We start from the raw sequence: 57671 nt of genomic DNA, 5'->3' as shown, positions 1-57671 counted from the left end.
GCGGCTAAAGGCTATCCGGGCGCCTATGAGCGTGGGGCGGCCATCCGGGGATTGGATCGGCTCGATTCCGATGTGCTGTTATTCCATGCCGGGACAAAGCAAGAAGGTGGTACACTGTACACGAACGGCGGACGCGTTCTTTTGTTAGCCGCCAAAGGACATACACTGGCTGAAGCAAAAGAAAAAGTGTATGCACAGCTTGCCCGAATCGACAGCAATGGGTTGTTTTACCGCCGGGACATCGGCCGGCGCGCTATCGAACGCGCCTCCGCCGCACATACACGTACGAAAGGGCAATAATGCCCCCGATCAATGTCGCTAACACAAACGACATGTCGGTCATATATTCCAGCAACATGATCATTCACTCCTTTGGATTGAAGGTGTCCCAAACGCGGGACACCTTTTCTAACGTGAAGCAGAACTTCCGGCAAGAGCGAAGCGAGTCTTCAGCCCCCTTGGGGCATTGTGGCGGGGAGAACCGTACGGCCTCGAGCGGTTGCTCCTGCCTGGCCGTTTATTTATGTCGGATTGACAACAGCTTCTTTTTGTTCTTCAAGCAGCCGTTCACGCTGCATATTGTCAAACAAGGCTGTCAGTGGACAAAAACGGGTAATCCCTTCACCGACTTTCATGGCCCCAAGCAAGACGGCAAGCAGATACGATGTGCACCATGGCCGCCGGGCCAAACGGGCGGTCGCCCACGCCACAACAGTCAAACCGAACGTAATGCGGATGAGCGCATTCACAATGCCGATATTCGCCATTGGCGTGTCCCTCCTCATCTTTTTATTGTGAAAATCGCTTTCGTGCGTTAAAATGATTATATGGAACGATTAGGAAACAAGGGACGGGGTGTCAATGGGCGAACAACGCTACCGATGGAAAAGCAGTGAATTGCGTGAACAGGCAGCGGTGATGGATGGCAAACAATCACCGACCAAAGTATTGACGAACGCAACGTTTTTGCATTCCTATTTTCGCGAATGGGTAAAAGGGAATATATGGATACATGGCGACCGCATCGTGTACGCCGGAGAGCGGCTTCCCAGCCGCGTCGATGAAGCGTGTGAAATCATCGACTGCCGCGGGTATGTGCTCGTCCCTGGCTACATTGAGCCGCATGTTCATCCATTTCAATTATATAATCCCCATTCATTTGCCCGTTATGCAGCAACGTGCGGGACGACGACGCTAATCAATGATAATTTATTTTTCCTTTTGCATCTTGACGATGAAGAGGCGTTTTTATTTTTGAAAGAAATGAATGCGCTTCCAACATCGATGTATTGGTGGTGCCGATTTGACGGGCAGACGGAGTTAGAGCGGGAGGATGAGCAGCTATCAAACGCCCGGATCAAACGGTGGTTGGATCAAGAAACGGTTCTTCAAGGCGGCGAGCTGACGTCGTGGCCGAAGCTCATCAGCGGCGATGACATTGTCCTTTACTGGATGCAAGAGGCAAAACGACGGCGCCGCAAAATCGAGGGACACTTCCCGGGCGCTTCGGAGAAAACGCTGGTGAAAATGGCGCTTTTCGGTGCAGACGGAGATCATGAAGTGATGACAGGAAAAGAAGTGCATCTGCGCCTTTGGCACGGCTATACGGTTACACTTCGCCATTCCTCGATCCGTCCGGATTTGCCGGTGGTGCTTGAGGAAATGAAAGCGCTCGGCATCCGGCACTACGACAAATGCTTATTGACGACCGACGGCTCGCCGCCGGCATTTTATGAAAACGGGGTCATGGATGGGCTGATTCGCATCGCCATTGAACATGGCGTGCCAGTCATCGACGCGTACGCCATGGCGACGATCAACGCCGCTCGCCATTATGGCATCGAACATCTTCACGGCAGCATCACAACCGGCCGGATTGCGCACATCAATTTTCTGCGCTCGGCTCATGACCCGACGCCGGTGCAGGTGCTCGCCAAAGGAGAATGGGTGAAGCGGGAAGGGGAGCCGACAGGCGCATGGCCGGCGCCTGAGTGGGAACAGTTTGGCATTCGGCCGCTTTCATTATCATGGGAGCTTGAATGGGACGATTTGCAATTTTCGATGCCGATGGGGTTGCGCATGGAAAATGCGGTGATTTTAAAGCCGTATTCTGTTTCGGTCGATACGTCGCGCGACCGCTTAGGGCACGACCATGACGAATGCTTTTTAGTGCTGCTTGACCGAAATGGCCAATGGCGTGTCAATACGCTGCTTAAAGGGTTTTCATCGGCGCTTGGCGGGCTTTCGAGCTCGTATTCAAACACCGGCGATTTGATTTTGATCGGAAAGCATAAGGAAGATATGATGCTTGCTTTTCGGCGGATGAAGGAGATCGGTGGCGGCATTGTACTTGCCGAGAATGGGGAGATTTTGTTTGAACTCCCGCTTCCGCTTGGCGGCATGACGTCCACTTTAGAGATGGAAACGTTGATGCACGAGGAAAAGACGTTCGTCCGCCTTTTGCGGGAGCGCGGGTATCATTTTGAGGATCCCGTGTACTCGTTGCTCTTTTTGCAATCGACCCACTTGCCGTATGTGCGCATCACCCAGCGCGGCATTTACGATGTCATGCACAAAACGGTACTCTTTCCTTCAATAATGCGGTAAAATAAAAAAGAAAAAAGGTTGTGTATCCATTGAAACGTTGGCTGTATGCCATTGGCTGTATGGCGCTGCTCCTTGGCGGCTGCACCGCCCAAAGCGAGCCGGAGCCGGCGAAACCGCCTGTGCAAGAGCAGCCGCCCCAGCCTCCGGCAGAGGAGAAGGAGAAGGAAACGTTTCCGTTGACCGGGCTGCCAGCGGAAGGGGACGTCCGTCAGCGGGTCGTCGGCGTGATGGTCAACAACCATCCGAAGGCGCGTCCGCAATCGGGATTAAGCCAAGCAGATATCGTGTACGAGGTGCTTGCCGAGGGGGATATCACCCGTTTTTTGGCGCTTTATCAAAGCGATCGGCCGGAACGGGTCGGGCCGGTGCGGAGTGCGCGTGATTATTATATTGATTTAAGCGAAGGTTATAACGCTATTTATGTTTGCCATGGCTGGAGCCCAGAGGCGAAAGCGAGGCTCGAACGGGGCGAAACTGACTATTTGAACGGACTCTTTTACGATGGGACGCTGTTTGAGCGCGTTTCCTTCCGCAAGGCGCCGCATAACTCATACATTACGTTTGCCAATATTGAAAAAGGGGCGGATGACAACGAATACGCATGGACGGACGATATCGCCCCACTGCCATTTCGTTCTGATGAGCCAAGCGGGGAGAAAGTCGGGACGGTCCGCATCGCCTATTCGCACCGCCTATACGCCCAAGTGGAATATCGCTACGCTCCGGAGCAAAAAGGGTATTACCGGTATAGCGGCGGCGAGCAGACGATCGATTACGATACGCGCGCTCCGGTCGTGGTGCAAAATGTGCTAATCATCGCCGCCCGCCATCAAGTGATCGACAGCTACGGGCGGCGCGACATTGATTTCACTTCCGGCGGCCAAGGCTACTTGTTGCAAAACGGCGTCATCCAGCCGATCGAATGGAAAAACGTCGACGGCCGGCTGCTGCCATACCGCGATGGGGTGCCGGTCGGGTTCGTGCCGGGCAAAACGTGGATCAATATCGTTCCGGAACTGACGGCTGTTCAATGGTGACGACGCGCAAATGACCGTTGGTCCGGCGGCGCGCCTCGCTAGTTTTCTAAACGATGAACAAAGAATGTCGTCAACAAGCCAAAACCAAGTATGTTGATCGGCCGATAAAGACGGGTTGGGAAGGCGTTGATTCCCTTTTTTGTGCTGTAGTCGGCAGACGGTTTGCTCATCGACGATGGGCTGTTGGCGCATGCCCTCTCCGAACAAGGAACGACTTGCAGGCACAAACTCCATTGGCCCGCCGTCGTTCTTGTTCGGAAAGGGCAAAGATGCTTATGTTCGGCCATACAATTTGCGGTTTCACCAAAGCAAGGAGGAGACATACATGCAAATCGATAAACTGCGCGGCAGGGAGCTTGATCAACTGTTTAAAGCCATTTTGTCGTTGCGTGACTTAGAGGAGTGTTACCGTTTTTTTGATGACTTATGCACCGTCAACGAAATTCAGGCGCTTGCCCAACGTCTGGAAGTCGCCCGCATGTTGCGGGAAGGGTATACGTACCATAAAATTGAAACTGAAACCGGAGCAAGCACGGCGACCATTTCGCGTGTCAAGCGCTGCCTCAACTACGGCAACGATGCCTATGCGATGGCGCTTGACCGCATTAAAGAAGAACAGCTGCAAGAAGAAAATGAAGCCGTGACAGACTGATCAGGAAAGGAGATTCCTTCCATATGAAAAGGAACTCCTTTTCTTTTTGCGGATTTGTTATAATGAAACAATGGAGAACGGAGTGGAAGGGGTATTGTCATGGAAGAGGTTCGCGCTTGGCGCCATGTGTTTAAACTCGACCCGAACAAGTTGATTGATGACGAGCGCCTTGAGCGCCTTTGCGAGTCGGGAACGGATGCGGTCATCGTCGGCGGAACGGACGGAGTGACGCTCGATGGTGTGCTTGATTTATTGGCCCGCATCCGCCGGTTTTCGGTGCCATGCGCGCTTGAAGTCACAAATCTTGAGGCCTTGACGCCGGGGTTTGATGCGTATTTCATCCCGATCGTGTTAAACAGCCGCCATGTCGATTGGGTAATCGGCCGTCATCATGAGGCGGTGAAACAGCATGGCGACGTCATGAACTGGGAGGAGATTTTCGCCGAGGGATATTGCATTTTGAACCCGGAATGCAAGGCGGCGAAGCTCACCGAGGCCGACACCGGACTGAGTGAAGACGATGTTGTGGCCTACGCCCGCCTCGCTCAACATTTGTACAAGCTGCCGATCTTTTACCTCGAATATAGCGGCACATACGGCGATCCGATTCTAGTGGAAAACGTGAAACGGGTGCTCGATAAGACGCAGCTGTTTTACGGTGGCGGCATTACTGCGCCGGAACAGGCGGCTGAGATGGCGCGCTACGCCGATACCGTTGTCGTCGGCAACGCCATTTACGAATCATTTGAGCAGGCGTTGTTGACCGTGGCCGCTGTGAAGCGGGTGAACGAGGCAGAATAGAACATATGTTTTATTGGTGGTGGACATGATGAATTTTTTATCGGAAAAGCTACTTGCGCATTTAAACAAAGAGCAGCAAGAAGCCGTCAGGACGACGGAAGGCCCGCTGCTCATTATGGCGGGGGCGGGAAGCGGAAAAACGCGCGTGTTGACGCACCGGATCGCCTATTTGATGGCGGAAAAGCATGTGGCGCCGTGGAACATTTTGGCCATTACGTTTACGAACAAGGCGGCGCGTGAAATGCGGGAACGCGTGCAGTCACTCTTAGGCGGGGCGGCGGAAGATGTCTGGATCTCGACGTTTCACTCGATGTGTGTCCGCATTTTGCGCCGCGACATTGACCGCATCGGCATCAACCGCAATTTTTCCATCCTCGATTCGACGGATCAACTTTCCGTGATCAAAACGATTTTAAAGGAAAAAAACATCGACCCGAAAAAATTTGAACCGCGTACCATTTTAGGGACGATCAGCGCGGCAAAAAACGAGCTGTTGTCCACGGAACAATTCGCGAAGCGGGCCTCGACGTATTACGAAAAAATCGTCAGCGACATCTATCAAGAATACCAGCAGCGCCTGCTTCGCAACCATTCGCTCGATTTTGACGATTTGATCATGACAACGATCCAACTGTTTGACCGCGTGCCGGATGTGCTCCACCATTACCAATATAAGTTTCAGTACATCCATATTGATGAATACCAAGACACGAATCGCGCCCAATATACGCTCGTCAAAAAGCTGGCGGAACGCTTTCAAAACATTTGCGCCGTCGGCGACGCCGACCAGTCGATTTACCGTTGGCGCGGGGCGGACATCCAAAACATTTTGTCGTTCGAGCGCGACTATCCGAACGCAAAAGTCATTTTGCTTGAGCAAAACTACCGCTCGACGAAGCGCATTTTGCAGGCAGCGAACGAAGTGATCGAGCATAACGTCAACCGAAAGCCGAAACGGCTTTGGACAGAAAATGCGGAAGGGAAACCGATCCTTTATTACGAGGCGATGAACGAAGCGGACGAAGCGCAGTTTGTCGCCGGCCGCATTCGCGAGGCGGTAGAGCGCGGCGAGCGCCGCTACAGCGATTTTGCCGTCTTGTACCGGACGAACGCCCAGTCGCGCGTCGTCGAGGAAATGTTGCTGAAAGCGAACATTCCGTATCAAATTGTCGGCGGCTTAAAGTTTTATGACCGGAAAGAAATTAAAGACATTCTCGCCTATTTGCGCGTCATCGCCAATCCGGACGACGATTTAAGCTTGCTTCGCATCATCAATGTGCCGAAGCGCGGCATCGGGGCTTCAACGATCGACAAACTCGTTCGCTATGCGGCCGGGCATGAACTGTCGCTCTTTGAAGCGCTCGGGGAGCTTGAGATGATCGGGCTTGGCGCCAAAGCGGCCGGGGCGCTCGCTGCGTTTCGCGGCCAGCTCGAGCAATGGACGCAGCTGCAAGAATACGTCTCCGTCACCGAACTCGTCGAAGAAGTGCTCGACAAATCCGGCTACCGCGACATGCTGAAGGCGGAGCGGACGATTGAAGCGCAAAGCCGGCTTGAGAACTTGGATGAGTTTTTATCGGTGACAAAGCATTTTGAAAATGTGAGCGACGATAAATCGCTCATCGCCTTTTTAACTGACTTGGCGCTTATTTCCGACTTGGACGAGCTGAACGGGACAAACGAGGGGGCTGAAGGCGATGCGGTCGTTTTAATGACGCTTCACGCCGCCAAAGGGCTCGAGTTTCCGGTCGTCTTTTTGATCGGCATGGAAGAAGGCATTTTCCCGCACAACCGCTCGCTCAATGATGACGATGAGATGGAAGAGGAACGGCGGCTGGCGTATGTCGGCATCACCCGCGCGGAGGAGGAACTTGTGCTGACGAGCGCGCAAATGCGAACGCTGTTTGGCAACATCCAAATGAACCCGCCATCGCGCTTTTTGGATGAAATTCCGGCGCATTTGCTCGAGACGGCCTCGCGCCGTCAAGCGGCCGCCTCCCGTCCGACCGTTTCGCGCCCGCAGGCCAGCGGCGCCGTTGGGTCGTGGAAAGTCGGCGACCGGGCGAACCACCGAAAATGGGGGGTCGGCACCGTTGTCAGCGTCCGCGGCGACGGCGATGACCAAGAGCTTGACATCGCCTTCCCAAGTCCGACCGGTATTAAACGGCTGCTTGCGAAATTTGCGCCGATTGAGAAAGTGTAAGAAAGGAGAACGGGTGAACGTATGGACCGCCAACAAGCCGAACGGCGCGCGGCCGAGCTGCGCGAACTGTTAAACCGCTACGGGTACGAATATTATGTGCTTGACCGCCCATCCGTTCCGGATGCCGAGTATGATCGGCTTATGCAGGAACTTGTCGCCATTGAGGAACAGTATCCGGACTTGAAAACAGGCGATTCGCCGACTCAGCGCATCGGCGGCCCGCCGCTTGAGGCGTTTCGCAAGGTGACGCATCGCGTTCCAATGATGAGCCTGGCCAACGCATTTAACGAGGGTGACTTGCGCGATTTTGACCGCCGCGTCCGCCAGGAAGTTGACGAGGCGGCGTATGTGTGCGAATTGAAAATCGACGGCCTCGCCGTCTCGGTCCGCTATGAGGACGGCTATTTCGTCCAAGGGGCGACGCGCGGTGACGGGACGACGGGCGAAGACATTACGGAAAATTTGAAAACGATCCGCTCGCTGCCGCTGCGGCTGACAGAACCGGTGTCGCTTGAAGCGCGCGGCGAGGCGTTTATGCCGAAAGCATCGTTTTTGCGCTTGAACGAGGAGCGGGAGGCGCGCGGTGAGGAATTGTTCGCCAATCCGCGCAACGCGGCGGCCGGCTCGCTCCGCCAGTTGGATCCAAAAGTGGCGGCGTCGCGCCAGCTGGATTTGTTTGTATACGGCTTAGCCGACGCCGAGGCGCTCGGCATCGCTTCACACAGCGGGGCGCTTGATTATTTGCAGGCGCTCGGCTTTAAAGTGAACCCGGAGCGGCGGCGCTGCGCCAATATCGATGAGGTGATCGCTTTTATCAACGAGTGGCATGACAAGCGGCCGCAGCTTCCGTATGAGATTGACGGCATCGTCATTAAGGTCGATTCATTCGCCCAACAACGAGCGCTTGGCGCGACAGCGAAAAGCCCGCGCTGGGCGATCGCCTACAAGTTCCCGGCCGAAGAGGTCGTTACGACGTTGATCGGCATTGAGGTGAACGTCGGCCGCACCGGTGTCGTCACTCCGACGGCGATTTTAGAGCCGGTCCGCGTCGCCGGCACGACGGTGCAGCGCGCCACTCTTCACAATGAAGACTTTATTCGCGAAAAAGATATCCGGATTGGCGACGCTGTCACGATCAAAAAAGCAGGCGACATTATTCCTGAAGTCGTCGGCGTCGTCGTTGACCGGCGCGACGGGGACGAAACGCCGTTTACGATGCCGACGCACTGCCCGGAATGCGAAAGCGAGCTCGTCCGTCTCGAGGGGGAAGTGGCGCTCCGCTGCTTGAACCCGAACTGCCCGGCCCAGCTGCGCGAGCGGCTCATCCATTTTGCCTCAAGAGCAGCGATGAATATCGAGGGCCTGGGCGAAAAAGTCGTCACCCAGCTGTTTAACGCCGGCCTTGTCCGTGATGTCGCCGATTTGTACTGCCTGACGAAGGAACAGCTTATCGGGTTGGAACGGATGGGGGAAAAGTCGGCGGCCAACTTGCTTGCGGCGATTGAGGCGTCGAAGCAAAATTCACTTGAACGGCTGCTGTTTGGCCTTGGCATCCGCTACGTCGGAGCGAAAGCAGCCCAACTGCTTGCCGAGCATTTTGAAACGATGGAGCGGCTCGAACGGGCGACGAAAGAGGAGTTGATGGCCGTCCCCGAAATCGGGGAGAAGATGGCGGATGCGATCACGGCGTTCTTCGCCCAACCGGAAGCGGTCGAACTGCTCAATGAACTGCGCGCCTACGGGGTTAATATGGCGTACAGAGGACCGAAGCGGGCGGCGGAAGCGCCGGTTGATTCGGCATTCGCCGGCAAAACGGTCGTTTTGACCGGCAAACTTGCCGCGATGTCGCGCAATGAGGCGAAACAACAGATCGAGCAGCTTGGCGGGCGCGTCACCGGCAGCGTCAGCCGCAGTACTGACCTTGTCATCGCCGGCGAGGATGCCGGATCGAAGCTTGAGAAAGCGCGACAACTTGGCATTGAAGTGTGGGACGAAACACGATTTTTGCAAGAGATAAGCAGGGGGGAACGATGAAACGAATTTCACCGCTCAGCAGCTTGGTTGCCTGCCGTTGGACGAAGTGGGCCCGAAAGCGGCTTGCCGTCCTCGGGCTCGTCTCCGTCTGTTTGTTGTCGGCGTGCGCGCCAAAATTTGACGAAGGCGAACAAGTTGTGCAAGACAAAGGAAGCAAAGAGCAAGAAGCTGTCATTCCGAAATACAATATTTCTGATTCGCATTACCGCGTTGTCTTGCCATTTAAGCCGTCCGGGGCGCGCGGACAGGTGGTTAACGATTTAAACACGCGCCTTGATGTTGATGAGTTTGAGACCGGACTCATGCGTTTGGCCTCCGAACAATTTTCCCCGGACGATTACTTGTTCCAAGAGGGACAATATTTGGACGGTGAGACAGTCCGAAAATGGCTCGCCCGCAAGCGGACGGACAGTCAGCTGAGGGCAGAGAAAATGAAACCGGAAGACAACATCGGCTTAAACCCGCCAATGAGCGATACAGGAACGAATGAGCAAAAAAACAAACAAAGCCCAATTTATTTGGCCAGCATTTTGGAGCACGACTACTTAGTGAAAGTCGATAACGACAAGGTAAAACTTGGCGGTGTTGCCATCGGCTTGGCGTTAAACTCCGTCCACTATTACGCGACCGAGCAAGGCTACCCGCGTGAGGTTAAACTCAAGGACGATGTCATCGAACGGGAAGGAAAGCGGATCGCCGCCGAGGTGTTGAAACGGTTACGAAATATAAAAGGGCTCGGCAACGTGCCGATCACGATCGCCTTGTACAAACAGGCGCCGCGCTCGTCCGTCACTCCAGGGCATTTTTTCGCCGTCACCCATATTGATGAGGGGAGAAATACGATCGATAAGTGGGAAGCGGTGAACGAGGAATACTATTTATTCCCGTCCGATGAAGCGGAAGAAAATCACCGCGACGACTGGCTGAAGTTCAATAACTTTAAGTCAGATGTCGAAGACTTTTTCCCGAACTACACCGGCATTGTCGGCAAAGGGCTGTATGTCAACGACCAACTGCAAAAGTTGACGATCAATATGACGATCCCATTTTATGGGAAAGCAGAGGTAATCGGCTTTACGCAATATGTGACCGGTTTAGTGATGGAGAAGTTTCCAGACTATATCGCTGTCAACGTCTACATCTCTTCAGCCGGCCAGCCGGAAAGTCTCATCGTACGCCAGGCGAAAGCGGACGAGCCGTTTGTGCATATTTATCAATGACAACACAACGTGCCGCATCCTCTCTGGACGAGCCAGAGGGGATGTGTTTTTTGCGATGTTACGGTTCGAAAAGCTGGTGAAAACAAATTCGCTGGCAGCCCGTCGGTGTGATTTGCCGGATGGAAAACAGACTGGTAAAATAATGAGGACTTAGATGCGAGTAAAGGTGTGTCACGATCATGAAAGCCATTTGTGTGTTTTGCGGATCAAGTTACGGACGAAGCATGAAATATAAGGAAGCGGCGAAAGCGCTCGGAACGTTTCTCGCCCAAAGCGGCATGACGCTCATTTACGGCGGCGGGATGCGGGGCTTGATGGGGGAAGTCGCGGAGGCGGCGCTTCGCCATCAAGGACGCGTGGTCGGGATCATTCCTCAATTTTTGAAAGCCCGGGAAGTGGCGCATGACCGGTTGAGCGAGCTAGTGGTTGTCGATACGATGCATACGCGCAAGGCGAAAATGTATGAGGCGGCCGACGGGTTTATCGCCCTGCCAGGCGGGTATGGGACGTATGAAGAGCTGTTTGAAGTGCTCTCATGGTCGCGCGTCGGCCTCCACCAAAAACCGATCGGCCTGCTTAACGTGGAAGGGTTTTTCGATCCCCTTCTTCATTTGCTTCGGCATACAGTCGACAACGGATTCGCCGCGCCGGAGGACCTCGAGCTGATCGTCAGCGCTGAGGATGTTTCAACGCTGTATGAGCGGATGAAAAAGTTCCGCCATCATCGCTGTTCTGGAACATGAAGGAGCGGTTGACCGCTCCGCCGGTAGAGATGCTGCTAAGCTGGCGAGTTGTTCACTTCATACGCGACGCGGATGCCGGATTCAATGGCGCCTTGAATCCATCCGTGGTGGGTGGAAGCATGCTCGCCGGCAAAATGCACCCTTCCTTCGGGGGCCACGATATACGGCGACAGCTCCGTCACCTGATTGGGCTTCATCATCGTGAAGGCGCCGCCGGAGTACGGATAGCGCACCCAGCTATGACTTGTTCCGGTTTCAAATTCACGGTACACTTGTTCGCCGTGGATGACGGCTAAGTTTTTCAACGTATATTCAAGCCGCTCTTCATCGCTTAAGCTGTCCCAGGGGATCGTGTCGTCCTCCCACGTATAGCTGGCTAGCACCACTCCCGGCCCGGCCGTGCCGATGCCTTGGCTCGGGTATTGGGTGTAGCGAATCGGCAAATCCGAGACGGTTTTGCCCCCGAACATCCCCTCTTTTTCCCAAAACCGTGTTTTAAATTGGATGCCGGTTTTCGTTGAGCCCGCATAATGGAGTTCGCGAATCGCTTTCCATTTGTTTTCGGAAAATGAATGGCGCGGTTCGATGTCGACAAACTGCAAAACGGAAAACGGGATGGTGACGATCACCCGATCAGCGGTCGTTTGAAACGGTTGGAGAATTTTCGTATGGGTCGCATGAATGGTGACGCTGTTTTCGGTTTGCACGATTTTTTGCACTTTATGGCTAAAGAGGATGTCATCCTTCAGCTGCGGCAAAAAGGCCTTTGGAAGCCGATCGTTTCCGCCGGCAATTTCGTAAAAGCGAATATTCGGCGTAAACAGCACCATGAGTTCACGCAACATCTCAAGAAACGAAAGTTCGGGGAATCCTTCTAATGAGAGAACAGCTTTGATCATATCGATGGCTCCCACGGACAACGACAGGCCGAACGGGTTGTAACGCAAATACGAGTCAAGAGAGTAGCGGTCGAGCTGTTCGATGACGATCGGCCAATGTTTTTCCGGGTGTTGCGCAATGAATTGAACGACCGGGCGAATGGCCATCTGCAATAACTCGGAAGCGGTTTTGCCCCGTTCATGCGGGGCGACCGGAAAGCCAAAGAGGCCGGGATGCCGCTCATATTTGTCAAGGCGCGCTTTCACGCCGCGAAAATATACAATGTCGCGCGGGGTGCTGTTGATAAACGGATGGAGCGGCAAGTTGAATTTTTGGATGTATTCGAGCGTCAATCGATGGGTGTGGGGAATGCGCATCGCGCCGGCTTCGAGATACTGGTCGTCACGGAAGTTGGAGCGGAGCGTGTAAATTCGGCCGCCGACCCGCTCGGACGCCTCTAAGATGGTGATGCGATGGCCGGCTTGCTTCAGCAGTGACGCCGCGACAAGCCCGGCCATGCCGGCGCCGATGGTGACGATATGTTGAGGGGACGACGGTTTCTTTAAGCCGTTGCGAATGATCGAGATCATCGTTTCCATTGATAGTTTTGGAGAAACATAAGGATGGGACACGGTTGGATTCCCCCCCTTTGCCGATTTCCGCAGCAAGGCGTCGCTGACGCGGTTACTTCATTGGTATTCGACCGCAAAGGGGGATATGCGAGAATAAGAGCGTCCATCATAGTTTAGAGCCGATATACGTCCCGCCGTCCACTTTCATGTGGCGATGGCTGGGCCAACCGGCCAATTTGCACAAAAACGGGCGCGTCGATGGATGGCGGCGGTCAGCCTCGTACAACCGAAGCGCGATGCCGCCGACAGCGAGCTCCGCGTACGCTCCCGTCTCATCGCGCCCGACATCGGGTTCGGGCAGGTCAAACAGCCGGCGGTAGCCATGGATCGCCCGCTGGAGATCGAGGGTGTAGACGCTAATCGACGACAGCGAAATAGAGCCGGCCGGGTGGCGCATGAGCGGCGCCAGCTCGTTCATCCGCACGTCATCATCGTCGCCCCACTGGATGAAAAACGGATAGCGAAACGTGCCGTCTGTGTCGTCTTCGATAAACAGCATCGACCATGTGAGCCGCTTGCCGTCATCGCGCTCGCGGCTGCCGGGGAACGGGCCGACCGGGGTGAATCCGTTTCGTTTGAGCTGTGCTGCCACCGCTTCGATGTTGTCCGTGCGGAAGGCAAATTGGGAGAAGCCGTTTCCTTCTTGGCAGTCGGCGACAAGCTGGGCGATGAGCGGATTTCCGCACGTTTTCGCCGTCTGCCTATCGGCGATGGCGATCCATTCAATGTAGCGCAAATGTTCGAAGTAGCATAATGCGTTATACGTTCCCCACGACGGGTGGCGTCCGCCATGGATAGCTGTAAACCTCCATTGTTCAAACGCTGTTTTCACCTGCTCCGGCCGTTCGGTTAAGTGGACGAGATGATCAAACGCGACATGCATGACGGCGACCTCCTCCTAGACTGGGAATCGATTAGCGGAACAACCTTTCTTTCAGCTTGTAAATGATGCGCTCGTTATCGACGGTGCGGTGGGCGATAAAATTCAAGTCCAGCTTGATGTCTTCGATTTGGGCGGTCAATTGTTCATAACGGGAGTCCATTTTTTGTTCGAGGCGATCCACCGTTTGTTTCAGTGCGGCAAATTCTTGGTGCAGATGGTGGACGTCAGCGGCGAGAGCTTTCAGCTTCGCGTCTGTTTCATCTTGGCGGTGGAGAAGAGCAGCTGCGATGCCGTTCAATTCCGTTTGCCCGGCGCGAAGCGAATCTTGTTCTTGGCGCAGCCGCTGTTGTTCCAGGCGGATTTCTTGCTGTTCTTTGCGAATTTCTTGTTGCTCTTTTCGGATTTCTTCTTGTTCTTGACGAATGGCGATTTGCTCCCGCTCGAGCCGCTCTTGGCCGTTCACGAGCTTTTGCAGCGTACCGTCCATGGCGTTCAGGCGGTCGAGCACTTGGGCGAGCAGCGCTTCACTCATCGTCATCATTCCCCCTTTTTCGCCTGTTACGGCCATTATAGTACATATGTTCGGATGTGTCAATGGACAACTAGGCAAAAGATGGCCGGATGGTTGCTTTATTTCCTAAACGTTTGGTATCATCATAGTATTGTGGAAGGTCGACCATGTCGGAGGTGAACACAATGTCGCGAATTTCCATTGACCAAGTCAAACACGTCGCCGACTTAGCACGGTTGGCGATTACGGATGAAGAGGCGGAGATGTTTACGAAACAGCTCGATGCGATCATTACGTTTGCCGAGCAGTTGAATGAATTGGATACGGAGAACGTTCCGCCGACTTCGCACGTGCTTGATATGAAAAACGTCATGCGCGAGGATGTGCCAGAGCCGGGACTGCCGCGCGAAGAAGTGCTGAAAAATGCGCCGGATCAGCAAGACGGCCAGTTCCGTGTGCCGGCCATTTTAGAGTAAGGAGGGGGATTTATGTCGCTTTTTGACCATTCCGTGTCAGAATTACATACGTTGCTGAAGAAAAAAGAAGTGTCGATTTTCGATTTAGTCGACGAATCGTACCGCCGCATCGATGAAGTGGAAGAGAAAGTGCAAGCGTTTTTAACATTAAATGAAGAACAGGCGCGGGCGAAAGCGAAAGAGTTGGATAACCAGCTCGCCAAAGGCGAAGAAACGAACCCGCTGTTCGGCTTGCCGATCGGCATTAAAGACAACATCGTCACAAAAGGGCTGCGTACGACATGCGCCAGCAAAATTTTGTACAACTTTGACCCGATTTACGACGCCACTGTCATGGAGCGGTTGAATGCCGCAGGGACGATCACGATCGGGAAGTTGAACATGGACGAGTTCGCCATGGGCTCGTCGACGGAAAACTCCGGGTTTCAGCTGACGCGCAACCCGTGGGACTTAGAGCGCGTTCCGGGCGGTTCCAGCGGCGGTTCGGCGGCGGCGGTGGCGGCCGGCGAAGTGCCGTTTGCGCTCGGCTCGGATACGGGCGGTTCGATCCGCCAGCCCGCGGCGTTTTGCGGGGTTGTCGGATTGAAGCCGACATACGGCCGCGTGTCGCGCTTCGGGCTTGTCGCGTTTGCGTCATCGCTCGACCAAATCGGCCCGATTACGCGTACGGTGGAAGATAACGCCTACTTGCTGCAAGTGATTTCTGGCGTTGACCCGATGGATTCGACATCAGCGAACATCCCGGTGCCCAACTATGTCGAAGCGTTGACGGGCGATATCAAAGGCTTGAAAATCGCTGTGCCGAAAGAATATTTCGGCGAAGGCGTCGACGAAGGCGTGCGCCAGTCGGTGCTTGCTGCGCTCAATGTGCTCGAGAAACTTGGAGCGACATGGGAAGAAGTGTCGCTGCCGCATTCCAAGTACGCCTTGGCGACATACTACTTGCTCGCTTCGTCGGAAGCATCGGCCAACCTTGCCCGCTTTGACGGCGTTCGCTACGGATATCGGACCGACAACGCAAAAAACTTGATCGACATGTACAAACTGACGCGAAGCGAAGGGTTCGGCAACGAGGTCAAGCGCCGCATCATGCTTGGGACGTTTGCCTTAAGCTCGGGCTATTACGATGCGTATTACAAAAAAGCGCAAAAAGTGCGGACGCTGATCAAGCGCGACTTCGAAAACGTCTTTGACCAATACGACGTCATCATCGGTCCGACCACGCCGACGCCAGCGTTTCAAATCGGCGAGAAAACGAGTGATCCGCTGACGATGTACATGAACGACATTTTAACGATTCCAGTCAACCTTGCGGGTGTACCGGCGATTTCCGTGCCGTGCGGCTTTGTCGATGGCTTGCCGGTCGGCTTGCAAATTATCGGCAAGCACTTTGATGAAAGCACGGTCTACCGCGTCGCCCACGCTTTTGAACAAGCGACCGACTACCATAAGCAAAAACCGGTGTTGTAAGGGGGGTTAGGTGATGAACTTTGAAACGGTGATCGGACTTGAGGTCCACGTCGAGCTGAAAACGAAGTCAAAAATTTTCTCAAGCAGCCCGAACGCCTTCGGGGCGCCCCCGAATACGCAAACGAACGTCATCGACTTAGGGTATCCGGGCGTGCTGCCGGTGTTGAACCGACAGGCGGTCGAGTTTGCGATGAAAGCGGCGATGGCGTTGAACTGCGAAATCGCGACCGAGACGAAATTCGACCGCAAAAACTACTTTTATCCGGACAACCCGAAAGCGTACCAAATTTCGCAATACGATCAGCCGCTTGGCCGAAATGGCTGGATTGAAATTGAAGTAAACGGAAAAAAGAAAAAAATCGGCATCACCCGCATCCATCTCGAAGAAGACGCCGGCAAGCTGACGCATACGGGCGACGGCTATTCGCTCGTGGATTTTAACCGTCAAGGGACGCCGCTCATTGAGATCGTCTCCGAGCCAGACATCCGCTCGCCGGAAGAAGCGTATGCGTATTTGGAAAAATTAAAGGCGATCATCCAATACACCGGTGTCTCCGACTGCAAAATGGAAGAAGGGTCGCTTCGCTGCGACGCCAATATTTCGCTTCGCCCGCTCGGTTCGGACAAGTTCGGTACAAAAACGGAATTGAAAAACCTCAACTCGTTCAACTTCGTTCGCATGGGGTTGGAATACGAAGCGAAGCGGCAGGAGAAAATTTTGCTCTCGGGCGGCGTCATCCGTCAAGAAACGCGGCGGTTTGACGAAGCGACGAAAACAACGATTTTGATGCGCGTCAAAGAAGGATCGGAAGACTACCGCTACTTCCCGGAGCCGGACTTAGTCATGCTCTATATTGACGACGAATGGAAAGAGCGCGTCCGTGCCTCGATTCCGGAGCTGCCGGACGCCCGCCGGAAGCGGTATATCGAGGAATGGGGCTTGCCGGAATACGATGCCAAAGTGCTCACCTTGACGAAAGAAATGGCCGACTTCTTTGAAGCGACCGTCGCCAACGGCGCCGACCCGAAACTGGCGTCCAACTGGCTTATGGTCGAAGTATCTGGTTACTTAAACGCCGAGCAAAAAGAGCTCCATGACATCGCCTTGACGCCGGAAAGCTTGGCTAGGATGATCAAGCTGATCCAAAACGGCACGATTTCGTCGAAAATCGCGAAAAAAGTGTTCAAAGAGCTCGTCGAACACGGCGGTGATCCAGAGACAATCGTCAAAGAAAAAGGGCTCGTGCAAATTTCCGACGAAGGAGCGCTGCGCAAAATCGTGCTCGAAGTGCTCGACGCCAACCCGCAGTCGGTCGAAGACTATAAAAACGGCAAAGACCGCGCGCTTGGCTTCCTCGTCGGCCAAGTGATGAAAGCAACGAAAGGACAAGCCAACCCGCCGCTTGTCAACAAGCTACTCATCGAAGAAATCAACAAGCGGTAACTCATCGGACAAGCCTGCGATTCGCAGGCTTGTTTCGTTCATTGATTTTTTAGACTTTTGAAAAAACTTGATTGACATCCCCTGATCGGAATGGTAGATTTTTATATAAAACTAGTTGGATATCAACACCAAGAGGAGCGGGAGAGGAAGAAACCAAACCGAGGGGGAGGAAAACGATGAGCAATGAACGCACATTCCGCCCGGAAACGCTCGCCATCCACGCCGGGCAAAAACCGGATGGGGAAACGGGCGCGCGGGCCGTGCCGATTTACCAGACGAGTTCGTATGTCTTCCGCGACAGTGAGCACGCGGCCAATTTGTTTGGATTGAAAGAGGAAGGATACATTTATACGCGCATTATGAATCCGACGAACGATGTGCTTGAAAAGCGAATCGCGGCGTTAGAAGGTGGCGTTGGGGCGCTCGCGCTCTCATCGGGGCAGGCGGCGGTGTTTTATTCGCTCATCAACATCGCCTCAGCGGGCGATGAAATCGTATCATCTTCGTCCATTTACGGCGGCACGTACAACTTGTTCGCCCATACGCTGCGCAAGTTTGGCATTACGGTGAAGTTTGTCGATCCGTCCGATCCGGAAAACTTCGAAAAAGCTATTACTGACAAAACGAAAGCAGTGTTTGCCGAAACGATCGGCAACCCGAAAAACGATGTGCTCGACATCGAAGCGGTCGCCGCCATCGCCCATCGCCACGCCATTCCGCTCATTGTCGACAACACGGTCGCCAGCCCGTACTTGCTGCGGCCGATTGAATTCGGCGCCGATATCGTCGTCCATTCAGCGACGAAGTTTATCGGCGGCCACGGCAATTCGATCGGCGGCGTGATTGTGGACAGCGGCAAGTTTGACTGGAAAGGAAGTGGCAAGTTTCCGGAGTTCACCGAACCTGACCCAAGCTACCACGGGCTGGTGTATGTCGATGCCGTCGGCGAAGCGGCGTACATCACGAAAGCGCGCATTCAGCTGTTGCGCGACTTAGGGGCGGCGCTGTCGCCGTTTAATGCGTTTTTGCTGTTGCAAGGGTTGGAGACGCTTCACTTGCGGATGCAGCGCCATAGCGAAAACGCCCTCGCCGTTGCGAAGTTTTTGGAAGCGGAAGAGGCTGTCGAATCGGTCAGCTATCCAGGGCTTCCAAACCATCCGTCGCATGAGCTGGCGAAAAAGTATTTGCCAAACGGGCAAGGAGCGATCGTCACCTTTGAAATCAAAGGCGGCGTCGAAGCCGGGAAAACATTGATCGACTCGGTCAAGCTGTTCTCGCACTTGGCCAACATCGGCGATTCGAAATCGCTCATCATCCACCCGGCCAGCACAACGCACGAGCAGCTGAGCCCGGACGAACAGCTGTCCGCCGGCGTCACCCCGGGCCTTGTCCGCCTGTCCGTCGGCACCGAAGCGATTGACGACATTTTGGACGACTTGCGCCAAGCCATTCGCCAAAGCCAGACGGTGGGGGTGAAATAGTTAGGAAGGAAGAAGCCACCCGGCGAGCGGGTGGCTTTCAAAGTGCGGGGGTTGTATATGGAAAGCGTTTGACGATTGTTCTTCCTCCGAATATGCGTTCCCTACTCGCATGGCTTGAGGGAGAGATTCATTAGTATTGATGCCAGCCTGTTCCGGCCGTTCCGAGGTGGAAGGGCAGGGGCGCGGTGTTCGCATTTTTGCTGGGACGGCGCCAAAGGGCTGATCACAGCCCTTTGGGTGTCACTTTCTTTTCTATTTTTCGCAGCAACCAGTCGAAGGCAATCGCCAATATGGCGGCTGGGATGGCGCCGGCGAAAATCAAGTTTTTGTCGGCGATGCGCAAGCCGCGGTCGATCAAGTCGCCAAGCCCGCCGGCGCCGATAAACGTCGCCAAAGCGGCGACGCCGATCGTCAGCACCGTCGCGGTGCGCACGCCGGCCATAATGACGGGAAGCGAGAGGGGAAGCTCGACCATCCATAAAATTTGCCGCGATGTCATCCCCATCCCTCGTCCGGCATCAACGAGCGCCGGGTCGACGCCAAGAATGCCGGTGTACGTGTTGCGCAAAATCGGAAGCAAGGCATAAAGCGTCAAGGCGATGATCGCCGGCAGTTTGCCGATGCCGAAAATCGGCAGCATAAACCCAAGCAGCGCCAAGCTCGGAATCGTTTGGATGATGGCGGCGATGCCGATGATTGGCTCGGCGAGTTTGCGATACCGTGTCAACGCGACGCCGAGCGGTACGGCTATGACGATCGCAATGCCCATGGCGATGGCCGATAACAGCACATGTTCTTGAAACGCAATCCAAATGTCATGTTTTCGTTCGATCAACGTTTGCAATAATTCCATTGTATCCCTCCTTGGCGGAAAAAGCGGCAGCGGATGGCTGCCGCTCGGTCACGGGCTGAAACTGAAAGATTGGCAAGGTTTTGGTTCACTGGCAGAACCGATCCTGTTGGCAGACAAGCGGTTCTGCCTTTTCAACATGAGGCGTGTGTATTTAGGCGAACGAGCGGCGAGTTTCTAGCTCGATGGCGGGAAACGGGGCGCCTCGTTTTTTGCCGTCATTCGCCCCCGTTATTGTCGTCACGCGTGCTGCTGGAACGTCCACTCCGCGAGCGCGCGCATCATGCTCGAGCGCGTGATCCCGCCGACGAGTCGGTCGCCATCGAGCACCGGGATGATGCGTACATCCGGGTCTTGGAACAGGGCGGCGACATTCGTGACGTCCGCTTCTTTCGCCAACGTCGTCACATCGTAATCGGCGATGTCGGCGACTAACAAATGCTCTTCTTGATAGCGCTGTTCAATTTGTTTCAGCGTCACGATGCCGAGAAAGGCCTGCTTTTTATCAACCACGACCAGGCTGTCGACTTTTTTCGCTTTCATCAATCGGAACGCTTCCGCCAAACCGCGGCGCGGCGAGATCGTCGCAACGTCCGCCGACATTAAATCTTCCGCCGTCGGCACGGCCGTCTGGCGGGTCCGCAGCCGGTCTTCGCCGATAAACTCACGGACGAACGAGTTCGCCGGCCGCCGGAGCATTTGGTCCGGCGTCGCGAACTGGACGATTTCCCCGTCTTTCATGAGCGCAATCCGATCGGCGATTTTGATCGCTTCATCCATATCGTGGGTGACAAAGACGATCGTTTTGTGAATCTCTTCTTGCAGGCGGACGATGTCATCTTGCAGCTGCTCGCGGCTGATCGGGTCAAGAGCGCTGAACGGCTCATCCATTAAAATAATGTCCGGCTCAGCGGCCAAGGCGCGGACGACGCCAACGCGCTGCTGCTGCCCGCCGCTCAGTTCCGACGGGTAGCGGTGTTTAAACGTCGCCGGATCCAGGCCGACGAGCTCAAGCAATTCGTCAACCCGTTTTTCATAGGTGTGTTTTTCCCATTTTTTCAGCTTCGGCACGAGTGCGATGTTTTCCGCGATCGTCATGTGCGGAAACAAGCCGATTTGCTGGATGACGTAGCCGATGTTGCGCCGCAGATCAACCGGGTCGAGCTGGGAAATGTCTTGCCCGTCGATGTACACTTTGCCTGAAGTCGGCTCGATCAAGCGGTTGATCATCCGCATCGTCGTCGTTTTTCCGCACCCGCTCGGCCCGATCAAGGCGACCAACTCTCCTTTGCGAATGTCGAGATTAATATTCTTTAAGGCGACAAAGCCGTCCTCATACTGTTTCGTGACGTTTTCAAACCGAATCATCCACATTCCTCGCTTTCTAGTCGATCAGTCCCTCCGCTTTTAAGAAATCAATCGCCACCTCACGCGGCCGTTTTCCTTCCAAGTTCACTTCACCATTTAATTCCATCATTTTTTCATCGGTTAAAATATTGGCCAACTTGTTTAGTTTCTCCTCAAGCCCCGGGTTGGCGTCCAACACTTCTTGGCGGATAATCGGCACAGCGTGGTACGGCGGGAAGTACTGTTTGTCATCTTTCAATACGACCAAATCGTATTTTTTAATCCGGGCGTCGGTCGTGTAGGCGGTGATGACGTCAATTTCGCCGTTTTTCGCCGCTTCGTATTGCAAGTCCGGATCGATCGTCACTTTTTTCTTGAATTGGAACCCGTACGTATCGACAAGCCCGTCATAGCCGTCGCTTCGCTCAAAAAACTCGGCGTCTGACCCAAACGTAAGGGAAGACGAATGTTTCACCAAATCGGAGTACGTTTTCACCCCGAGCTTTTCCGCCAAGTCTCTGCGCATGGCCAAGGCGTAGGTGTTGTTAAATCCGAGTGGTTTGAGCCAAGCGATGTTGTATTTTTCGTTATATAATTTCTTCGTTTCGTTGTAAATTTGTTCGGGCGTCTTCGCAGGATCGTACGGCTGTTTTAAAATGTTCAAATACCCCGTCCCGGTGTACTCGACATACATGTCGACATCTCCGTTTTCGATGGCTTGCTGGAGCATAAACGCGCCGCCTAAACTGTCTTTCACGTCAACATCCAAATCGGTATTGGCTTTTACATATTCCGCCAGCAAATGCGTCAAAATGACTTGCTCGGTAAACTTCTTGCCGGTAATGACAATTTTCCCTTTCGCATCACTCGTTCCGCTGCAGGCTGCTAGTCCAAACATAAGCCCGACAGCGAGCAAAGACATGATCCATTTTCGCAACATGATTCCTCCTTTTTTGGTTACGATTATACAAAATGAAGGGGGATAAAAAAGCGGCAACAAGACGCGGAGGGGTGAAAAAGCGTCACAATAAAGAGGATAACGCAATTTGGGTGCAGCTGGCAAATTTGGTATCAGCCGATCTATCCGCCTGTCGCCTGCTCTCGCCGTGAGAGGTGTTCTCTCCTCATCGATGCTTACAAATGCTCGGGAATGCTCTCGAATTCTCCAGAATACTCCGAATTCGAGAGGTTCGGGTTGAATAGGAGGAAAAAACCGGCTGCGGTAAGCGGCCGGATCCATCGAAACGAGTGGGTTCATGATCTGTTGAGGAATCATCTTACGCATGGACGAGGTGGTGAAGAATGCTTTCGGTTTTGAAGACGCGGGCGTTGAGGACGTGCAGTCCCGCTTCATGTTCGGCGAGAGCCGGCAGCACCTTGTCTTCGCGGATCGATGTGACGTGGGTGAGGTCGCCTTTCATTTGGTGGAGGTCGTTAGCCATCGCCTCATAGTTCGCGGTCAGCCCTTCCTGCCCATGACGAAGCGCTTCGGCAACCGCCTTCGTTTCCGCCGTGCGCTTGTAAAGCAAATCGATGCGCTGTTCGGGCGTGGTCGTCCGCTCCTTCAATTGGGCGAATTGCTGCTCAAGAGCGCTCGCCCGTTCATTCAACTGGGCGACTTGTGTCTCAAGAGCGGTCGTTCGTTCATTGAGCTGGGCGACTTGCGTCTCAAGAGCGCTCGTCCGCTCATTGAGTTGGGCGACTTGCGTCTCGAGGGCGCTTGTTCGTTCATTGAGCTGGGCGACTTGTCCCTCTAAAGCGCCGACTCGCCGTTTGAGCGACTCGGCTGCCGTGCGCGTTGCTTTCACCTCATGCAAAATTTTTCGCAACAGCGCCTCCATGTCGATTCACCTCCTTTTGGTCTCTATTTTACAAAAAAAGCGCATGGATGGCGGGAAAAATTCGGAAAATAGCTTTCACTAGCAAAAGAAAGAACCACACCTTACAATAATGAGTAGAAAAAGGAGAGGCGAAGGTGGACGAGGATGGATGCTTCTTGGTTGAAGCCAATTGTCGAAACAAAGTATTTGTCGGCGGAAAATGCGCACCGTTACCGCGCGATTTTGCGGTATTTCTACATTCAGCACGAACGGATGCGGCAATATTTGTTCCCTGAAGAAGTGTATGCGTTTTTGAAACAGCATAACGAATTTGCCGATTATACTGAGGATGATTTGCAGCAAGACCTCGATCAGCTTGTCAAATGGAACAATTTGATCGCCCGTCAAGAGACTTCTCATGTACGGACGATCGAGGAGTTTAAGAAAAAACGCTTTCGCTATCAATGCAGCCCGTACACAGTGGAAATAGAGCGAATGATTCGCACGCTCGAACAGTTGGGCGACTCGTTCGGCGGTTCGCTCGAGAAAACGCGGTTTGACCGTCTGTACGCATCCCTTTCCCGCATGGAAACGATCATTTCTGCCAATTTCCAAGAAAAACCAGATGAAATACACCAAGTGTGGGAGGAGACGTTTGATTATTTCAAAAAAATCATTCACCATTCGGCCGATTATATCGCCTATTTGCATAGCGAAAATTTGGAAGAACGGATGACGGCGGAATCGTTTCTCGTTTACAAGGAACAATTTACCGCCTATTTGCGTGATTTTATCGTCGCTTTACAGAAGACGTCGATGCAAATTGAGCGGCTGTTGGAAGACCTTCCAGACGAAGGGGTGAACCGGTTCATTGAGTACGTAGTCGATTATGAGCGGTCGATTCCACGCTTTGTCGACAGCGCTCCGTCGCGCGCCGAATGCATCGAAGAAAAGCGCGAGACGTGGCGCAGTTTGCGCGAATGGTTTTTAGGTCGGGACGGCCACGAAAGCGAGCTGGCGTTTTTGCAGCATCAGACGAACGAAGCGATTCGTCGCTTGACGCGCATCGTGCAGCGGCTTGGTGAGCGGCATCATCACTTTCGCAGCCGCAAAGGCGATTATTTGCACTTGGCGAGCTGGTTTTCGAAGCTGTCCTCGATCGAAGAGGCGCACTGTTTGTCGGCGGTCGTGTTCGGCTGCTTCCATACGAAACATCTGATCGCAGACAATGAGGCGACAGATGATATGTATCGCGATGTTTGGGAAGAGGCGCCGATGGAATGGGTGACGAAACCGCGCGTGCGCCATTATGGAGAAAAGAAGAAACCGCAGGCGATCGAGGAGAAAAAGCGGGAAAAAGAAGAAGCGCGCCGCCGCTATTTGGAGGAGAAGGCACGCGAGGAAGCCGAACTGAAACAGCTGGTGAAAGACGGAAAAATCGTGCTGGCCGAACTCGGCGAAGTGACCCCGTACGTACGGAAGACGTTGCTCGCCTGGATCGCCAAAGCGATGGGGAAAGAACAGCCAACCGTGAAAACGGAGAACGGCTGGAACATCCGCATTGTTCGTCGGGACGACACGATTTGCCTTCATGCTGAAGACGGAACGCTTGTGATGCCCAACTACGAAATCGAAGTGATGGCGGAAGGAGGAAGTGAAGATGGAGACGGCGTTTGATGACAAAGCAAAAGAAGCGTTGGCGGCGCTATTTGAACAATTTTGGATCGTCCGCGACGCCGACCCGGAACGGTATCAGCTTGTCCGCGAACGCGAACACGTGCTCAAAAGATACGTCGAGGAGAAGTTCGGCTACCGTTTGATCGTGCACCGGCATTTCGCGAAGCTCGAAAAAATTCCGGCTGAGCCGGAGCCGTGGATGGGGATTCCGTCGTTTCAAGAGCCGCTCGACTATGCGCTGTTTTGCTGCTTGATGGCGTATGTTGAAAGCAAGGCGGTTGAGGAAAAATTTTTGCTTTCCGATGTATGCGAGGAAATCCGCGCTATGTATCCGGGCGATGTGCCGGTCGATTGGACGAACTATTCGCAGCGGCGCGCGCTCATTCGTGTGCTGAAAACAGCGGAACAAATCGGACTGATCCGCCGGATGGATGGAGAGATCGAAGCGTTCGCGCAACATGCGGACGAAGAAGCGCTTTATGAAGTGCCGGTGTTGGCGCGCTACTTTATGCGCACATATCCGAAAGACTTGCTGCAATATACGTCGATTGATGAACTGTTGGCGGAAGAATGGAAAGCAGCGCCGCAAGATTACCGGCGCCATCGTCTGTACCGGAAGCTGTTTTTATCACCGGCTGTACACCGAACAGAAGGCGACGAGCAAGATTTTTATTACTTGCGCAACTTCCGGCATCGGCTGCGTGAGGATATTGAGTCCCATACGCCGTTTCGATATGAGCTGTACAAAAACGTCGCCATGTTGACGATTCCGGAACGGCAGGCGCCGTATACGCTCTTTCCCGATCTAAAAGGGACGTCTGACATCATCCTTCATTTTGCCGCCGTCGTCCGCGAGCGGTTGGCGTCCTTTCCGCCGGACGAGTACGGGCGCCTTTGGCTGACGCCGGCGCAGTTTTCTGAATCGCTCGCCGATACGAAGCGTCGCTACGAAGCTGGATGGGGGAAGACGCATCGCGAAGCATCGCTTGCGGAGTTAGCCCGCGAGGTGTTGGCGGAGCTGAAAGCATGGCGAATGGCAGACACGGATCCCGAGACGGGCATGGTCGTCCTCTACCCGCTCCTTGGGCGGCTGTGCGGGCGATACCCGGACGATTTTCAAGCGAAAGAGAGGGAACTATGATGGCGGATCGGTGGATGTTGCATCGCGCGGGATTGATCAATTTCTGGTATTATGATGAACAATATTTTCATTTTGCTGACGGAAAGTTGTTTTTGCGCGGAAGCAATGGAGCGGGCAAATCGGTGACGATGCAAAGCTTGATCCCGGTGCTGCTTGACGGGAAAAAGACGCCCGACCGGCTCGATCCGTTCGGTTCGCGGGCGCGGCGAATGGAAGATTACTTGCTCGGGGAAAAAGATGTCGTCAACCGCGATGAGCGGACCGGCTATTTGTTTCTCGAATATAAGCGGACCGAAACCGATCAATATCTCACGACCGGCATCGGCTTGCGAGCGAAACGGCAAAAAAATCTCGACTTTTGGGGCTTTGTCATTTTGGACAACCGCCGCATCGGCCATGATGTTGACTTGTACAAAAAAGAAAAAACGGGCGAGAAAATTCCTTTGACAAAGCGCGAGCTCGCCGATGCGCTCGGCGCCGGGGGAACGGTGGTCGAGACGCAAAAAGAATATATGGAGCTCGTCAATAAGCATGTGTTTCGCTTCGAATCGCTCGAGGCGTTTCAAGAGTTGATCGAGCTGTTGATTCAATTGCGAAGCCCGAAATTATCGAAAGATTTCAAGCCGACGGTGATTTACGAAATTTTGGAAAGCGCATTGCCGCCGTTAACCGATGAGGAATTGCGCCATTTGTCCGAGACGATTGAAAATATGGACCAAGCAAAGCAGCAGCTGGAGCAGCTCGAGCGCGATGCGCGGGCGCTCAAGCGGCTTTGCGACCATTACCGTCATTACAATGAATATATGATTGCCGAAAAAGCCGTGGAATACGAGAAAGCGGTCCAACGAGCCGAACAGCTCGCCGCTGAGCAGCGAGCAAGGTCAGAAGAGGAGAACAAAGCGCGGCAGCGGCTCGATGAGCTGGATGAGGAGATCACCCGCCTCGGCCGGGAAGAAGACGTGTTGCGTGAACGGGAAGTGGAGCTTGCGGGCCATGAAGTCTTTCAACAAGCCGAAAAGCACGAAGAGTTAAAGGAACAGCAGCGCGACCTAGCGAGGCGGCGGGAGCGGCAAGAGCAGGTAATCGAAGAGAAGGAGCGGCTTGAACGGCAGCGCCGCCATCAAATCGATGAGGCGGAAGCGCGCCTCGATGAGCTGGAACGGAAGGTAGAAGAAACGCTGGCGCAGTTGCGCGCCGACGCGGACGAAGGGGCGTTTGCCGGCCATGAAGTGAATGAAGACGATTTTTTCCGTCATCATCACCAACAGCGCGAGTTTCCGTTTACGGTTTGGAAGCAGGAAGCGGACCGCCATGCGGAACGACTCGAAGCGCTCGCCGACCTTTGGCGGCGTCATGAAGGCCTGCAAGCGCGCTATGAAGAAGCAAGCAAAGAAGCGGGCGAACTGCAGCGGGAAGTTGACGAATGGCGGCATCAATACCGGAAATGGGACGAACTGCTTGACCAAGAAAAAGAGCGGTGGGAACAAGCGGTGCTCGTTTGGCTGGAGCGCGGCGGCGTCACGGTGGACGAAGCGCGCATTCAGACGTTTTTGCGACAGACGGACGGCTTGTATGATCAATATTCCATCGATGACCTCAAGCAGCCGTTCACGGCGGCGTATTATGATGCCGTCGGGAAGAAAAACGATGAAAAATGGCGGCTTGAACACGAAATGCGCTTGCTTGGCGACCAGCTCGCCGAGCGCGACCAGGAGCTTCGCCATTGGCAGATGGAACAAGACCCAGAACCGGAACGCGATCCACAGACGGACGCCATGCGCGCAGAGTTGGAGCAACAAGGAGTTGTTTCCGTTCCGCTGTATGCGGCAGTCGAATTTTTCGACCATGTGCCCGAGCCTGTCCGCGAGCGGATCGAATCGGCGCTCGCCCATGCCGGACTGCTCGACGCGCTGATCATTGACCGCGATATGGCGGTGACGTATGACCGGGTGCTCGTCCCGAACCCGGTGCATATGGCGCATACGTTGGCCGATTATCTCCAGCCAGATGCAGATGTGCCTGTCGCTGCGGAGCGAATTGATGCCGTGCTTCGCAGTATCGTCATTGCCGATGAGGCGCAAGACAGTGGCATGACGCTTAATGAAGCCGGACGCTATGCGCTTGGTCTCGTGCTCGGTCATGCGCCCGCCCGCGAGCGCGCCATGTTCATCGGCCGCGCGGCAAGGCGGCGGTGGCGGATGGAGAAGATCGCTTCATTGGAAGAGGAGATCGCTTCCTTGCGGCAAGCGCTTGACCGCCTGCAGGCGGAACACAAAGCGGTGGAAGCTCATATAGCCGCATTGGCGGAGTGGTTTGCCGCCTTTCCATCGGACCGCGATGTGCGCGCGGCGTTTGAGGAACGGGAGGAAGCGCGCCGCCGCGCGGAAAGCAAAGAGCGCGACTGGCAGCGGCAACAAGAAAAAGTATCCCGTCTCGCTCGCGAGTGGCAGCACCTCAAGCAAACGTTGCGCGAGCAATCGGCAGGGCTTGACGTGGCGTTTTCCGTGGAAGGATGCGATCGAGCCCGCTTGGCGATGAAATCGTATCTCCGCTTTTTGCATGAACTGGAAGTGCATGTTCGAGAAGCGCTCTATGTCGCGGCGATGATCACCCAGCAGCGCGAGCAGCTGCAGGAGCTTCGCGACGACATCGATGAGGCCAAAGGGGAGCGGAATCGCCTGCTCGATGAAGACGAACGTCTGGCGCTCCGCATGGCCGAGATCGAACGAACGCTCCAACAAATGGGGGCGGATGACATTCGCGCGGAAATCGCCCGCGTGCGGGAGCGGCTTAACACCCTGCGCGAGGCAGTTCCGCGTCTAGTCAACGAGCGGGCGCGGACCGAGCAGCGCCTTGCGCGTCTTGCCGAAGAACGGGAACAAGGAGAGAAACGGGAAACGTTCGCTCGCGAGCTGGCCGCCGCATGGGAGCAGGCCTTTGCCCGTGAAGCGGCGCTCAAGTTGGTGGAGCTGGACCGTTCGCGCCCGCTTCGCGAGCAGGCGAGCGAAGCGAAACAGCGGTATGGGGGAACATTGAAAGACAGCCGCTCTTCGCTGCTGGCTCGGCTGAACACAATCTTTTTCCAAGAATCATCCAATTTGACCGAATACCGGGCGACGTTCGAATCGCTGCCGTTCGAGGAGAAAGAATGGAGCACCGCGGCGCCGGACGACGAAATGGCGATGAAAGCAGTTGATTGGCGGGAAAAACAAGAGCGAAACGTCATTTTCCTTGACTACAAAGGGCAGCGTGCCACGCCGTCTGTCGTCTTGGCGGAAGTTGAGCGGGAAATCGCGTTGCAGCACGAGTATATGAAAGAACAAGACCGGGAACTGTACGAGGAAGTCATTTTAAAGTCGGTCGGCCGCATTTTGCGCAGCCGCATCCAACGCGCGGAGCGATGGGTGAACGACATGAACAAGCGGATGAGCGAAATCGATACGTCATCGAGCCTCGTTCTATCCATTCAATGGAAGCCGAAAACGGCGGAGACGGAAGACGAGCTCGATACGAAAGAGCTGGTGGGGTTGCTGCGGATGGATTCACGGCTACTCAAGGAGGAAGATTTGCAGCGGGTGACGAACCATTTCCGCTCGAAAATCGCCCGCGCCCGCGAACTGCTTGAGGAACGCGGCCAAGGCAATACGCTTCATCAAATTATAAAAGAAGTGCTCGACTATCGGAAATGGTTTTCGTTTACCCTCTACTATGAAAAAGAACACGAACCGAAGCGCGAACTGACAAATCAGCGCTTTTATCGGTTCAGCGGCGGGGAAAAAGCGTTGGCGATGTACATTCCGCTGTTTGCGGCGGCGTATTCACGCTATCAAGAAGCAGGCGATGATGCGCCGTACATCATCTCGCTTGATGAAGCGTTCGCCGGCGTCGATGAAAACAACATCCGCATGATGTTCGGCCTTGTTGAACAGCTCGGCTTTAATTACATCATGAACTCGCAGGCGCTTTGGGGTGACTACGACACCGTGCCGGCCCTGTCGATTTGCGAGCTCGTCCGTCCGCGCAATGCACCGTTTGTCACCGTCATCCAGTATTATTGGAACGGGCGCATCAAACAGTTAGTAGCGAATGAGGAAGAATGGGAGTTGATCGAGACATGAACCGGGCCGAAGAGGCCGCTGCCTTTTTCCGTTCCGAGCCGGGCTTTCGCCGCTTGTTTGTCGAAATGAAGCGGAAATACGAGTCGCTCGGCCGTGTTGGCGGCGTCGTCTCCTTGGCATCGTTCAGCGAGAACGAGCGCGAAGTCATCGCCGCCTTTTTCGGCCGAGACGTTTCCCGCGTTTCCCTGCCCGCCTTTGAACAGCAACTCGAACGAACACGGTTTGCCTGCGTTGGTCTCATCGAGCTGCTCGAGCGCTATTTCGGCGAGCCGCTCGTGCCGAAAAAAGAACAGCGCCAGGCAGTCGAAAAGGAGCGGGAGCGGTTTTTTGGGCACCTCGCCCACGAGCACCCTTGGCTTGAAGACATTTGTGGCCAACGGTTCATCCAAGCGGCGTATGAGGCAAACCGCGAAGAGTTGGCGGCGGCGATCCGTCTTGCCGGCGCCGCCCTTCGCCGCTTGCCGCTTGGCTCGTATGAGCGGCTCCCATTGTTTGCCCAGCGCATCGCCGGCGATCCACACGCCTTTGACCTGTCAACGCTCCCCGGCAAGGTGTTGCTGTCGGCCTTGCAAGCGACCGTGCCAGGTGAGTGGGATGTGACCTCTGTAGAGAGCGTCAATGAATTGCTGCAGTCCGTTGGCCTGCTCCGCGAGGATATTTTGAACTTTGCCACCTGCGCCAACTTGTTGGCCGAAACGAAGAAAGGCCCTCACCCAGTCTTCACTGCTGCCGTCGAAGCCAACAGCGCATTGAATGCACCGCTAAGGGACGTGTTGTCGCTCATTCGCGCCTATCCAGCCAACGGCGGCATCGTATACGTCGTCGAAAACGCGGGCGTTTTCTCGACCTTGCTTGACACCCGCGCCCCGCTTGTCTGCACGAACGGGCAAATGAATTTAGCGACGATGCGGCTCCTTGATTTGCTCGCAGCTTCAGGCGCCAAGTTGCATTACTCCGGTGACTTTGACCCGGAAGGTTTGAAAATGGCCGACCGTTTTCTCGAGCGATACAGCTCGGCGGCTGTTCTCTGGCGCTACAGCGTCGATGACTACTTCGCCGCCACCCCATCGGTTCACTTGCCTGCGGAGCGGCTCGCCAAACTCGCCTCCGTAGCGTCAGCGCCGCTGCAGCCAGTGAAAGAAGCGATGGCGAAAACGGAAAAAGCGGGATACCAAGAGGCGATCATCGGCCGACTGCTTCGAGACATAAAAAGTTAGCACTCGCCCTTGTTCATGCAAGTGTTGGGATTCCAATGTTTGTATTCGTCTTGCCTGCGATGGATGGGCAGGCGGCGCCCCGGTTTTATTCACCGCATGACGAGCGCTTGCCCTCGCTTAGGCAAACAGCAATCGGCAAACAAGGCACGCCAAACGCTAGGAAGCAGTCTTCGTTTGTCGTCGACCTCCAATGACGCAAAAACCCCAGGGGGTCGACGACATTGGTTTTGATCGCCTGATCCCTACAGCCATCAAGGGTAGACTTGATTGACAGAATCTTCGAAACGTGTTATGCTGAAGTTGCCGTTGCAGGAGAAAGCTTGTTATGGCAGCGCTTTTTGGGTTTTTATCGTACCTATGAGGGATTGAAACAGACAGTATCGGTATGCGTATCTTGAAATCCCGAAGAAGTTTTTATCGTACCTATGAGGGATTGAAACCATCCATACGCTCGATAGCACGCCACAAAGTAGCGTCAGGTTTTTATCGTACCTATGAGGGATTGAAACACGATACCCACTGATTCAATCGCAACCAACGAAAAAGGTTTTTATCGTACCTATGAGGGATTGAAACTCCGAGCGGCGTATTCAAACGCTGAGTGGTACGGACGTTTTTATCGTACCTATGAGGGATTGAAACAATCATCCCCCTTTCGTTTTATCACGTTATCGTGATGTTTTTATCGTACCTATGAGGGATTGAAACCATCATCGACTGTCACGTCGAAGATTTTTCCATTTTGTTTTTATCGTACCTATGAGGGATTGAAACAATAAAAATCAAATCTTGCGGAATGTGCAAAACCTGTTTTTATCGTACCTATGAGGGATTGAAACTGATTCACATTGTCGACGGAAGAACAGATCGCATGTTTTTATCGTACCTATGAGGGATTGAAACCAGTACCACACATTAAATTTTACATTTTTCATTATGTGTTTTTATCGTACCTATGAGGGATTGAAACTCGTTTAGATAATAGGTGACATGTGTAGAATATTCTTGTTTTTATCGTACCTATGAGGGATTGAAACCCGATCAAGATATAGCTAATGTGCGTGGTGGTCACTTAGTTTTTATCGTACCTATGAGGGATTGAAACATCGCATGCGTCACTCGTTCCAATTTCTCCAGTCTTCGGTTTTTATCGTACCTATGAGGGATTGAAACTCAAATTTGGTGTATTTATCAGAGACAATCCCGCGAATGTTTTTATCGTACCTATGAGGGATTGAAACTACGGCGGCGAATTGTCCTTCCGCGTTAAGTTGGAGAACGTTTTTATCGTACCTATGAGGGATTGAAATCTGCGCGTACATAAGAAGCATTTCTGCGGTGGTTTTTGGGTTTTTATCGTACCTATGAGGGATTGAAACAGATCATCCAACACATCCGCCTCCGAGTCCAAAATGGTTTTTATCGTACCTATGAGAGACCGGAACGTCAGCGCACTATTTTTGCGGAAAGATCCTTATCCCTCCACTTTCTATCTGTTTTTCTTTCCCTATCTTCCTCGAAAAATTTTGACCCACAATCGCTAGTTCAGCCCATTTTTTATGCGAAGTTTTCCAGAAGGCTGGTGAAAAACAGCAGTTTCCCTTGATCAATGGGTGAACGTGTGCAAAGAAGGAACGATGCTACAGTTTTTTCTATTATTTGAGAAACGTTATTGAGAAGCGGCCTACTCCCTTAAATCACCAGCCTTCCAAAATGTCTTTCCGCAGTAGAGGATTCACCGATTTGTTATGAATTAAGAAAATAATAAAATCACTTGCTTGAATTTTGGAAAATAGTTTAAAATTGGTATAGAAATAGATATATTTTCCTGGTTTGTTCATGCTAGATGGAGATTTGAAGAATAGGAGAGAGATTGGCTTGTATCAGCACATTGTATTGACATGCGGCGTTTCGTTATTGACGGGGGCTAGGAATGTCTTTTCGGTGAATCGAGACGAGACGCTAGGGGAGATTCGTTCTTGGATTCATGACCGGGACGTGGATGAACAAAAACAAAGCAAGATAGATCGTTGGTTGCGCCATGCCCGGCAGTTTGCTCATGAGGCCGCTCAGCAGCCTAACCGTGTTTGTGCAGAGTATTCGATGATTTACGAGCTTCATCGACAAGGAAAACTAGGAGAGAGACCGACGATCGTTCTCATTGTTACGGACACGGTTGGAGGGCGGGTCGTTGAGGCGATGCTTGTCCATTTGCTTGAACGGGATTTTAAAGCGAATGTCCGTGTTGTGTATGTAGAAGTAGATGTGAACCATCGGAGGCGATTGCAAGAAACGCTGGGAGAGTATATGTCGAAGGTTGCGAATGCCCTGATGCACGGCGAGCCATCGACGACTTGTTTTGCGCCGATCGGCGGGTATAAAGTGATGACTTCGCTTGGCTATATTGTTGGGGCATTCTTAAACTATCCAACTGCTTATATGCACGAGGATGGACAAGTTTTGCATGAAATTCCACCCGTACCGATTCACATCGACGAACAATTTGTGCGCCGTTATTTTGAGTTGCTTCGCAAGTGCCAAATGGATTTGGTGGCGATGAACGAGCTTTCCTATCAAGAAAAGCAATGCATTGAACAATACCCTTCCTTATTTTATCGGGATGCAGAGTTCGTTTGTTTGAGCGCGTTTGGCCAGTTTTTGCTCGAGCATGAAAAGTATAAGCATCTTTTTGAAACGTCTTATTTTGTATCGCGGCAAGTGGCCGATATGCTTCGGCATAATCGTCATCAGTCGCTATTTGTGTACCAACAGATGCAAGAACTAGTCAAAAAATTAAAATATCGTGAAGGCGACGCTTCGGTTTTGTACCATGAAAAATCGTTTGAAACGATTGATCCGCGCAAAGCCAAATATCACTTATACAAAGGGGCAAGCAACGGCCAAACGGCGTTTCGGCTCGCCTATCGGTATGTCGAAGAGGAAGACCGCCTGTACGCCAATTACTTATGGCTCGATCATGACCGGTATGAGCGGGAGGCGGTGAGAGGAAAAGGGATTTATGAAGACGATTCATCATTTTCGGATGTGACGGCGCAACTGGTAGGGACGGGGGGATCATGACGATGGGAAGACATGTGTTGTTGTCATTTTTAGGGTTAAGTGACTATGAATATTGTTTTTATACGTATGAGGGAAAAACTTCCTCGTATACCCGTTTTGTTCAGACGGCGGTGTACGAGCTGTTGCACGGCGAGCAACCGATGGATGTCATTGTGTTTGCGACAAAAGAAGCGCGGGAGCGAAATGGAGAGGACCGCTTGAGAGGGGAAGAGCAGCTGGAAGGACTAATGACCGCTTTCCGCCGCATCGCCCCTGAAGCGAATGTGAAGATGGTTGACATTGACAACGGTCAGGATGAACGGACCAATTGGCGGCTGTTTGATCGCGTTATGTCAGAAATTGGGGAAGGGGATACGATCTATTTCGATATTACCCATAGTTTTCGTTCCATTCCGTTTGTAGCACTCATTGTGTTGAATTATGCCCGCTTGGTGAAAAAGGCCGAGATCGGGGCAATTGTGTATGGCTGGTTTGAGGTGCTGGGGCGCCCGATGGATGTTAAGCAACTGCCGCCAGAAGAGCGATTGGCGCCGATTGTCAATTTGACGAGCATGGCCAGCTTGCTTGATTGGACGAATGGCGTCGACCAGTTTTTGCGTACGGGGGATGCGGCGTTGATTCGGGCGCTGACGGAAAAGGAAAACCGTCACGTCTTCTGTGATCCAACGGCAAGCCGAGAGCTGCGCAACGAGGTGGCGGCGTTAAACAAGTTAGCGAAACAATTGGATCAGACAGAAAAAGCGATCCGCACGTGCCGGAGTTTGGACATTGATGAGGAAGTGCGGAAATTTCGCGAACAACTGGCGCGTGTCCGTTCAGCGCCGACCGAAGCGGTCAAACCGCTTGTTCCGCTGCTTGACGAAATGGAAAAGAAGTATGCCATTTTTAGTGATGATCCGATCATCAACAGTTGGCAAGCGGTTCGGTGGTGTTTGAATCATGGACTCATCCAATCAGCGCTAACGATGCTTGAGGAAAACACAGTGACGGCGATTTGCCGGGCGTTTTCGCTCGATGAACGCAAGGAAGAGGTGCGGAATGACATCCATTCGACCATTCAAATCGTGCTGCGTCGGATTCCGAGGGACGAATGGCGGGTTCATTCGTTCGAGTTGGTGGAGCGGATGGCGAATGCGCTTGACTCTTATCGGGAGGAATTGAAGCCGTTTGGCCAAATCAAAGAGCTGCGCAACGATATCAACCATGCGGGCACACGTCCCAATCCGCTGCCAGCAGAAAAGTTTATGCCGAAGGCGGTTGCGCTGTTTGAACAATTTTCTTCATTTTTTGAGCGGATGTCGATGTTGGCAAAGTCGATGTCAAAGTAAAGGGGAGCAGATGATGGAACGTTATGAATCGGCTACGGCGACCGCTGTTGTCGAATCGCCGTATCAGCTTGTATTGTTGACGCCAGCGGCCATTCATGGAGCTGAGCCGCGGGCCCAAGCCGAGTTTCGCCTCCCGTCGCTGCGGGGGGTGTGGCGCTATTTTTGGCGTACGCTCCAGGATCAGCCGAATGTCAATGACCTGCTTCGGGAAGAGGAAATCATGTTTGGTGGAACGAGGGTGATGAAGCAGCAGTCTCCTGTTCATCTATCGATGTCAGAGACGGTGCAGGGAGCGAAAAAAGAAAACATTTTGCCGCACAAGTCGTCTTCCTTCACTGTGCCCGCCCTTTCAGCCGGAAAAGAAGTGACAGTGACGGTTTCGGTGCGGAAACGGCATGAATCAAAGTTGGAGATGTATGAATGGTATTTCCAGTATATGCTTCATCTCGCCGGGATCGGACAACGATCGCGCCGCGGATTTGGGGCGGTGCAGTGGACAGGACACGAGTGGAACACTGTTGAAGAATACGCCAATAGTTTACATACCGTGTTGAGCCATCTCGGGGTGGCATCGGCGTTTTCCTTCGCAAGTCGCGGCTGCATCGTAGCGCGAACCGCAGCTGTGAAGACGCCCCACCCGATATTATTCGCTGTCTGGGTCGGGGAAGGAAAAGATAGCGCGAGCGAAGTGCTGAAGGGGTTTGGAAAAGCGTCCCATGAGGCCAATCGGTACGGAACGCTCGGCTTTGTGCACGGAAGGGATAAGCTCGCTTCGCCATTATGGTGCACAGTAAGGAAAATCGGCGGACGGTATTATCCGATCATCTCAGAAGTGAGGACGAATGAACAGCGGTACAATGAGCCGCGTTACGAACAAGACCGGAAGCGGTTTTTGGAAATCGTTGGGGTGAGGGTATGACGAATCGATATATTGTTCTTTTTACGGTGGGACCTGTACAGTCGTTTATTGCATCGGCCCGCAAAACAGAAGATTTTTGGAGCGGAAGCTATATTTTGTCGCATCTGGTAAGAGAGGCGATGAAACGCTTTTACCAATATGGTGCCGGCTGTGAGATGATTTATCCGCTAGTTGGAAAAGAGGAACTGCGCACGCTCTCGCTTCGTGAACTTCGTGTTGCTTCGCTCCCCAACCGCCTAACAGCGGTTATGGAAGGTACAGAAACTGACGTTTGCGGTTGGTTGCGGGAAACCGAACAAGACGTCCGCAATGTGTTTCTCGATTTCTGTTTTCAAGCGGTCTCACGCATGTTCCCGCATCTGTCAGACGATGAGCGGCAACAGCTTGAAACGATGGTGGAGCAGCAAGTGCAATCGTTTTTGGAAGTTTATTGGGTGGCGGAACCGTATGAGCCATCCGCATCATTCCGAACTGTGCGTGAACGGGCTGAACGCCGATTAGGCGCGTTGAAAAATGAGAAACATTACGCCTCTGTTCCCCAGCAAGGGCTTGTTTGTTCTGTCTGCAAGGAACGGGAGGCGCTGCGTCTAGAAGAAATCGACGATTTTGATCGTTACGGCGAAATCAAGAGGAAAACGGCAAATTTGTGGAAGAGAAGGGCTGGAAAGTTTCAAGGAAGAGATGGAGACGGTGAAGATGAACGGCGCGTTGGCCGCGTGAAAGACAATGAGTTTTTATGCGGCATTTGTTTAGGGAAGCGTGTTGCCCGTGATTACTTCACGGACTTGTTCGGAGCGTCATTTCGGCCGTTCCCATCTGTGCTGGACATCGGTTCGGGCGATTACTACGCGGTGCTTATGATGGATGGCGATAACATGGGCAGATGGTTTTCCGGAGAACAGAAAGAAGAATACAGCCGGACGAGTCAAAAGCTCGCTCGCTTTTCCAAAGAAGTCGTTCCTCGCATTGTCGAACAACAATGTCATGGTGAGCTTGTCTATGCAGGCGGTGATGATGTGCTCGCCTTTTTGCCGGTCGATGAGGCGTTAAAGGCCGCTGAGCTGCTTCGCTTGGCATTCAGTGATGAACAGCAAGGGTTAGGGGAAGGGGCGACGGCTTCGTTCGGATTGGTGATTGCCCATAAAAAAGCGCCGCTGCAGCATGTGCTAAATGAGGCAAGAGCACTCGAACAAAAAGCGAAACAGTACCGTAACGAACAGACGAATCAGCAAAAAGACGCCTTGGCACTGGCGGTGCATACTCGGTCGGGTGAGATTGCCGAAGCCATACTTCCGTGGATGATCAAAGGAAAAATGGCATCAAGCCGGTTAGAACAATTCGTTGCCTTGTTAAAGACTTCAATCTCACCGAACTTTATTTTCCACTTTACCCAAGCGTTTGCGCCGTTGTTGCACGAAAAGGACTGCCCGAAATGGGAAAACCGTGACATGCTGGCCGTTGAGCTTCGCCGTCTGCTCAAGCGATCAGTGAAAGAAGGGAATCAATGGAAGGAACGTGATTTGCGCAGCCATACGGATGCGCTCATGGCGCTGTATGATGCCGTGCCACGCGGCTATGATTTTTTGCATTTGTTAAAGATGTTGACCTTTTTTAGACGGAGCGAGGGGAGCGACGTATGACCAAGCTGACATTGAGGCCGACCGATACGTTTTTTTTCAAAAATCATCATGCCACACAAGCAGGGGAAACGACCGTCATGGAGCCCATGTTTCCGCCGCGGCCGAACACGATTTACGGGGCGTTGCGGGCGGCGTATATTTACACACACAGTTCGTTTGAGGACTTTGCCAGAGGCGCAGACGAACATGTGAAGCAATGGATGGGCACGCCGAACGAACATGGGGCGTTTCGCCTTCATTATTGTGGGCTTGCGGATGGGGATCAGCTGTTTTTGCCTCTCCCACTTGACTATCAAGTCGTTGAGGAAGGGGAGTCGCTCACAGCGTATCCGTTGGAGCTAGTCAAGGATCGAAAACCCGCTTCATCGTCCCCAGGATGGCGGCTTGCCTCATCACGGAGGGAGAAAACAAAAAGTTCGCAACATCGCTACGTTTCTGTCGATGAATGGAAACGCGCGTTACTCGCTAGTCAGCCGATCACCTCGCTTCGATCCTTATCGTCATTTATCGTGCGCGAAGCGAAAGTGGGCATTCAATTGGATGACAGCAAACGAACCGCCCGCGAGAAATTTTTGTACCGGGTGGAGAAAAGCCGCTTTTTAGGCGATGCCTCGCTGGTTGCTTACATCAGTGATGAGCCGGACTTTTCTGCCGTGAAATGGGCGCGGATTGGCGGTGAGAACCGCCCTTGGTCGATTCGGCAAACGCCGGAGCAGTTTCGTTTATGGAGCGTGGACGAAAGGAAGACCCTTGAACAGACGATTCAACGGACAAAACTAGCGAAAGTCGTGTTTTTGTCCCCTGCCATTTTTTCAAACGGTTCCCGCCCTGCCACCTTTGACGGCGTGCATTGGAGATGGCCGAATGGCGCAACCGTTGAATGGCTTGCTTCTGCCATTGGCCGTCCAGAGCTGTACGGTGGGTGGGATATCGTCCATCATCGCCCAAAACCACGGAAATGGATGGTTCCGGCCGGTTCTGTCGTTTACGTGAAGGTGGAGCGTGATGAGGAACTGCCGCTTATTTTCTCGGTCCTTGACGGCATTCATCTGACCGATGAAGGAGCCGAAGAAGGTTTTGGCTTTGCGATTGTAACCAGTGCCAGTGAAAGTGAGGAGGAGTTGTAATGTATTCCATTGTTCGTCCGTTTGTTTTGCATGCGGTTACGTCTGTCCACGCGGGAAGTGGAAGTGAAATTGGGCTTGTCGACTTGCCGATCCAGCGTGAGAAACATACTGGTTTCCCGAAGATTGAGAGTTCCTCTCTCAAAGGAGCAGTGCGGTATCATATGGTACAAGCGTTGCCGGAAGAAAAGAAGGAGCTCGACCTTATTTTTGGAGCTGACCGAGGGGAGGAAAGTGTCACGCAGGCGAGCGCTATTGCATTGAGCGACGCTCGTGTGCTATTGTTCCCTGTCAAATCGCTTCGCGGCGTGTTTGCTTGGATTACATGCCCTCACGTACTTGAACGCTGGAATCAGGAAATGAGCATTCACCAAGAAACAATCAGCAAAGAGAACGCTTTTCAACCGCTTCCAGTTCCAGCGCCAAATACGGTGAGCAGTGACCGGTTGATGGCCGTAAATGGACGCATCGTCCTTGAAGAATATACGTTCGACGTCACGATTTCACGAGAGGCCCAACAGCTTGCCGAACAGTTAGCGACTCTCATTGGCGAATACAGCCGCCTCCGTCTTCCAGAACGTCTTGTCGTGCTGTCTGACGATGATTTTGTCGATTTTGTCAAACTATCGACGGAAGTCAATGCACGTATTCGCATTTCCCACGAGACGGGAACGGTGGACAATGGGGCGCTTTGGTACGAAGAAAATGTGCCGCCGGAGACGTTCTTTTACAGCTTCCTTTATATTGGCCATGCGCGCGGCAACGGAATCAATGGACTGACCACCGCGAACGACATTGAACAGTATTTAGTGAAAAGCGGGAAATTTCCGTCTGTCTTTCAATTGGGCGGAAACAGTACGCTAGGACGTGGAATGATGAGAACCATTTGGCTGTAAATGGAGGAGACAAAGATGAAAAAAACGGTGCAACGGGTTGGGATTGAGAATGGACGCGCCGCTTTCGCGTTCCAAGAGGTCAAACGGGCGAAAGAACAGTTAAGGGAGAATTTTGAAACGTATCGTTCGTACGTGAAAAAAATGCCGTCTCTCATTCAAGTGAACGGCCTTGGGCAAACATTGGCGTTTTATTTCCAAAAAAAGAAACAAAACGAGTATAAAGTGATTTATCATACGCTCGCAAAATGGATGAAAGAGCAGTTTCCTGACCAGTTCCCAAGCGGGAATGAAGAGTTGGTGGAAGTCATCGTCCATTTATCGAGTGCAGAATATCGGCTATGGACGATGGAGGCGGTCGCGTTGCTTGATTGGATGCGCAAGTTTGCCGACGGGATGGCGAAGGACGATGGCGGGACGGCGGAGTAAGGAGGAATGAGCATGCTTTTTCATCCAAAAGACACGCGGGACGTCATGCAGGCCGCCAGCAAGTCCATGGCCCATTTGGCGTACCATCTCTATTACTTTTTAGAACATGAGTGGAACGATAAAAAAAGAGTGTGGGAGTTATCCAAACGACTAAAGCCTGTTCCGATCCTTCCAGAACTCAAAGCAGTGGGAGAACAGTTGCGGGCGCAGCGTGAACACGCCATGGCTGCATGGGCGCAAACCGGGCATGTCAAAAAGCTCAAAGCACGCCTTGCCGGTCGAATCATCCATGGCCTTGGTGCTGGCCATGTCCGCGAGACCTCATTGACGATCCATCCCGTATACGGACTGCCGTACATTCCCGCCTCGAGCGTAAAAGGACTTGTCCGCCACTGGTGGATCGAAGCATACGGTCAAGGGGAAGAAAAAAGCCTTTCCGAACAGAAGATCGGAAGGGACGTGTTTGGAACGCAAGAAAAGAAAGGCATGGTTCAATTTCACGATATTTTTCTCATCGATGGGCTGCAACTCGTCCGTGATGCCCTTGCTGTGCATATGAAAGAGTATTACGAAGGGAAAAAGGCAGCGACCGATGACCAAAAGCCCGTCCCTGTTTCGTTTTGGACGGTCACGGCCGCTGAGGTGGAGATCTACTTGACAGCAAACCGCTCGGCACAAAGCGATGAAGAGGCGAAGCGTCTGCTGGAGGAAGCCGCGGCATGGACGAAGGCGGCGCTGACAGAATGGGGAATTGGATCGAAAACATCATCGGGCTATGGCCGATTCATCGATGTGGAGGATGTGACGGAAACGGAATTTCTTCCCGTTGTCCGAAAAGAAACGATGCGGCTTGAACAGCGGAAAAAAGAGCAGGCATTGCTGGAACAGCGGAAGCGCGAGGAAGAAGAGCAAGCAAAACTTGCCCTGCTTTCCCCAGAAGAACGGCTTGTCGCTGAAATCGAGCAGCTCACCGACAGCCAAGCCGATCAGCAGCGCAGCAAAGACATCCTATATAGTCAAGTCATCCAACAACAAAACAAACAGGCCGCTCAAGCGCTGCTTGCGTATTGGCAACGGATCGGCCAATGGGGAAAAAGCGCCAGCAAAAAGCAAAAAGAAAAAATCAACGTCATTCAACAGCTGCTTAACGGCTCATAACCAAACCGCCTTTCGTTTGTCGTCGACCTCCAATCACGCAAAAACCCCAGGGGGTCGACGACATTGGTTTTGATCGCCTGATCCCTACAGCCATCAAGGATAGACTTGATTGACAGAATCTTCGAAACGTGTTATTCTGATGATGACGTTGAAGGGAAAAGGTTGATATGACAACACTTTTTGGGGTTTTTATCGTACCTATGAGGGATTGAAACTTGGCCCTCGCTCTGTTTCGATAAATCCCTCCGCCGTGTTTTTATCGTACCTATGAGGGATTGAAACATTCCTCATCAGAAAGAGATTCTAATTCAGCCAACACGTTTTTATCGTACCTATGAGGGATTGAAACAATCAGAAGTTGCATGTCACTGTCCGATTTCGGGCTCGTTTTTATCGTACCTATGAGGGATTGAAACATGTCATAAAGAATCACAATCATACCTCCTGTAAATTTGTTTTTATCGTACCTATGAGGGATTGAAACAGCCAAGTCAACGCCGTTTACTTTATACAATGTATAGTTTTTATCGTACCTATGAGGGATTGAAACCTGACATCTTAACTGAAACAAAAGTAGACATCGAGGGTTTTTATCGTACCTATGAGGGATTGAAACACGGGCGGATCGCATGCGACGTCCGGTCGAGCTGCTTGTCCAAGTTTTTATCGTACCTATGAGGGATTGAAACGCCGCACAAATCGCAAATCTCTCGCGTGAACGCGCCGTTTTTATCGTACCTATGAGGGATTGAAACACACCAACAATCTGTCCGTCAGCATTTCGGACTACAGTTTTTATCGTACCTATGAGGGATTGAAACATGTTCCGCAATACACCCGCTTTGCGCGTAGCTTTGTTTTTATCGTACCTATGAGGGATTGAAACTCCGTTTCGTCCGCCTGCGTAATGACGTGCATAACAACGTTTTTATCGTACCTATGAGGGATTGAAACAATGCACGATCTAAATGCTTATCAACGATTTCAATGGTTTTTATCGTACCTATGAGGGATTGAAACTTCGGCAGATGATCAAAGAAGGCCTGGAATCCGGGATTAGATTCGGCACAGCGAACCGGGAAATCTGCTTGTGTCTACTAGTTGCAATGAATGAACTGGGGGTGAAGAAACCATGATCACGATCTATGACTTGATCGGCTACATTCAAAACATGGACAACATGGACAAATTGGATGAAATCATCAGTCGATGGTACTTTCAAACGTCTGTCTGGACATCACAGGTGAAAGAAGAAGTCAAAAAAGCGGTGGTCGAAATCCTACAACTAGGCGAACCTAAAGTGTACCAGTTTTTTGTGGATATGTACGGTCTTAAAATGTGAAGTTTTTATCGTACCTATAAAGGGATTGAAACGTCATCCCGGTCGTGACAATTGGAGTTCCTTCTGCCGTTTTTATCGTACCTATGACGAATTTCTCACTGTGAGCAGGATGCCGCCTTGGGGACGGCGAATAGAAAAAGAGAGACCATCAAGGTGAGGTGATTGAATGGCGATTGACCATGATCGGCTGTTCAAAGAGCTGATCCGCACGTTTTTCGAAGAGTTTCTGCTCCTCTTTTTCCCCGACATGCACGAGCATATCGATTTCCACCATCTGTCCTTTTTATCCGAAGAGCTGTTTACTGATGTGACGGCTGGCGAAAAGTCCCGCGTTGATTTGCTGGTCGAGACGAAGTTGAAAGGCGAAGACGGGCTGATCATCGTGCACGTGGAAACGCAAGGGTATGTCCAGCCGACGTTTGCCGAGCGCATGTTCCTCTATTTCAGCCGCTTGTATGAAACCTACCGGACCCGCATCGTCCCGATCGCCGTCTTCCACTATGATTCTCTCCGCGAGGAACCGTCTGTGTTTTCGATGGAATTTCCGTTTGGGGAAGTGCTGCAGTTTCGCTTTTTTCCGGTGGCGTTGCGGAAGAAGCAGTGGCGGGAGTACATCCGGCACGACAACCCGGTCGCGGCTGCGCTGCTCAGTCAAATGGGGTATACTGAAAGAGAGAAGGTGGAGCTGAAAAAAGAGTTTTTGCGCATGCTGGTGCGGTTGGAGCTCGATGAGGCAAGGCAGCGGCTGCTGCTTGGGTTTTTTGAGACGTACGTGAAGCTGACGGAGGAAGAGGAACAACAGCTGCAAAGCGAGGTGAAGGCGATGGAAACGAAAGAACGAGAGAAAGTGTTGGAGCTGATCATCTCCTACGAGCAAAAAGGGAAGAAAGAGGGGCTGGAAGAAGGGGTAAAACGCGGCCTTGAGCAAGGGATGAAGCAAGGAATGAAGCGGCTCATTGAGACGATGGCGCAAAAAGGGATGACGGCCGCCGAGATTGCCCGGTTGGTTGATCTTTCTGAAGAAGAGGTTCGAAGCTTGCTGAGCGAGTAAGAGGGAAAGGGGGGTCGATCTCATCCTGGTGTTTCCTGTTGAATGAGTAAGAGGGAAAGAAGAAGGCGGTTATCCACCGCCTTTTTTTCATGAAGTTTGACTTCAGCCGCTTGTTCCGTGAGAATCGTACCACGTGATTTTTATAGGGGAGGGAAAAAGGTTGTCCATGGCCTTTTTTCCTTAATCGATGTTTTGCGTGAAACAGATTTTTTCAGGAGTTATGTGGGCCCCTCTTGGAGTTGGGCAAGCGTTACGGAGTTTTGATGCATAACGATTATGTGGGCTATGTGCCAATTTTTTCGTCTGTGGTTTGAACGATGATTTATAATCACTAAATATTATAAATTTTTATACCATATTTCCTGAAATATGGTATAATGGAATTAGTTCTCATGATGCGGAGGGGTGATAGATTGATCGAAGCGATCGCCCAAATTGGGAAGATAGTGCTTGAAAAGCAAGGAGAGGGGTCAGTGGTGGATCAGTTGGTGGAGAACCCCGGCTATCCTGCTTGTGTGCTTGTTGCAGTGCGTGCGGACGAAGAAGGGAATGTTGTCTGGGAAGGTTGCGAGATTGAGGGATGTGGAAGTGATTACAAAAAATATTTGTTTCGTTCCGGTTCGTCTCGCGGAGCCAACTATTCGCCGACGGCGAAAATTACAACGATTGAAAATACATATGAACAAAAAGTCATTGGCTGGTTTCGAACGGTTACCCGCAAAATGGATCATCCCGTTCTTCGGGCGATTGAGCAATTGCTTGTGCAAAAAAAGGAAGCGATCTTGCAGGAGTTGAGGGAAAAACTCTCTCTCTCAACCGATCGTTCCCTTATTTCTCTAAAAATTAACGGCTCCTATTTATATGACTGTGAGCCGTTTCGCGATGCTTTCTTGCATCTAGTTCACGAGAAAGATATGGAGTTGTCGGCTCGGGATCAAGTATGCGCTATTTGTGGGGAGCGCAAAGATACGGTCATCGGAAAATTATCCGTGTTTCGGTTTTATACGTTGGACAAGCCCGGATTTATTACAGGAGGGTTTGACGAGGCCAAAGCGTGGCGAAATTACCCCGTCTGTTTATCTTGCAAAGCTCATATTGAAGAAGGAAGAAAGTTTGTGGAGTCCCATTTGCACTATCGCTTTTACGGTTTTTCTTATTTCGTCATTCCGACATTGCTCATTCCGGCTGGCAAGGATGTATTGGATGAATTGCTTCAATATTTGACAGACGGAAAGAAAGACATTCGCGTTCATCAAGAGCAGGCAGATTCCTTTATGACGACGGAGGAAGACTTGCTTGGGCTCATGCAAGACTATGATAATTCCCTGTCGCTTCAGCTGTTGTTCTTGCAGAAGATTCAAAGTGCCGAGCGGATTTTGTTATTGATTGAAGATGTGTTGCCGTCGCGAATTAGTGAATTGTTTCAAGCGAAGAAAGCGACGGAGTCTCTTCTGTATAGAGAAGGGGACCATCCTTTTCACTTTGGCTTTCTTCGCACCTTTTTTCGGCCGGGTGTCTATGATAAGTACTTTTTGCAAGTGGTGGAGTATGTATTCCAAAAGAAGCCCCTTTCGATCTCGTTTTTCGCTCCCTTTTTTATGGAGCAGCTTCGGGCTGATTTTTATGATTATGAGGCTGGCGATTGGTCGTTTGTCAACAAAACACGTCAAGCGCTTGCGGTTGTGCTTTTTTTAGAGCAGGCGGGCGTGCTGGTCAGGAAAGGAGAGAAGGCGGTGCAAGGGAAATTTGCGCAGTTGTTTGATGCGTACGGGGGACAGCTGGAGTCTCCGGAAAAACAAGCTGTTTTCCTGTTGGGGGCATTGACGCAAATGTTGCTTGACATCCAGCAACAAAAACGGGGAAGCAAGCCATTTGTGAAGCAATTAATGGGGTTGAAGATGGACCAGAAGGCGATCAAAGGGCTGCTTCCGAAGGTCATCGGAAAACTCGAAGAATACGAGTCTTACTATGCGAGCCATCGACAGTTGGCGGAAGAAATTTCCCATTTATTCCTATCCTCTTCCCCAAGATGGAAATTATCTGTCGATGAATTGAATTTTTATTTCGCCTGCGGGATGAACTTATCGTGGAAGGTCAAAGAAATCGTAGCGAACAAGGAGGAGAAATAATATGGTCAAGCACCGTTCCGAGCTGCTCTTTTTGTATGATGTGCAATGGGCAAACCCGAATGGCGATCCGGTTGACGGGAACAAGCCGCGCATCGATGAGGAAACGGGGAAGAATATTGTCACCGATGTTCGGCTGAAACGGACGATTCGGGATTATTTATATGACTATCGTCAACAAGAAATTTTTGTCCGCGAAATTGCGCAAGACGATGAGTATATTCAAGATGCGAAGGCCCGGGCGGAAGACTTTTTAGTGAAAGACGGCGAGAAACTAGATAAATCGAAACTGACCTTACGCGAAATGAAAAAAATCATCAACGATGAAGTGCTGCGTCAATGCATTGATGTGCGGTTGTTTGGCGTGACATTGCCGATCGAAAAAAATCAAAAGGAAAAAAGCTCAATTACCCATACAGGGCCGGTCCAATTTAAAATGGGGCAATCGCTGCATCGGGTGAAGATGGAGTATATCAAAGGAACCGGAGCGTTTGCCTCAGGTGGGCAAATGACACAAAAGACGTTCCGTGAGGAATATGTGTTGCCTTATTCCCTCATTGCTTTTTACGGGATGATCAATGAGGCGGCGGCGCGCTTCACGGGATTAACGGAAGAAGATGTGGAGTTGCTGATGGAAGCGATGTGGGAAGGTACGAAAAACTTAATTTCGCGTTCGAAAGTTGGACATGTTCCGCGGTTGCTTCTTCGCGTCGTCTATCAAGAGCCGTACTTCCATATCGGAGAGTTGGATAAGTATATTTCTCTTCACACCGAAAAAGCGGAAGAGGAAATTCGGGATGTCAGCGATTATGTGCTCGATGTGTCGCGATTGGCTGAAGTATTGGTTCAACAGAAAGAACACATCGCCAACATCGAGCTGCGTCAGGACGGAAGGCTTGCGTGCAGTGAGAATCTGGCTGAGCGCTTGCGCAAAGAAGGAATCACTGTCGATATTCGGTAACAGGGAATGAGTGCGATGAATGTGCTTGTATTTGATGTTCGAGCCGATTTTGGCCATTTTCGCCAAATGTATTCGACTTCCTCGCCGCTGACGCACTCGTTTATTCCCCCAACGGCTCTTTTTGGTTTGCTTGGCGCCATCGTTGGAGTGGGAAAAGAGGATAATGACTATTTGCGGGTGTTTAACCATGAGACGACGAATGTGGCTGTACGCCTGATGGAACCTGTACGAAAAACGAGAGTCGGCATCAACTATGTCAACACAAAAGGAAATATATGGGTCCCGAAGCAACGGCGGGAAGGAGCACGAACGCAAATTCGCGTGGAGTTTTTGCGTTTTCCTCGTTTCCGTTGCTACGTATATATGAACGATCATGAGCGATTTTCGCAGCTTGTTGATTTCGTTCGGCAGCACAAAAGCGTCTATACGCCGTGTCTAGGATTGAGTGAATGTTTAGCAGATGTACGGTTTGTCGCTGTAGACGATTTTCATCGGGTTGAAGCGATGGACAAAGAGCCTGTGCCTATTTGTTCGGTCATCCCAGGAAGAGACATACAAGCGCTGAAAGTAGAGCCGGGAAAAGAGTATCGCAAGGAACGAGTGGCTTGGGAGATGGATCCGGCACGGGTAGTTTCTCGGTATGAAGAAGTGATTTTCGAGGCGGGGGCGCGTCCGCTCCTCGCTTCGGTCCCTTATTATTGGGAGAATGCGCAAGGAGAACGGATTGTCTTTTTCTATTCGAATGGAAAGGGAGAGTAGGATGTATTCTCATCCCCATTATTTTTTGTCGGATCATTTGCGAGGGGTGGAACAGCTTTCCTCCCTCTTTTTGTCTGAAAAGTCCGTCCGTCTCGCTGAGTCCGGACAGTTGGGGGAAGTGAATCGGTGGATTGCGCTTTTTCATGATATCGGCAAAAGTCATGCCTTCTTCCAGCAATACATCCAATCACCGGATTCCTTTCAAGGTCCGCCTGCATTAAAAAGCCATGCGCTTTTGTCGGCTGTCCTCGTAGCGGTTTTTTTACAAGAAAAGGGGATGGATGAGTTTTGGCGATTGTTGGCGTTTCTTGTCGTGAAGCGGCATCATGGGAATTTAGACGATTGGCTGGAAGAACTGAAGCGGATGGGGGACGAGGCCAAGACGTTGTTGAAACGTCAAGCTGAAGCAACAGACTTTTCCGCACTATCCAAACAGATGGCCTGTTTGGGTGTTGGACAAGAAGCGATTTGGACGAAAGAAGTGTGGTTAGCGTGGATTGAACGATTTTTTGCCGAAGCTCGCTCGTTGCGCCGCTGGATCATGAAATGGAATCGAAGCAATGATTCGCTTGTGCCATATTTGCAACTGTTGTTTCTCTTCTCTCTGCTCATTGATGCAGATAAGTCAGAAGTTGGAATTTTGCAAAAGCAGTCATGGTCGTTTTCCGGGCGCAAGGACATTCCGGCTGATTTGATTCTGCGCTATAAGCAGCAACAATCGTGGCCGAAAACGAAGTTGAATGAATGGAGAGAGCGGGCGTTTCAAGAAGTGGATCAGGCGCCGATCGATTTGCGTCATCATGTGTATTCGTTGAACTTGCCAACCGGAATGGGAAAAACGTTAGCCGGTCTCCACTTTGCCTTGCGTCTTCGCCACGAAATCGAACGCCGTCAACAGGTGACGCCCCGAATCATTTACAGTCTTCCTTTTCTCAGCATCATTGACCAGACGGCAAGTGTTCTAAAAGACGTTTTTGCTGCGAGCGGAATGCAGGAGGATCACCAGCTTTGGCTTGCGCATCATCATCTGGCTGATATGCGTTATGTGACAAGGCAAGATGAGGAGCGTTACGACGCTGATTATGAGGCAGCGAAACTGTTGGTGGAAGGTTGGCATTCGGAATTGATTGTGACTACCTTTGTGCAGCTGTTCGAAACGATTTTTTCTCACCGCAATGCTTCACTGCGCAAATTTCATCGGTTGGCCAATTCCATTATTCTCATCGATGAGGTGCAGGCCGTTCCTCATCGTTATTGGTTGGCTGTTCGCCGCTTGTTTGCTGCGATGGCGGAAGAACTCGGCTGTTATTTTATCTTCAGCTCGGCAACGGATCCAAAATGGTTTCCAGAAGCGGTTTCCCTTGTCAATGAATCGGCCTATTTTCAACTGCTTTCCCGGGTGACCTTGCATCCAGACATCGACGAACCGCTAGAGATCGAGGAGTTTGCTCGGCAAATCGAGTGGGATGGGGAAAAAACGTACTTATTCATTTTGAATACGATTGAGAGTGCTAAAGCTTTATACCGTGCCTTTCTAGACGAAGGCATAGATGAGGGGGATATGACGTTTCTGTCTACTCATATTCCGCCAAAAGAACGCCTGCGGCGGATCATGGCAGCGAAAAACGGGGAGTATCGGATTGTCGTTAGCACGCAGTTGATCGAGGCGGGGGTTGATATTGATTTTGATGTGGTCTACCGAGACTTTGCCCCCTTGGATTCCATCCAGCAGGCAGCTGGAAGGTGCAACCGCCACGGACAGCGAGGAGGGAAGGTGCACATTGTTCGCTTAACAGACAACAAAAAGCGATTATACGCGAGCTATATTTATGATGCGATCCGCTTAGACATTACACAGGCTTTGTTAAAAGGAAAAGCGAAAATAGAGGAAAGCGAATTTTTACAGTTGATTACAGCCTATTTCGAAACGCTGGCTGCACGAATGAGCAATAACGAGTCCGAACGGCTGTTAAAAGGGATGATGACGCTGTACTTTGATGGGGAAGAAACCGTTGACCGCCTTCCTGTGTCGCATTTTCACCTGATTGAAGGAGAAGGGGAAAAACTCAATGTCTTTATTGAGCTGGATGAGGAAGCGAGCGAAGTGTTTCGTGAATATGAGACCATTTTGCGAATCAGCGATCGGTGGGAGCGGAGGAAGAGATTTTCTGATATTAAAACCCGCTTTTTTCAATATGTCATTGCGATTCCAGCGCGGGTAGATCACCAACCGCCGATTGTCCATGGGATCGGGTATGTGGGACACGATTCGCTGTCAGACTTTTACGATGAGGCGCTCGGGTACCGGACGAAAAGTGAAGGGCTCATTTGGTAGGTGAGATCGATGGAATATGAAATGCCTGTGACGGGAACGGACATTTGGTACTATTACATTTGTCCGCGCGAAGTTTGGCTGATGAAGCATCAGATTGCTCCAGACCAAGAAGATGAAGCGATAGAAATTGGGAGATTTCTTTCTGAAACAACTTACCAGAGAGACAAGAAAGAAATATCGATAGGTTCCATTGTCATTGATCGCATCCGTCAAGAAGACGGCCAGTTGATTATAGGAGAAGTGAAGAAGTCATCGAGCTATTTAAAAAGCGCTCGAATGCAGCTGTTATACTATTTAGATACGTTGAGACAGGCGGGGATCTACGCGGAAGGGGAACTGTTGTTTCCAAAGGAGCGGAAAAAAGAATGTGTCGAATGGACCGAGGAAGGGCGGCATGAGTTAGAACGTGCCATTGCCGACATCCGTCGCATCGTGCGAATGCCTGTCCCACCGCCGCCGAAAAAGATATCATTTTGCGGCAAATGCGCCTACCGTGAATATTGTTGGGCGGAGGAATAGAAATGAAAAAGACGCTTTATATTTTCCAAAATGGTGAACTTCGTCGCAAAGACAATAGCCTGTATTTCGAAACAGAAGGACGTAAACGTTATATACCGGTAGAAAATACGAATGATATTTATATTTTCGGGGAAGTGGACGTGTCGAAACGGTTTTTGGAGTTTGCGGCGCAAAAAGAGATCATCGTTCATTACTTTAATCATTATGGCTATTACGTCGGCTCCTTTTATCCGCGAGAACATTTAAATTCCGGACATGTCATAGTAAAGCAAGCGGAGCATTACATTGATCCGGCCAAACGATTAGAGCTTGCCCGCCTGTTTGTTCAAGGCTCCATCCGCCAAATGGAGCGGGTGCTCAAGTATTACCGTTCCCGCCTTTCTGAACCGGAGGAATTGGAAAAAGCGCTGCAATCGATCGAACGGGAAGAAGGGAGGTTGAATCAGGCGGAAACGGTGGAGCAGTTAATGGCGGCAGAAGGTCATATTCGTGAAGCGTATTATGCTTCGTTCGATACCATCATCCGTCATCCAGATTTTGTGTTTGAAAAGCGGACCAAACGGCCGCCGCATAATCGTTTGAACGCACTGATTAGCTTTGGGAACTCGATTGTGTACACGATGTGTTTGAGTGAAATTTATCTTAATTAGGCGAGAAGACTCCCACTTCAACGAAGCGAAGCGGAGTAAGTGGGAGATGAATCGCCTTAACTATATTTTGCTGAAAATAGGATAGATTCAGTAAAATATAGTATCATATAGTTAGATGGGAGGTGAAAACATGTATTTTTGTATCAAACAACAGCTAAATGGTTTGACCAAAGAAGAATACTTGACTCTTCGAGAACTGTGCCATATTGCCAAGAACATGTACAACGTCGGATTGTACAATGTCAGACAATACTATTTTGAACACAAGGAATTTCTTAATTATGAGAAAAACTATCATCTTGCAAAAACTAACGAAAACTATAAGCTGTTAAACAGCAACATGGCACAGCAAATTTTAAAAAAGGTCAATGAAGCCTTTAAATCTTTCTTTGGTTTGATCAGTCTTGCCAAACAAGGAAAATATGACCACAAGGCTATCAGTATTCCAAAATATCTTAAAAAAGATGGCTTTCATTCACTGATCATTGGCCAGATTCGTATAGACGGCAACAAATTCACGATACCGTATTCTCGCCTATTTAAAAAGACTCACAAGCCTATCACGATAACGATTCCGCCTGTGTTACTGGACAAAAAGATTAAGCAGATTGAAATCATTCCTAAGCATCATGCCAGGTTCTTTGAGATTCAGTACAAATATGAAATGCCTGAAGATCAAAGAGAATTAAATGACCAAAAAGCACTGGCCATTGATTTAGGATTAAACAATTTTGCCACTTGTGTCACATCAGACGGCAGATCATTCATCATTGATGGGCGGAGATTAAAAAGTATAAATCAATGGTTTAACAAAGAAAATGCCAGACTTCAAAGCATGAAAGATAAGCAAAAAATCAAAGGCACCACTCGTAAACAGGCGTTGCTTGCTATGAATCGCAATAATAAAGTGAATGATTATATCAACAAGACTTGCCGTTACATCATTAACTACTGTATTGAAAATCAAATTGGCAAACTTGTCATTGGCTATGCGGAAACATGGCAACGCAATATTAATCTAGGAAAAAAGACAAATCAAAACTTTGCCAATATTCCTCTCGGTAACATAAAAGAAAAACTAGAATATCTTTGTGAATTTTACGGCATTGAATTCTTGAAACAGGAAGAATCATATACGTCTCAAGCCAGCTTTTTTGACGGCGATGAGATTCCTGAATATAATGCCGACAATCCAAAAGAATATAAGTTCAGCGGCAAACGTATTAAGCGCGGCTTGTATCGAACAAAGTCTGGCAAACTAATTAATGCTGATGTCAATGGCGCATTAAACATCTTAAAGAAAAGTAAAGCTGTAGACCTGAGTGTCTTATGCTCTAGCGGCGAAGTGGACACGCCTCAAAGAATAAGGATTGCTTGAAGCAGTCAAACTTCTTTGGAAGCCCCCACTTCAAATTTTCGCTAGAAAATTAAGTGGGGGTAGTTCACCTACAGAAGGCAGGGTATTCACATGAGACTGACCATTACGATGAACGGGCGGCAAGGCCCCGTGTCGCTGCCGCTTCATTATCAGCATTTGCTGCAAGGCCTGTTGTATCGTTCGCTAGAAAGTGAACGATTCGCGACGTTTTTGCATGAGATCGGCTTCCGCCATGAGAAGCGATCGTTTAAACTGTTTACGTTTAGCCGTCTAGTTGGAAGGCATGAAGTGGATAGGGGAAAGAAAACGATACGATTTTTGGACGATTTCCAATGGCATATCGACACGATTCTCCCGGATTTGACCGAGCAGCTCGGGCAGCAGTTGTTGCTGCGGCGGGAGATTTGGCTTTACGATCAGCCGGTGGAGGTCCAAAGCGTGAAGATGGACAAGGTGGAAATTGCCCAAAACACCATCGAGGTGGCCATGCTCTCCCCGCTGACCGTATACAGCACGTATGAAACGATCGATGGCAAAAAGAAAACGCATTTTTTCGGGCCGGACGACGACGTCTTTCCCCACCTCGTGGAGCTGAATTTCCGCCATAAATACGAAGCGTACTATGGCGTCGAGCCAGCAGAGAGATTGGTGATCCAGCCTGTCCATGTCCACCACCGTCATCGAGTGGTAACACGATTCAAAGATATGTATATTACGGGCTGGTTAGGCCATTATCGTCTTTCCTCTTCTCCCGAACAACTGACGTTTCTATACCACGTTGGCCTAGGCAGCCGCAATTCCCAAGGATTCGGCATGTTTCGGTTAATCAGCGAGTGAGCCATTCTGATTGTCGTCGACCTCCAATCGTGCAAAAACCCTAGGGGGTCGACGACATTGGTTTTGATCGCCTGATCCCTACAGCCATCATGGTTGAACTTGATTGACAGAATCTTCGAAACGTGTTATTCTGATGATGACGTTGAAGGGAAAAGGTTGATATGACAACACTTTTTGGGGTTTTTATCGTACCTATGAGGGATTGAAACTATTGCACAGCCTTATCGCATAGCTCTTTTGTCAATTCGTGTTTTTATCGTACCTATGAGGGATTGAAACGATTGTACCAGACAAACCATGCTTTCTTCTCTTCGTGTTTTTATCGTACCTATGAGGGATTGAAACTATGAATCAGACAGGAGCGACAAGACAAATTCCATTCGTTTTTATCGTACCTATGAGGGATTGAAACACATACGACCGTTTGCTGTGTCGCCACACGGGCGACGTTTTTATCGTACCTATGAGGGATTGAAACTAGAAGCCGAAAACATTGAAGAAGCAACTGAAAAAGCGTTTTTATCGTACCTATGAGGGATTGAAACTATAATATGTTTTATTCCCATTGTCATGGGGAGTGTCAAGTGAATAAGTACAAGCCAAGTATTGAAACTATAATATGTTTTATTCCCATCATTCAACAATAAGTTTTTATCGTACCTATGAGGGATTGAAACTCACTCATCCAAGCACCGACGGCATCATAAGCAGTGCGTTTTTATCGTACCTATGAGGGATTGAAACCGGCTGTTCAACTCACATTTTTGCAACGGCTCATATGTTTTTATCGTACCTATGAGGGATTGAAACGCGTCATCGCCAGGTCTATTTTGGTGCACAATAGGGTTTTTATCGTACCTATGAGGGATTGAAACGAGCTTCACCTGTACTTTGCATTTCATATATAATATAGTTTTTATCGTACCTATGAGGGATTGAAACTACAAGTTTTTCCATTTTACATTTCCCCTTTCGTGTTTTTATCGTACCTATGAGGGATTGAAACACCACCGCTTGCAACCAAAGAATGACGATCATCACGTTTTTATCGTACCTATGAGGGATTGAAACCCATCGGATTTTTCTCCACTTGTTTCTTCATATCCGTTTTTATCGTACCTATGAGGGATTGAAACTCGGCCGTGGGGGATTGATCGAACACAAGTGATCGGGTTTTTATCGTACCTACGAGGGATTAAAACATAACTCAAACCCCAAGCTGCCTTCTTTGGCTTTGGCTGTTTTTATCGTACCTATAACGAATGAAAAACGACACCTACGTTTGCTCATCCAACCGGTTTCTTTGTAAACATTTGTGATGAAAAGAACGGAACTCCCCTTTTTGTGCATCACGGTTTTATAAATTTTTGGTTTTTCTATTTTAAGGTTAGAGAGCTAACCACCGCGACAGGAGGCTTCACATCGATGCGCCAAAAACTTCGCGATCTCGGGTTTTCGATCGGCACGCTTCCGACAGGGAAGCGGAATCAAATTACGGATGTGTCCGGCGTTCGGGTCGGGCATGTGACGATTCGTGAAGAGCGGGATGAACGGACGGTGGTCCGCACTGGGGTGACGGCGGTGTTGCCGCATGGGGGGAATTGGTTTTTAGAGAAGGTGCCGGCGGCGTGCTTTGTCCTGAACGGGTTCGGGAAAACCGCGGGACTTGTGCAAGTCGAGGAGCTGGGGACGATCGAGTCGCCGATTATGCTGACCAATACGTTCAGTGTCGGCGCTGTCTGGCAAGGGACGCTTGAGTATATGCTTGCGATGACGCCGGAGATCGGAGATACGACCGGGTCGGCCAACATTGTCGTCGGGGAATGCAATGACAGCTATTTGAATGCGGCGCGGGCGCTGGCGGTGACGAAGGCGCATGCGAAACAGGCGATTGCCGAAGCGCGGGTAGATATGGAAGAAGGAGCGGTCGGCGCGGGGACGGGCATGATGTGTTTCGGCTGGAAAGGAGGAGTCGGCAGTTCGTCGCGGATTGCGGGCGGGATGTATACGGTCGGGGCGCTTGTCGTGAGCAATTTTGGGCGGCGCGAAGAGCTGCGGTTTGTGTCGTATGTGCCACCGTCGTTTGATGAGCGGGACGTGCCGCCTGGGTCGATTATGATGATCGTGGCGACCGATGCGCCGCTTGATGCGCGGCAATTGAAGCGGTTGGCGAAGCGGGCGGCGATGGGGCTGGCGCGGACAGGAAGTCATGTTCATCACGGCAGCGGCGATATCGTCATTGCCTTTTCCACGGCATACACGATTCCGTTTGTTGCTGATTCCGGGCATCAGGCGCTGCCGCCGCTTGTCCGCGATGATGCGCCGCTCATGAACGAGCTGTTTCAAGCGGCTGTTGAGGCGACAGAGGAGGCGATTTGGAATTCATTGACGATGGCGGAAACGACGACTGGGCGGAACGGGCGCGTTGGAGAGACGATTCCGTATTCGCTGCTTCAGCGGATGAAATGGGCGGGGGAATAAAAGTCAGAATCGGTTTTCTGGTAAAACGATTATGCAATAGGTAGCCCGGAAGGAACGAACCTTTCGGGCTGCTTTGGTTTGCATCTTGAATATCATTCGCCGTTGCAAGGAAGCGCTCATGAGGACTGGCGAGTGCCTAACGGTCAAAGGGAAGGATTTCCGTAAAGAAATGTTAAACAAGCATGTTTCAATCGACCATTCATAGCTTGTTGTTTGTTCAAAAATAGTTTCTTCTACCCTGAGCGAATATCGTTCTCTTTCGAATCTCAAACGCGAAAACTAGGGTCGCCATTTCATTTTCCACAGGTATAGAAAAGTCGGCAGGCAGTATTTGCTCTTCACACAGATTATGGAAAGGGCAACTCAAGATGGGCTCATTTTTATTCACTCAACCTCCTCCCCCTCTGTAAAAATGTCTCATTTGCAAAAGTAATTCGAAGAGTTGCGAATGTCATATGACTTTTCCGATAAATGGAACGTAAAAACATTGCCATCCGAAACTCTATTTATTGGCATTCGTTTTGCATTATATAGTTCAGAAAATTAAAAATATTAGAGCAGAGGGGTGGGGGATCGCATGATTTGGGAAGTATCTGTCGTCATTTTTTCATTGGCGCTGCTCATCTTCTTAGCGCTCAGGGGCTTTTCGATTATTATTATAGCCCCGTTGGCAAGTATCACTGTTATTTGGCTTAATCAAATGCCCTTGCTTGAAACTCTTCATGAGGCGTACATGGGTGGGTTTATCAATTTTGCTAAACAATTTTTCTTTATTTTTCTCTTGGCTGCCATGTTTGGGAAGTTTATGGAAGATAGCGGGGCGGCCAGTGTTATTGCGAAGGGGATTTTAAAAGTTATAGGGAAGAAGGGCAAACTTAGAGTTTTAGTGGCAGTAGTAGCTATGGCGGCGGTCTTAACTTATGGGGGTGTTGCTGTTCATGTTGTTATTTTTGCGATGATTCCGATTGCTAAACCGCTGTTTAGAGAGTTAAATATCCCGTGGCACTTATTTATGGCCGCATTCTTTTTCGGAGCAGCTACGTTTTCCATGACGATGCTTCCGGGAACGCCTGCCATCCATAATGTCATTCCGACAAAATATTTTGGGACAACGGTGATGGCAGCCCCACTCGTTGGGATCGTCGCTACGATTGCGATTATTATTCTTAATTGCTATTACTTGAAATATGCATTGAAGAAATCAGAAAGCAAAGGAGAGACGTATTGGAATTCAAAAAATATGGAGACCGCCAGTCATCAGGGTGAACACCATTCGCAAAAAGAGAAGAAACTTCCTCCCTCTATAAATGTTGATATATCAACGGTTGTAGTCGTTTCAGGGGTGTCAAAAAAATATTTTTCGACAAAGTTTCTAACATTATTTCTTAAATATGTGTATATCTTACATTGACTGGGT

The 57671-nt window shown here is 51.2% G+C and carries 45 protein-coding genes, 2 pseudogenes and 4 CRISPR repeat arrays (1 of these 51 running past the window's edge); of the genes and pseudogenes, 38 read left to right on the top strand and 9 right to left on the bottom strand.

Annotated elements, in window-relative coordinates:
* Positions 1–300, top strand: partial view of a phosphoribosylamine--glycine ligase gene (purD, locus tag ACTVDO_RS12455; protein ID WP_020958495.1) — the final stretch only. The gene continues 993 nt to the left of window position 1, outside the view; 300 of the gene's 1293 nt are visible here — the last part of the coding sequence; its start codon lies beyond the left edge, outside the window; its stop codon occupies positions 298–300.
* On the opposite strand, the gene ACTVDO_RS12450 is transcribed toward purD, so the two are convergent.
* Both ACTVDO_RS12450 and ACTVDO_RS12445 read right to left on the bottom strand, forming a co-directional pair.
* The gene (locus ACTVDO_RS12450) at positions 254–358 is read right to left on the bottom strand and encodes an EYxxD motif small membrane protein (RefSeq protein WP_442901632.1); all 105 of its coding nucleotides are present in this window, start codon (positions 356–358) and stop codon (positions 254–256) included. The two genes, purD and ACTVDO_RS12450, sit on opposite strands and share 47 nt — an antisense overlap.
* Positions 359–521: 163 nt before the next feature.
* Positions 522–767: a YgaP family membrane protein gene (locus ACTVDO_RS12445; protein WP_020958496.1), complete on the bottom strand. Its 246-nt coding sequence runs from the start codon at positions 765–767 to the stop codon at positions 522–524.
* Positions 768–861: 94 nt separating this feature from the next.
* On the opposite strand from ACTVDO_RS12445, the gene ACTVDO_RS12440 reads away from it, so the two are divergent.
* The 8 genes from ACTVDO_RS12440 to ACTVDO_RS12405 all read left to right on the top strand — a co-directional run bounded on the left by ACTVDO_RS12440 (position 862) and on the right by ACTVDO_RS12405 (position 11297).
* On the top strand, positions 862–2607 hold the full coding sequence (locus tag ACTVDO_RS12440; protein WP_442901631.1) for an adenine deaminase C-terminal domain-containing protein: 1746 nt from the start codon (positions 862–864) through the stop codon (positions 2605–2607).
* Between the two features lie 29 nt (positions 2608–2636).
* On the top strand, positions 2637–3644 hold the full coding sequence (locus ACTVDO_RS12435; protein ID WP_041267721.1) for a DUF3048 domain-containing protein: 1008 nt from the start codon (positions 2637–2639) through the stop codon (positions 3642–3644).
* Positions 3645–3969: 325 nt separating this feature from the next.
* A complete protein-coding gene (locus tag ACTVDO_RS12430; protein ID WP_020958499.1) occupies positions 3970–4296 on the top strand; it encodes a YerC/YecD family TrpR-related protein in 327 nt (108 codons plus the stop codon).
* 99 nt (positions 4297–4395) lie between these two features.
* Entirely contained in the window at positions 4396–5097 is a 702-nt protein-coding gene (locus tag ACTVDO_RS12425) for a heptaprenylglyceryl phosphate synthase (protein WP_020958500.1), read from the top strand.
* A gap of 28 nt (positions 5098–5125) precedes the next feature.
* Positions 5126–7300: a DNA helicase PcrA gene (gene pcrA, locus ACTVDO_RS12420; protein ID WP_442901637.1), complete on the top strand. Its 2175-nt coding sequence runs from the start codon at positions 5126–5128 to the stop codon at positions 7298–7300.
* A gap of 21 nt (positions 7301–7321) precedes the next feature.
* Positions 7322–9334, top strand: a complete 2013-nt coding sequence (gene ligA, locus ACTVDO_RS12415; protein ID WP_442901630.1) for an NAD-dependent DNA ligase LigA — start codon at positions 7322–7324, stop codon at positions 9332–9334.
* Positions 9331–10554: a CamS family sex pheromone protein gene (locus ACTVDO_RS12410; RefSeq protein ID WP_020958503.1), complete on the top strand. Its 1224-nt coding sequence runs from the start codon at positions 9331–9333 to the stop codon at positions 10552–10554. The genes ligA and ACTVDO_RS12410 overlap by 4 nt, the downstream gene beginning before the upstream one ends.
* A gap of 179 nt (positions 10555–10733) precedes the next feature.
* Entirely contained in the window at positions 10734–11297 is a 564-nt protein-coding gene (locus ACTVDO_RS12405) for a TIGR00730 family Rossman fold protein (protein ID WP_020958504.1), read from the top strand.
* Between the two features lie 35 nt (positions 11298–11332).
* Here ACTVDO_RS12405 and ACTVDO_RS12400 read toward each other — a convergent pair whose 3' ends face one another.
* From ACTVDO_RS12400 to ACTVDO_RS12390, 3 genes are all read right to left on the bottom strand, one after another.
* Positions 11333–12808, bottom strand: coding sequence for a flavin monoamine oxidase family protein (locus ACTVDO_RS12400; protein ID WP_020958505.1), 1476 nt, complete (start codon positions 12806–12808; stop codon positions 11333–11335).
* A 106-nt stretch (positions 12809–12914) separates the two neighbouring features.
* Positions 12915–13691, bottom strand: coding sequence for a VOC family protein (locus tag ACTVDO_RS12395; RefSeq protein ID WP_442901629.1), 777 nt, complete (start codon positions 13689–13691; stop codon positions 12915–12917).
* A 31-nt stretch (positions 13692–13722) separates the two neighbouring features.
* On the bottom strand, positions 13723–14229 hold the full coding sequence (locus ACTVDO_RS12390; RefSeq protein ID WP_442901636.1) for a hypothetical protein: 507 nt from the start codon (positions 14227–14229) through the stop codon (positions 13723–13725).
* A 158-nt stretch (positions 14230–14387) separates the two neighbouring features.
* On the opposite strand from ACTVDO_RS12390, the gene gatC reads away from it, so the two are divergent.
* From gatC to ACTVDO_RS12370, 4 genes are all read left to right on the top strand, one after another.
* Positions 14388–14678: an Asp-tRNA(Asn)/Glu-tRNA(Gln) amidotransferase subunit GatC gene (gatC, locus tag ACTVDO_RS12385; RefSeq protein ID WP_442901628.1), complete on the top strand. Its 291-nt coding sequence runs from the start codon at positions 14388–14390 to the stop codon at positions 14676–14678.
* Positions 14679–14690: 12 nt separating this feature from the next.
* Positions 14691–16148: an Asp-tRNA(Asn)/Glu-tRNA(Gln) amidotransferase subunit GatA gene (gene gatA / locus ACTVDO_RS12380; protein ID WP_442901627.1), complete on the top strand. Its 1458-nt coding sequence runs from the start codon at positions 14691–14693 to the stop codon at positions 16146–16148.
* Positions 16149–16161: 13 nt separating this feature from the next.
* The gene (gatB, locus tag ACTVDO_RS12375) at positions 16162–17592 is read left to right on the top strand and encodes an Asp-tRNA(Asn)/Glu-tRNA(Gln) amidotransferase subunit GatB (protein WP_442901626.1); all 1431 of its coding nucleotides are present in this window, start codon (positions 16162–16164) and stop codon (positions 17590–17592) included.
* A 176-nt stretch (positions 17593–17768) separates the two neighbouring features.
* Positions 17769–19073, top strand: coding sequence for a homocysteine synthase (locus ACTVDO_RS12370; RefSeq protein ID WP_442901625.1), 1305 nt, complete (start codon positions 17769–17771; stop codon positions 19071–19073).
* 223 nt (positions 19074–19296) lie between these two features.
* Here the strand turns inward: ACTVDO_RS12370 and ACTVDO_RS12365 are convergent, their stop codons facing one another.
* From ACTVDO_RS12365 to ACTVDO_RS12350, 4 genes are all read right to left on the bottom strand, one after another.
* Positions 19297–19926, bottom strand: a complete 630-nt coding sequence (locus ACTVDO_RS12365) for an ABC transporter permease (RefSeq protein WP_442901624.1) — start codon at positions 19924–19926, stop codon at positions 19297–19299.
* Between the two features lie 237 nt (positions 19927–20163).
* Complete coding sequence (locus tag ACTVDO_RS12360) at positions 20164–21291, bottom strand: betaine/proline/choline family ABC transporter ATP-binding protein (protein WP_020958513.1); 1128 nt, start codon at positions 21289–21291, stop codon at positions 20164–20166.
* Positions 21292–21307: 16 nt separating this feature from the next.
* On the bottom strand, positions 21308–22210 hold the full coding sequence (locus ACTVDO_RS12355; RefSeq protein WP_020958514.1) for a glycine betaine ABC transporter substrate-binding protein: 903 nt from the start codon (positions 22208–22210) through the stop codon (positions 21308–21310).
* A gap of 337 nt (positions 22211–22547) precedes the next feature.
* Entirely contained in the window at positions 22548–23111 is a 564-nt protein-coding gene (locus ACTVDO_RS12350) for a hypothetical protein (protein ID WP_063166871.1), read from the bottom strand.
* Between the two features lie 144 nt (positions 23112–23255).
* Here ACTVDO_RS12350 and ACTVDO_RS12345 point away from each other — a divergent pair, with 144 nt between their 5' ends.
* The 25 genes and pseudogenes from ACTVDO_RS12345 to ACTVDO_RS12225 all read left to right on the top strand — a co-directional run bounded on the left by ACTVDO_RS12345 (position 23256) and on the right by ACTVDO_RS12225 (position 57665).
* Entirely contained in the window at positions 23256–24767 is a 1512-nt protein-coding gene (locus tag ACTVDO_RS12345; RefSeq protein WP_063166870.1) for a TIGR02677 family protein, read from the top strand.
* A pseudogene (locus tag ACTVDO_RS12340) lies at positions 24751–25963 on the top strand (TIGR02678 family protein). Before ACTVDO_RS12345 ends, ACTVDO_RS12340 begins: the two are co-directional and overlap by 17 nt.
* Positions 25908–30026, top strand: coding sequence for a TIGR02680 family protein (locus tag ACTVDO_RS12335; protein WP_063167420.1), 4119 nt, complete (start codon positions 25908–25910; stop codon positions 30024–30026). The pseudogene ACTVDO_RS12340 and the gene ACTVDO_RS12335 overlap by 56 nt, the downstream one beginning before the upstream one ends.
* Positions 30023–31243, top strand: a complete 1221-nt coding sequence (locus ACTVDO_RS12330; protein WP_442901623.1) for a TIGR02679 family protein — start codon at positions 30023–30025, stop codon at positions 31241–31243. Before ACTVDO_RS12335 ends, ACTVDO_RS12330 begins: the two co-directional genes overlap by 4 nt.
* Before the next feature lie 35 nt (positions 31244–31278).
* A complete protein-coding gene (locus tag ACTVDO_RS12325) occupies positions 31279–31437 on the top strand; it encodes a hypothetical protein (protein ID WP_156485827.1) in 159 nt (52 codons plus the stop codon).
* A 148-nt stretch (positions 31438–31585) separates the two neighbouring features.
* Positions 31586–32688: direct repeats of the CRISPR family, unit length 30 nt; unit sequence GTTTTTATCGTACCTATGAGGGATTGAAAC.
* Between the two features lie 433 nt (positions 32689–33121).
* The gene (locus tag ACTVDO_RS12320; protein ID WP_063166867.1) at positions 33122–34324 is read left to right on the top strand and encodes a putative CRISPR-associated protein; all 1203 of its coding nucleotides are present in this window, start codon (positions 33122–33124) and stop codon (positions 34322–34324) included.
* A gap of 2 nt (positions 34325–34326) precedes the next feature.
* Positions 34327–35652 (top strand): TIGR02221 family CRISPR-associated protein, encoded by a 1326-nt coding sequence (gene csx2, locus ACTVDO_RS12315; RefSeq protein WP_063166866.1) that lies wholly within the window; start codon positions 34327–34329, stop codon positions 35650–35652.
* A 10-nt stretch (positions 35653–35662) separates the two neighbouring features.
* Positions 35663–36571, top strand: coding sequence for a type III-B CRISPR module RAMP protein Cmr1 (cmr1, locus tag ACTVDO_RS12310; RefSeq protein ID WP_089135010.1), 909 nt, complete (start codon positions 35663–35665; stop codon positions 36569–36571).
* A complete protein-coding gene (cas10, locus tag ACTVDO_RS12305) occupies positions 36568–38211 on the top strand; it encodes a type III-B CRISPR-associated protein Cas10/Cmr2 (protein WP_063166864.1) in 1644 nt (547 codons plus the stop codon). Before cmr1 ends, cas10 begins: the two co-directional genes overlap by 4 nt.
* On the top strand, positions 38208–39338 hold the full coding sequence (locus ACTVDO_RS12300; protein WP_063166863.1) for a type III-B CRISPR module-associated Cmr3 family protein: 1131 nt from the start codon (positions 38208–38210) through the stop codon (positions 39336–39338). Before cas10 ends, ACTVDO_RS12300 begins: the two co-directional genes overlap by 4 nt.
* Complete coding sequence (cmr4, locus tag ACTVDO_RS12295; RefSeq protein ID WP_063166862.1) at positions 39338–40231, top strand: type III-B CRISPR module RAMP protein Cmr4; 894 nt, start codon at positions 39338–39340, stop codon at positions 40229–40231. Before ACTVDO_RS12300 ends, cmr4 begins: the two co-directional genes overlap by 1 nt.
* Positions 40232–40246: 15 nt before the next feature.
* Positions 40247–40657, top strand: coding sequence for a type III-B CRISPR module-associated protein Cmr5 (gene cmr5, locus ACTVDO_RS12290; protein ID WP_063166861.1), 411 nt, complete (start codon positions 40247–40249; stop codon positions 40655–40657).
* Between the two features lie 12 nt (positions 40658–40669).
* Positions 40670–41815: a type III-B CRISPR module RAMP protein Cmr6 gene (gene cmr6, locus ACTVDO_RS12285; RefSeq protein ID WP_442901622.1), complete on the top strand. Its 1146-nt coding sequence runs from the start codon at positions 40670–40672 to the stop codon at positions 41813–41815.
* 185 nt (positions 41816–42000) lie between these two features.
* A CRISPR array of direct repeats spans positions 42001–42835; the repeat unit is 30 nt; unit sequence GTTTTTATCGTACCTATGAGGGATTGAAAC.
* Between the two features lie 112 nt (positions 42836–42947).
* Positions 42948–43157 (top strand): hypothetical protein, encoded by a 210-nt coding sequence (locus tag ACTVDO_RS12280; protein ID WP_042382650.1) that lies wholly within the window; start codon positions 42948–42950, stop codon positions 43155–43157.
* Positions 43158–43323: 166 nt separating this feature from the next.
* Positions 43324–44208: an Rpn family recombination-promoting nuclease/putative transposase gene (locus ACTVDO_RS12275; RefSeq protein ID WP_442901621.1), complete on the top strand. Its 885-nt coding sequence runs from the start codon at positions 43324–43326 to the stop codon at positions 44206–44208.
* Positions 44209–44621: 413 nt separating this feature from the next.
* Positions 44622–46337 carry a TIGR02556 family CRISPR-associated protein gene (locus tag ACTVDO_RS12270; protein WP_063166857.1) on the top strand — a complete coding sequence of 572 codons (1716 nt, stop codon included), beginning with the start codon at positions 44622–44624 and terminating at the stop codon, positions 46335–46337.
* Between the two features lies 1 nt (position 46338).
* Positions 46339–47295 (top strand): type I-B CRISPR-associated protein Cas7/Csh2, encoded by a 957-nt coding sequence (cas7b, locus tag ACTVDO_RS12265; protein WP_063166856.1) that lies wholly within the window; start codon positions 46339–46341, stop codon positions 47293–47295.
* A 15-nt stretch (positions 47296–47310) separates the two neighbouring features.
* Positions 47311–48054 carry a type I-B CRISPR-associated protein Cas5b gene (gene cas5b, locus ACTVDO_RS12260; RefSeq protein WP_063166855.1) on the top strand — a complete coding sequence of 248 codons (744 nt, stop codon included), beginning with the start codon at positions 47311–47313 and terminating at the stop codon, positions 48052–48054.
* 1 nt (position 48055) lies between these two features.
* On the top strand, positions 48056–50389 hold the full coding sequence (locus ACTVDO_RS12255; RefSeq protein ID WP_063166854.1) for a CRISPR-associated helicase/endonuclease Cas3: 2334 nt from the start codon (positions 48056–48058) through the stop codon (positions 50387–50389).
* Positions 50390–50398: 9 nt separating this feature from the next.
* Positions 50399–50908 carry a CRISPR-associated protein Cas4 gene (gene cas4 / locus ACTVDO_RS12250; protein ID WP_442901620.1) on the top strand — a complete coding sequence of 170 codons (510 nt, stop codon included), beginning with the start codon at positions 50399–50401 and terminating at the stop codon, positions 50906–50908.
* A gap of 2 nt (positions 50909–50910) precedes the next feature.
* Positions 50911–51549, top strand: a pseudogene (gene cas1, locus ACTVDO_RS12245) (CRISPR-associated endonuclease Cas1); the annotation flags it as partial.
* A gap of 139 nt (positions 51550–51688) precedes the next feature.
* Complete coding sequence (locus tag ACTVDO_RS12240) at positions 51689–52936, top strand: RNA-guided endonuclease InsQ/TnpB family protein (protein WP_442901619.1); 1248 nt, start codon at positions 51689–51691, stop codon at positions 52934–52936.
* Positions 52937–53026: 90 nt separating this feature from the next.
* Positions 53027–53773, top strand: coding sequence for a CRISPR-associated endoribonuclease Cas6 (gene cas6, locus ACTVDO_RS12235; protein WP_021321901.1), 747 nt, complete (start codon positions 53027–53029; stop codon positions 53771–53773).
* Positions 53774–53952: 179 nt separating this feature from the next.
* Positions 53953–54318: a CRISPR direct-repeat array (repeat unit 30 nt; unit sequence GTTTTTATCGTACCTATGAGGGATTGAAAC).
* 101 nt (positions 54319–54419) lie between these two features.
* A CRISPR array of direct repeats spans positions 54420–55043; the repeat unit is 30 nt; unit sequence GTTTTTATCGTACCTATGAGGGATTGAAAC.
* A gap of 155 nt (positions 55044–55198) precedes the next feature.
* Positions 55199–56254 carry a DmpA family aminopeptidase gene (locus tag ACTVDO_RS12230; RefSeq protein ID WP_442901618.1) on the top strand — a complete coding sequence of 352 codons (1056 nt, stop codon included), beginning with the start codon at positions 55199–55201 and terminating at the stop codon, positions 56252–56254.
* 577 nt (positions 56255–56831) lie between these two features.
* Positions 56832–57665, top strand: a complete 834-nt coding sequence (locus ACTVDO_RS12225; RefSeq protein ID WP_442901617.1) for a GntT/GntP/DsdX family permease — start codon at positions 56832–56834, stop codon at positions 57663–57665.
* The last annotated feature ends 6 nt before the right edge of the window (positions 57666–57671 follow it).

The sequence above is a fragment of the Geobacillus sp. BK01 genome, from assembly GCF_052220245.1.
Taxonomy (GTDB): Bacteria; Bacillota; Bacilli; order Bacillales; family Anoxybacillaceae; genus Geobacillus.
Note: the sequence above shows the minus strand (reverse complement) of the source record. Positions and strands in the feature narration are given on the sequence as shown.

Coding starts and splice junctions, on each gene's coding strand:
- ACTVDO_RS12450 (WP_442901632.1), bottom strand. CDS start 358: ATGTTGCTGGAATATATGACCGACATGTCGTTTGTGTTAGCGACATTG.
- ACTVDO_RS12445 (WP_020958496.1), bottom strand. CDS start 767: ATGGCGAATATCGGCATTGTGAATGCGCTCATCCGCATTACGTTCGGT.
- ACTVDO_RS12440 (WP_442901631.1), top strand. CDS start 862: ATGGGCGAACAACGCTACCGATGGAAAAGCAGTGAATTGCGTGAACAG.
- ACTVDO_RS12430 (WP_020958499.1), top strand. CDS start 3,970: ATGCAAATCGATAAACTGCGCGGCAGGGAGCTTGATCAACTGTTTAAA.
- ACTVDO_RS12425 (WP_020958500.1), top strand. CDS start 4,396: ATGGAAGAGGTTCGCGCTTGGCGCCATGTGTTTAAACTCGACCCGAAC.
- pcrA (WP_442901637.1), top strand. CDS start 5,126: ATGAATTTTTTATCGGAAAAGCTACTTGCGCATTTAAACAAAGAGCAG.
- ligA (WP_442901630.1), top strand. CDS start 7,322: ATGGACCGCCAACAAGCCGAACGGCGCGCGGCCGAGCTGCGCGAACTG.
- ACTVDO_RS12410 (WP_020958503.1), top strand. CDS start 9,331: ATGAAACGAATTTCACCGCTCAGCAGCTTGGTTGCCTGCCGTTGGACG.
- ACTVDO_RS12405 (WP_020958504.1), top strand. CDS start 10,734: ATGAAAGCCATTTGTGTGTTTTGCGGATCAAGTTACGGACGAAGCATG.
- ACTVDO_RS12395 (WP_442901629.1), bottom strand. CDS start 13,691: ATGCATGTCGCGTTTGATCATCTCGTCCACTTAACCGAACGGCCGGAG.
- ACTVDO_RS12390 (WP_442901636.1), bottom strand. CDS start 14,229: ATGACGATGAGTGAAGCGCTGCTCGCCCAAGTGCTCGACCGCCTGAAC.
- gatC (WP_442901628.1), top strand. CDS start 14,388: ATGTCGCGAATTTCCATTGACCAAGTCAAACACGTCGCCGACTTAGCA.
- gatA (WP_442901627.1), top strand. CDS start 14,691: ATGTCGCTTTTTGACCATTCCGTGTCAGAATTACATACGTTGCTGAAG.
- gatB (WP_442901626.1), top strand. CDS start 16,162: ATGAACTTTGAAACGGTGATCGGACTTGAGGTCCACGTCGAGCTGAAA.
- ACTVDO_RS12370 (WP_442901625.1), top strand. CDS start 17,769: ATGAGCAATGAACGCACATTCCGCCCGGAAACGCTCGCCATCCACGCC.
- ACTVDO_RS12365 (WP_442901624.1), bottom strand. CDS start 19,926: ATGGAATTATTGCAAACGTTGATCGAACGAAAACATGACATTTGGATT.
- ACTVDO_RS12360 (WP_020958513.1), bottom strand. CDS start 21,291: ATGATTCGGTTTGAAAACGTCACGAAACAGTATGAGGACGGCTTTGTC.
- ACTVDO_RS12355 (WP_020958514.1), bottom strand. CDS start 22,210: ATGTTGCGAAAATGGATCATGTCTTTGCTCGCTGTCGGGCTTATGTTT.
- ACTVDO_RS12350 (WP_063166871.1), bottom strand. CDS start 23,111: ATGGAGGCGCTGTTGCGAAAAATTTTGCATGAGGTGAAAGCAACGCGC.
- ACTVDO_RS12345 (WP_063166870.1), top strand. CDS start 23,256: ATGGATGCTTCTTGGTTGAAGCCAATTGTCGAAACAAAGTATTTGTCG.
- ACTVDO_RS12335 (WP_063167420.1), top strand. CDS start 25,908: ATGGCGGATCGGTGGATGTTGCATCGCGCGGGATTGATCAATTTCTGG.
- ACTVDO_RS12330 (WP_442901623.1), top strand. CDS start 30,023: ATGAACCGGGCCGAAGAGGCCGCTGCCTTTTTCCGTTCCGAGCCGGGC.
- ACTVDO_RS12325 (WP_156485827.1), top strand. CDS start 31,279: ATGTTTGTATTCGTCTTGCCTGCGATGGATGGGCAGGCGGCGCCCCGG.
- csx2 (WP_063166866.1), top strand. CDS start 34,327: ATGGGAAGACATGTGTTGTTGTCATTTTTAGGGTTAAGTGACTATGAA.
- cmr1 (WP_089135010.1), top strand. CDS start 35,663: ATGATGGAACGTTATGAATCGGCTACGGCGACCGCTGTTGTCGAATCG.
- cas10 (WP_063166864.1), top strand. CDS start 36,568: ATGACGAATCGATATATTGTTCTTTTTACGGTGGGACCTGTACAGTCG.
- ACTVDO_RS12300 (WP_063166863.1), top strand. CDS start 38,208: ATGACCAAGCTGACATTGAGGCCGACCGATACGTTTTTTTTCAAAAAT.
- cmr4 (WP_063166862.1), top strand. CDS start 39,338: ATGTATTCCATTGTTCGTCCGTTTGTTTTGCATGCGGTTACGTCTGTC.
- cmr5 (WP_063166861.1), top strand. CDS start 40,247: ATGAAAAAAACGGTGCAACGGGTTGGGATTGAGAATGGACGCGCCGCT.
- cmr6 (WP_442901622.1), top strand. CDS start 40,670: ATGCTTTTTCATCCAAAAGACACGCGGGACGTCATGCAGGCCGCCAGC.
- ACTVDO_RS12280 (WP_042382650.1), top strand. CDS start 42,948: ATGATCACGATCTATGACTTGATCGGCTACATTCAAAACATGGACAAC.
- ACTVDO_RS12275 (WP_442901621.1), top strand. CDS start 43,324: ATGGCGATTGACCATGATCGGCTGTTCAAAGAGCTGATCCGCACGTTT.
- cas7b (WP_063166856.1), top strand. CDS start 46,339: ATGGTCAAGCACCGTTCCGAGCTGCTCTTTTTGTATGATGTGCAATGG.
- cas5b (WP_063166855.1), top strand. CDS start 47,311: ATGAATGTGCTTGTATTTGATGTTCGAGCCGATTTTGGCCATTTTCGC.
- ACTVDO_RS12255 (WP_063166854.1), top strand. CDS start 48,056: ATGTATTCTCATCCCCATTATTTTTTGTCGGATCATTTGCGAGGGGTG.
- cas4 (WP_442901620.1), top strand. CDS start 50,399: ATGGAATATGAAATGCCTGTGACGGGAACGGACATTTGGTACTATTAC.
- ACTVDO_RS12240 (WP_442901619.1), top strand. CDS start 51,689: ATGTATTTTTGTATCAAACAACAGCTAAATGGTTTGACCAAAGAAGAA.
- cas6 (WP_021321901.1), top strand. CDS start 53,027: ATGAGACTGACCATTACGATGAACGGGCGGCAAGGCCCCGTGTCGCTG.
- ACTVDO_RS12230 (WP_442901618.1), top strand. CDS start 55,199: ATGCGCCAAAAACTTCGCGATCTCGGGTTTTCGATCGGCACGCTTCCG.
- ACTVDO_RS12225 (WP_442901617.1), top strand. CDS start 56,832: ATGATTTGGGAAGTATCTGTCGTCATTTTTTCATTGGCGCTGCTCATC.